The organism is Saccharopolyspora griseoalba (genome assembly GCF_042665275.1).
In the GTDB taxonomy this organism is placed as follows: domain Bacteria; phylum Actinomycetota; class Actinomycetes; order Mycobacteriales; family Pseudonocardiaceae; genus Saccharopolyspora; species Saccharopolyspora griseoalba.
The window spans coordinates 1-57671 of sequence record NZ_JBHTCJ010000020.1 but is presented as its reverse complement, the minus strand read 5'-3'; the positions used below and the strand labels follow the sequence as shown (position 1 = coordinate 57671).

The 57671-nt window shown below is 71.5% G+C and carries 49 protein-coding genes and 1 pseudogene (1 of these 50 running past the window's edge); 28 read left to right on the top strand and 22 right to left on the bottom strand.

Going from position 1 to position 57671, the window contains the following annotated elements; all coding sequences use genetic code 11:
• The 4 genes in view from ACFQRI_RS25815 to ACFQRI_RS25800 are tightly spaced (each overlapping or abutting the next) and all read left to right on the top strand, a layout consistent with a single transcriptional unit that may run on beyond the window.
• Positions 1-701: the 3' portion of a phosphate/phosphite/phosphonate ABC transporter substrate-binding protein gene (locus ACFQRI_RS25815; protein WP_380673025.1), read on the top strand. The gene continues 220 nt to the left of window position 1, outside the view; 701 of the gene's 921 nt are visible here — the last part of the coding sequence; its start codon lies beyond the left edge, outside the window; the stop codon is at positions 699-701.
• The gene (locus ACFQRI_RS25810; protein WP_380673023.1) at positions 701-1411 is read left to right on the top strand and encodes a phosphonate ABC transporter ATP-binding protein; all 711 of its coding nucleotides are present in this window, start codon (positions 701-703) and stop codon (positions 1409-1411) included. Before ACFQRI_RS25815 ends, ACFQRI_RS25810 begins: the two co-directional genes overlap by 1 nt.
• Positions 1408-2235 (top strand): phosphonate ABC transporter, permease protein PhnE, encoded by an 828-nt coding sequence (phnE, locus tag ACFQRI_RS25805; protein WP_380673021.1) that lies wholly within the window; start codon positions 1408-1410, stop codon positions 2233-2235. The genes ACFQRI_RS25810 and phnE overlap by 4 nt, the downstream gene beginning before the upstream one ends.
• Positions 2232-2888 carry a phosphonatase-like hydrolase gene (locus ACFQRI_RS25800; RefSeq protein WP_380673019.1) on the top strand — a complete coding sequence of 219 codons (657 nt, stop codon included), beginning with the start codon at positions 2232-2234 and terminating at the stop codon, positions 2886-2888. Before phnE ends, ACFQRI_RS25800 begins: the two co-directional genes overlap by 4 nt.
• Before the next feature lie 182 nt (positions 2889-3070).
• Here ACFQRI_RS25800 and ACFQRI_RS25795 read toward each other — a convergent pair whose 3' ends face one another.
• Complete coding sequence (locus ACFQRI_RS25795; protein ID WP_380673017.1) at positions 3071-4759, bottom strand: BCCT family transporter; 1689 nt, start codon at positions 4757-4759, stop codon at positions 3071-3073.
• Positions 4760-5079: 320 nt separating this feature from the next.
• Entirely contained in the window at positions 5080-5295 is a 216-nt protein-coding gene (locus tag ACFQRI_RS25790) for a DUF2188 domain-containing protein (RefSeq protein ID WP_380673015.1), read from the bottom strand.
• A 326-nt stretch (positions 5296-5621) separates the two neighbouring features.
• Here ACFQRI_RS25790 and ACFQRI_RS25785 point away from each other — a divergent pair, with 326 nt between their 5' ends.
• A complete protein-coding gene (locus ACFQRI_RS25785; RefSeq protein WP_380673013.1) occupies positions 5622-6911 on the top strand; it encodes a choice-of-anchor B family protein in 1290 nt (429 codons plus the stop codon).
• Between the two features lie 49 nt (positions 6912-6960).
• On the opposite strand, the gene ACFQRI_RS25780 is transcribed toward ACFQRI_RS25785, so the two are convergent.
• The 3 genes from ACFQRI_RS25780 to ACFQRI_RS25770 form a co-directional block, all read right to left on the bottom strand.
• The gene (locus tag ACFQRI_RS25780; RefSeq protein ID WP_380673011.1) at positions 6961-7842 is read right to left on the bottom strand and encodes a glycerophosphodiester phosphodiesterase; all 882 of its coding nucleotides are present in this window, start codon (positions 7840-7842) and stop codon (positions 6961-6963) included.
• Between the two features lie 186 nt (positions 7843-8028).
• Positions 8029-9246: a S8 family peptidase gene (locus tag ACFQRI_RS25775; RefSeq protein ID WP_380673007.1), complete on the bottom strand. Its 1218-nt coding sequence runs from the start codon at positions 9244-9246 to the stop codon at positions 8029-8031.
• An 89-nt stretch (positions 9247-9335) separates the two neighbouring features.
• Positions 9336-10160, bottom strand: coding sequence for a PucR family transcriptional regulator (locus tag ACFQRI_RS25770; RefSeq protein ID WP_380673005.1), 825 nt, complete (start codon positions 10158-10160; stop codon positions 9336-9338).
• Positions 10161-10477: 317 nt separating this feature from the next.
• Here ACFQRI_RS25770 and ACFQRI_RS25765 point away from each other — a divergent pair, with 317 nt between their 5' ends.
• The 4 genes from ACFQRI_RS25765 (at position 10478) to ACFQRI_RS25750 (ending at position 17784) form a co-directional block, all read left to right on the top strand.
• On the top strand, positions 10478-13147 hold the full coding sequence (locus ACFQRI_RS25765; RefSeq protein ID WP_380673003.1) for a glycosyl hydrolase family 65 domain-containing protein: 2670 nt from the start codon (positions 10478-10480) through the stop codon (positions 13145-13147).
• Positions 13148-13386: 239 nt separating this feature from the next.
• Positions 13387-14688: an MFS transporter gene (locus ACFQRI_RS25760; protein ID WP_380673001.1), complete on the top strand. Its 1302-nt coding sequence runs from the start codon at positions 13387-13389 to the stop codon at positions 14686-14688.
• Entirely contained in the window at positions 14688-17138 is a 2451-nt protein-coding gene (locus ACFQRI_RS25755; RefSeq protein ID WP_380672999.1) for a glycoside hydrolase family 3 protein, read from the top strand. The genes ACFQRI_RS25760 and ACFQRI_RS25755 overlap by 1 nt, the downstream gene beginning before the upstream one ends.
• Positions 17139-17148: 10 nt before the next feature.
• A complete protein-coding gene (locus ACFQRI_RS25750) occupies positions 17149-17784 on the top strand; it encodes a TetR/AcrR family transcriptional regulator (protein ID WP_380672997.1) in 636 nt (211 codons plus the stop codon).
• Between the two features lie 4 nt (positions 17785-17788).
• On the opposite strand, the gene ACFQRI_RS25745 is transcribed toward ACFQRI_RS25750, so the two are convergent.
• Positions 17789-18592, bottom strand: coding sequence for an SAM-dependent methyltransferase (locus ACFQRI_RS25745; protein WP_380672995.1), 804 nt, complete (start codon positions 18590-18592; stop codon positions 17789-17791).
• 126 nt (positions 18593-18718) lie between these two features.
• Entirely contained in the window at positions 18719-20047 is a 1329-nt protein-coding gene (locus ACFQRI_RS25740; protein ID WP_380672993.1) for a YjiH family protein, read from the bottom strand.
• Positions 20048-20341: 294 nt separating this feature from the next.
• On the opposite strand from ACFQRI_RS25740, the gene ACFQRI_RS25735 reads away from it, so the two are divergent.
• The 6 genes from ACFQRI_RS25735 (at position 20342) to ACFQRI_RS25710 (ending at position 24177) form a co-directional block, all read left to right on the top strand.
• A complete protein-coding gene (locus tag ACFQRI_RS25735; RefSeq protein ID WP_380672991.1) occupies positions 20342-21310 on the top strand; it encodes a thiamine pyrophosphate-dependent enzyme in 969 nt (322 codons plus the stop codon).
• Positions 21303-22292, top strand: coding sequence for an alpha-ketoacid dehydrogenase subunit beta (locus ACFQRI_RS25730; protein WP_380672989.1), 990 nt, complete (start codon positions 21303-21305; stop codon positions 22290-22292). The genes ACFQRI_RS25735 and ACFQRI_RS25730 overlap by 8 nt, the downstream gene beginning before the upstream one ends.
• Positions 22285-22605, top strand: a complete 321-nt coding sequence (locus ACFQRI_RS25725) for a biotin/lipoyl-containing protein (protein WP_380672987.1) — start codon at positions 22285-22287, stop codon at positions 22603-22605. The genes ACFQRI_RS25730 and ACFQRI_RS25725 overlap by 8 nt, the downstream gene beginning before the upstream one ends.
• 2 nt (positions 22606-22607) lie before the next feature.
• Complete coding sequence (locus ACFQRI_RS25720; protein ID WP_380672985.1) at positions 22608-23252, top strand: alpha/beta fold hydrolase; 645 nt, start codon at positions 22608-22610, stop codon at positions 23250-23252.
• Between the two features lie 75 nt (positions 23253-23327).
• The gene (locus ACFQRI_RS25715) at positions 23328-23474 is read left to right on the top strand and encodes a type 2 periplasmic-binding domain-containing protein (protein ID WP_380672983.1); all 147 of its coding nucleotides are present in this window, start codon (positions 23328-23330) and stop codon (positions 23472-23474) included.
• Positions 23475-23550: 76 nt separating this feature from the next.
• Positions 23551-24177 carry a flavin reductase family protein gene (locus ACFQRI_RS25710; protein WP_380672981.1) on the top strand — a complete coding sequence of 209 codons (627 nt, stop codon included), beginning with the start codon at positions 23551-23553 and terminating at the stop codon, positions 24175-24177.
• An 85-nt stretch (positions 24178-24262) separates the two neighbouring features.
• On the opposite strand, the gene ACFQRI_RS25705 is transcribed toward ACFQRI_RS25710, so the two are convergent.
• From ACFQRI_RS25705 to ACFQRI_RS25680, 6 genes are all read right to left on the bottom strand, one after another.
• Positions 24263-25558, bottom strand: a complete 1296-nt coding sequence (locus ACFQRI_RS25705; protein WP_380672979.1) for an MFS transporter — start codon at positions 25556-25558, stop codon at positions 24263-24265.
• Between the two features lie 91 nt (positions 25559-25649).
• Positions 25650-27566: an FAD-binding monooxygenase gene (locus ACFQRI_RS25700; protein WP_380672977.1), complete on the bottom strand. Its 1917-nt coding sequence runs from the start codon at positions 27564-27566 to the stop codon at positions 25650-25652.
• 49 nt (positions 27567-27615) lie between these two features.
• Entirely contained in the window at positions 27616-28680 is a 1065-nt protein-coding gene (gene hpaD, locus ACFQRI_RS25695; protein ID WP_380672975.1) for a 3,4-dihydroxyphenylacetate 2,3-dioxygenase, read from the bottom strand.
• Positions 28681-28708: 28 nt separating this feature from the next.
• Positions 28709-30202, bottom strand: a complete 1494-nt coding sequence (gene hpaE / locus ACFQRI_RS25690; protein WP_380672973.1) for a 5-carboxymethyl-2-hydroxymuconate semialdehyde dehydrogenase — start codon at positions 30200-30202, stop codon at positions 28709-28711.
• A gap of 1 nt (position 30203) precedes the next feature.
• A complete protein-coding gene (gene dapA, locus ACFQRI_RS25685) occupies positions 30204-31157 on the bottom strand; it encodes a 4-hydroxy-tetrahydrodipicolinate synthase (protein WP_380672971.1) in 954 nt (317 codons plus the stop codon).
• A gap of 139 nt (positions 31158-31296) precedes the next feature.
• Entirely contained in the window at positions 31297-32793 is a 1497-nt protein-coding gene (locus ACFQRI_RS25680) for a fumarylacetoacetate hydrolase family protein (RefSeq protein WP_380672969.1), read from the bottom strand.
• Between the two features lie 113 nt (positions 32794-32906).
• On the opposite strand from ACFQRI_RS25680, the gene ACFQRI_RS25675 reads away from it, so the two are divergent.
• From ACFQRI_RS25675 to ACFQRI_RS25630, 10 genes are all read left to right on the top strand, one after another.
• On the top strand, positions 32907-33587 hold the full coding sequence (locus tag ACFQRI_RS25675) for a GntR family transcriptional regulator (protein WP_380672967.1): 681 nt from the start codon (positions 32907-32909) through the stop codon (positions 33585-33587).
• Positions 33588-33730: 143 nt separating this feature from the next.
• Complete coding sequence (locus ACFQRI_RS25670) at positions 33731-34591, top strand: SAM-dependent methyltransferase (protein WP_380672965.1); 861 nt, start codon at positions 33731-33733, stop codon at positions 34589-34591.
• A 234-nt stretch (positions 34592-34825) separates the two neighbouring features.
• On the top strand, positions 34826-35851 hold the full coding sequence (locus ACFQRI_RS25665; RefSeq protein WP_380672963.1) for a LacI family DNA-binding transcriptional regulator: 1026 nt from the start codon (positions 34826-34828) through the stop codon (positions 35849-35851).
• 183 nt (positions 35852-36034) lie between these two features.
• Positions 36035-37318: an ABC transporter substrate-binding protein gene (locus ACFQRI_RS25660; RefSeq protein WP_380672961.1), complete on the top strand. Its 1284-nt coding sequence runs from the start codon at positions 36035-36037 to the stop codon at positions 37316-37318.
• A gap of 66 nt (positions 37319-37384) precedes the next feature.
• On the top strand, positions 37385-38398 hold the full coding sequence (locus ACFQRI_RS25655) for a carbohydrate ABC transporter permease (RefSeq protein ID WP_380672959.1): 1014 nt from the start codon (positions 37385-37387) through the stop codon (positions 38396-38398).
• Complete coding sequence (locus tag ACFQRI_RS25650; RefSeq protein ID WP_380672957.1) at positions 38395-39246, top strand: carbohydrate ABC transporter permease; 852 nt, start codon at positions 38395-38397, stop codon at positions 39244-39246. Before ACFQRI_RS25655 ends, ACFQRI_RS25650 begins: the two co-directional genes overlap by 4 nt.
• A 26-nt stretch (positions 39247-39272) precedes the next feature.
• Positions 39273-40907, top strand: a complete 1635-nt coding sequence (locus ACFQRI_RS25645) for a glycoside hydrolase family 13 protein (protein WP_380672955.1) — start codon at positions 39273-39275, stop codon at positions 40905-40907.
• A gap of 109 nt (positions 40908-41016) precedes the next feature.
• Positions 41017-42183, top strand: coding sequence for an MFS transporter (locus ACFQRI_RS25640; RefSeq protein ID WP_380672953.1), 1167 nt, complete (start codon positions 41017-41019; stop codon positions 42181-42183).
• A gap of 115 nt (positions 42184-42298) precedes the next feature.
• Entirely contained in the window at positions 42299-42799 is a 501-nt protein-coding gene (locus ACFQRI_RS25635) for a hemerythrin domain-containing protein (protein WP_380672951.1), read from the top strand.
• Positions 42800-42816: 17 nt separating this feature from the next.
• The gene (locus ACFQRI_RS25630; RefSeq protein WP_380672949.1) at positions 42817-43611 is read left to right on the top strand and encodes an SDR family oxidoreductase; all 795 of its coding nucleotides are present in this window, start codon (positions 42817-42819) and stop codon (positions 43609-43611) included.
• Positions 43612-43638: 27 nt separating this feature from the next.
• On the opposite strand, the gene ACFQRI_RS25625 is transcribed toward ACFQRI_RS25630, so the two are convergent.
• On the bottom strand, positions 43639-44640 hold the full coding sequence (locus tag ACFQRI_RS25625) for a TerC/Alx family metal homeostasis membrane protein (protein ID WP_380672947.1): 1002 nt from the start codon (positions 44638-44640) through the stop codon (positions 43639-43641).
• Positions 44641-45129: 489 nt separating this feature from the next.
• On the opposite strand from ACFQRI_RS25625, the gene ACFQRI_RS25620 reads away from it, so the two are divergent.
• Positions 45130-45753 (top strand): GntR family transcriptional regulator, encoded by a 624-nt coding sequence (locus tag ACFQRI_RS25620; protein ID WP_380672945.1) that lies wholly within the window; start codon positions 45130-45132, stop codon positions 45751-45753.
• 220 nt (positions 45754-45973) lie between these two features.
• Here the strand turns inward: ACFQRI_RS25620 and ACFQRI_RS25615 are convergent, their stop codons facing one another.
• Together ACFQRI_RS25615 and ACFQRI_RS25610 are read right to left on the bottom strand one after the other, a co-directional pair.
• Positions 45974-47137: an NAD(P)/FAD-dependent oxidoreductase gene (locus ACFQRI_RS25615; protein ID WP_380672943.1), complete on the bottom strand. Its 1164-nt coding sequence runs from the start codon at positions 47135-47137 to the stop codon at positions 45974-45976.
• Entirely contained in the window at positions 47137-47478 is a 342-nt protein-coding gene (locus tag ACFQRI_RS25610) for a bifunctional 3-phenylpropionate/cinnamic acid dioxygenase ferredoxin subunit (protein WP_380672941.1), read from the bottom strand. The genes ACFQRI_RS25615 and ACFQRI_RS25610 overlap by 1 nt, the downstream gene beginning before the upstream one ends.
• Positions 47479-47825: 347 nt before the next feature.
• On the opposite strand from ACFQRI_RS25610, the gene ACFQRI_RS25605 reads away from it, so the two are divergent.
• On the top strand, positions 47826-49256 hold the full coding sequence (locus ACFQRI_RS25605) for an MFS transporter (RefSeq protein WP_380672939.1): 1431 nt from the start codon (positions 47826-47828) through the stop codon (positions 49254-49256).
• 124 nt (positions 49257-49380) lie between these two features.
• Here the strand turns inward: ACFQRI_RS25605 and ACFQRI_RS25600 are convergent, their stop codons facing one another.
• The 6 genes from ACFQRI_RS25600 to ACFQRI_RS25575 all read right to left on the bottom strand — a co-directional run bounded on the left by ACFQRI_RS25600 (position 49381) and on the right by ACFQRI_RS25575 (position 57081).
• Positions 49381-50529, bottom strand: coding sequence for an aromatic ring-hydroxylating oxygenase subunit alpha (locus ACFQRI_RS25600; protein WP_380672937.1), 1149 nt, complete (start codon positions 50527-50529; stop codon positions 49381-49383).
• A gap of 266 nt (positions 50530-50795) precedes the next feature.
• Positions 50796-51644 carry a formyltetrahydrofolate deformylase gene (gene purU, locus ACFQRI_RS25595; RefSeq protein ID WP_380672935.1) on the bottom strand — a complete coding sequence of 283 codons (849 nt, stop codon included), beginning with the start codon at positions 51642-51644 and terminating at the stop codon, positions 50796-50798.
• A 10-nt stretch (positions 51645-51654) separates the two neighbouring features.
• Complete coding sequence (locus ACFQRI_RS25590) at positions 51655-53028, bottom strand: L-serine ammonia-lyase (RefSeq protein WP_380672933.1); 1374 nt, start codon at positions 53026-53028, stop codon at positions 51655-51657.
• On the bottom strand, positions 53028-53954 hold the full coding sequence (locus tag ACFQRI_RS25585) for a bifunctional 5,10-methylenetetrahydrofolate dehydrogenase/5,10-methenyltetrahydrofolate cyclohydrolase (protein ID WP_380672931.1): 927 nt from the start codon (positions 53952-53954) through the stop codon (positions 53028-53030). The genes ACFQRI_RS25590 and ACFQRI_RS25585 overlap by 1 nt, the downstream gene beginning before the upstream one ends.
• A complete protein-coding gene (locus ACFQRI_RS25580; RefSeq protein WP_380672929.1) occupies positions 53951-54571 on the bottom strand; it encodes a cyclodeaminase/cyclohydrolase family protein in 621 nt (206 codons plus the stop codon). Before ACFQRI_RS25580 ends, ACFQRI_RS25585 begins: the two co-directional genes overlap by 4 nt.
• A 41-nt stretch (positions 54572-54612) precedes the next feature.
• A complete protein-coding gene (locus tag ACFQRI_RS25575) occupies positions 54613-57081 on the bottom strand; it encodes a GcvT family protein (protein WP_380672927.1) in 2469 nt (822 codons plus the stop codon).
• A gap of 445 nt (positions 57082-57526) precedes the next feature.
• On the opposite strand from ACFQRI_RS25575, the pseudogene ACFQRI_RS25570 reads away from it, so the two are divergent.
• Positions 57527-57671, top strand: a pseudogene (locus ACFQRI_RS25570) (serine hydroxymethyltransferase); the annotation flags it as partial.

The following is a 57671-nucleotide window of genomic DNA, read 5'->3' as shown; positions in this document are numbered from 1 at the left end:
GCCCGGTGGAGGTCCAGGTGACCCAGGAGTACTCCGCCGAGGTGCTGGCCATGCAGAACGAGGAGCTCGACATCGCGATCTTCGGTCCGCTCGGCTACGTGTTCGCCAGCCAGCGGGCCGATGCCCAGGCGCTGGCCTCCTTCGCCGACGCCAACGGCCAGCTGTCCACCTACACCGCGGGAATCTGGGTCCCGAAGGACTCCCCGATCACCTCGGTCGAGCAGCTGCGCGGCCGTTCCCTGGCGCTGGGCTCGGTCGGCTCCACCTCCGGCGACGCCCTGCCCCGCAAGGCGCTGGCCGACGCGGGCCTGCCGGAGAAGGACGTCAAGATCGACTACGCCGGCGGCCACCCCGAAGCGCTGCTCGCGCTGACCAACGGTGCGGTCGACGCCGCCGAGATCAACTCGCAGCAGCTTGCCTCGGCCATCGAATCCGGCACCTTCGACCCCGCCAAGCACCGCAAGATCTGGACCTCGGACCCGATCCCCAACGACCCGGTCACCGTGCGCGGCAACATGGACCCCCGGTTCAAGGAAGCCGTCCGCGACGCGCTGCTGAACCTCGACCCGGTCGCGGTCGGCGAGATCGGCGCGCTGCTGGACGTCTCGCCGCCCGGACCGCTGGTGCCCGTCGACCGCTCCACCTACACGCCGCTGTTCGACCTGGCCAAGACGCTCAAGCTCGATGAAGGGGACGCCTGATGCTCGCCGCCACCGGGCTGACCGTCCACTACGGTCCTCGCGAGGTGCTGCGCGGCGTCGACGTGTCGGTGGAACCGGGCGAGCTGCTCGCCGTTCTCGGCGCCAACGGGTCGGGCAAGTCGACGATGCTGCGCGCGGTCGCCGGGCTCGTCCCGGCGACGGGCTCGGTCACCGTCGACGGCACGGCACCCGGCCCGCTGGACATCGCGCTGGTGTTCCAGCGGATCCACCTCGTGGGCCGGCGCAGCGTCCTGGACAACGTGTGCGCCGGGGCGCTGGGCAGGCTCCCGCTGCACCGCTCGCTGACCCCCGCGCTGTTCCCCCGCGCCGTGCGCGAGGAGGCGATGGCCTGCTTGGATCGCGTCGGCCTCGCCGATCGCGCGCACGACCGCGCCGGCGCGCTGTCCGGCGGGCAGCAGCAACGGGCGTCCATCGCCCGCGCCCTGTGCCAGCGGGCACCCGTGGTGCTCGCCGACGAGCCGGTGTCCGCGCTGGACCCCGCCGCCGCCGAACGGGTGCTCGCGCTGCTCGGCGAACTCGCGCACGCCGAGCGGCTCGCCGTGCTCGCGGTGCTGCACCAGCCCGAGCTCGCCCGCGAGCACGCCGATCGCGTCGTGGGACTGCGCGACGGCGCGGTGGTCCTGGACGGCGCGCCCGATCAGCCCGTCGACTTCCTGTACCCGCACGCCCAGCTGGAGAACGCATCGTGACCACCGCAGTGCAACGGCCCGCCCGCCGGCCCGTTCCGCCGAAGCCACCGCGCACCCGCGGCCGGGTCCTCGGCTGGATCGTCGCAGCGCTGGTCCTCGCCGCGCACCTGGCCGCGTGGCGGGCGACCGAGATCTCCGCGAGCGCGCTCGTCGAGGGCGCCACCGGGATGGTCGACTTCCTCTCCGAGGCCGTGCCACCGGACTTCGGGGCCGACGTGCTCGCCGAGAGCGCCGCCGCCTCGGTGGTCACGCTCTGGATCGGGCTGCTCGGCACGACCCTGTCGATCCCCGGATCGCTGGTGCTGGCCCTGCTCGCCACCCGCGGCACCGCGCCCGGTTGGGTCTACCAGGCGGCGCGCGGCCTGCTGTCGTTCCTGCGGGCCGTTCCCGACGTGGTGTTCGCGCTGATCTTCGTCACCGCCGTCGGGCTCGGCCCGTTCCCGGGCGTGCTCGCCCTGCTGTGCCACAACGTCGGCGTGATGGGCAAGCTGTGGGCCGAGGCGCTGGAGGAAGCCGACCCCGGTCCGGCGCAGGCGCTGCGCTCGGCCGGTGCCGGACGCGTCCAGGTCGCCGCGCACGCCCTGCTGCCGGTGGTGACGCCGCAGCTGGTCGGGCTGCTGCTGTACCGGTTCGACGTCAACGTCCGGTCGTCCCTGGTGCTCGGGCTCGTCGGCGCCGGGGGCATCGGCTTCCTGATCAACCAGTCCATCCAGCTGTTCCAGTTCGACGAGCTGCTCACCCACATCCTCGTGGTGCTGGTGCTCATCGTCGTGGTGGACCAGCTCTCCGCCCTGGCCCGACGTCTCCTGGGGAGCGCACCGTGATCGCCCTGGCCGCGCTGGACATCGCAGGCACGACCGTCGACGAGGGCGGTGCGGTCTACCGGGTGCTCGCCGAGGTCGTCGCCGAGCACGGCCCGCCCGCCTCGGACGCGGAGCTCCGGCGCTGGATGGGGGCGGACAAGCGGGCGGCGCTGGCCGCGCTCACCCGAGATCCCGACGCCGCCGACGGGTTGCACGAGCGGTTCGCGACGCGGCTCGCCGAGCACTACGCCCGGCAGCCACCGGCACCGTTCCGCGGCGTGCCGGAAGCCCTCGCCTCGCTGCGCGATGCGGGCACCCGGGTCGCGCTGACCACCGGTTTCGACCGGCGGATCACCGATCTGCTGCTGACCGAGGTGGGTTGGCGCGTCGGCGAGCACCTGGACGCGGTGGTCTGCGCCAGCGAGGTCGGGAGCGGGCGGCCCGCCCCCGACCTGATCCGACGAGCCATGGAGCTCACCGGTGTCGACGATCCGGGGCAGGTGCTGGCCGCCGGGGACACCGAGCTCGACCTCCTCGCCGGCCACGCCGCCGGTGCGGGAGAGGTGATCGGGGTGCTCACCGGAGCGCAGACCAGGGCGGAGCTGGAGCTCCACCGCCCCACCCGGATCCTGCCCGGTTTGGCCGCCCTCCCCGAAGCGCTCGCCGCGCGGTGAGCGGCACCGGTGCGGATCCGCCTGCGCGGGCCGCACCGGTGCCGGAGCACCGCCGCAACGTCCCCGGTGGATCCCGCGCCTGCCGTCCTGGCGGCAGCGGTGAGCGTTCCAGGTGCGGGCTCGAAGTCCCGCACCTGGAACGCAGTGCTCACGCCATCTCGTGAAACCCCGGCGCTGCTCCGTCAGCTCGTCGGGACGAGCGGCTCCTGCTCCGGTTCGTCCCCGGCCGCGGGCCCGGCCACCACCGGCGGCTTCACCGCTGCGCCGGGAACATCGGCCCGCAGCCACCTGGCCAGCGAGATCGCCACGATCACCAGCACGAAGATCAGCGGGAACGCCGTGATGATGGACAGGGTCTGCAGGGCTTCCAGGCCGCCGGTGTACATCAGCACCACCGACACCGCCGCCAGCACGACCGCCCAGAACACCCGGTGCCAGCGCGCCGGGTTCGCGTCCCGCGGCAGGTCGGCGGAGGCCACCGCCGCCATCGTGTACGCCGAGGAGTCCAGCGTGGTAGCCAGGAAGACCACCATCAGCAGCAGGAAGCCCACCACCGCGAACGCACCGAGCGGGAGGTGGGCCAGCGTGGCGATGATGCCCGCCGCGTCACCGTCGCGCTGCACGATGTCGGCGATCGGCGCGACGTCCTTGATCTCGAAGAACAGCGACGTGTTGCCCAGCAGCATGAAGGCCAGCCAGCAGCCCGCGCTACCGGCCAGGCACATCGCCCCGATCAGCCCGCGGATCGTGCGCCCCTTGGAGATCTTCGCGGTGAACAGGCCGACGAACGGCGCGTAGGCGATCCACCAGCCCCAGTAGAAGATCGTCCAGGTCTCCTCGAAGCCCGAGCCGCCGACCGGGTCGGTGTAGAAGCTCATCTCCACGAAGTTCTGCAGCAGGATCCCGGTGCTCTGGGTGAACGTGTCGATCATGAACACGGTCGGCCCCAGCACCAGGATGAACAGGCCGAGCCCGAGCGCCAGCCAGACGTTGAAGCTCGCCAGGCGCTTGAGCCCCTTCTGCAGGCCGAGGAACACGCTGGCGCCGAACAGCGTCGTCCAGATCACGACGATGCCGATGTCCAGCGGCGTGCCCTTCTCCAGCGGGGTCATCGTGGCGATGCCCTCGGAGACCAGCGGCACCTCCAGGCCCAGCGAGGTGCCCGCGGCACCGATCAGGCCGAAGATGAACAGCACGTCGATGAGCCTGCCGAGCCAGCCGTCCGCGCGGTCCCCGATGACCCCGCGGCAGGCGTCGCTGAGCCGCAGGGTCGGCTGCTTGCGCACGTGGTAGACGTAGGCCAGCGCAAGCGCGGGCAAGCAGAACAGGCCCCACGCCGTGAATCCCCAGTGGAACAGCGGGTAGGTCGCCGCCCAGTCGGCCGCCTCGGTGCTGCGGGGCTCGATGCCCATCGGTGGCTCGACGTAGTAGTACGACCACTCGATGGCGCCCCAGTAGATGATCCCACCACCGATGCCGGAGGTGAAGATCATGCTCAGCCAGCTCGTCGTGGAGAACTCTGGCCTGTCGTCGCGCCCGCCGAACTTCACCCGGCCGTAGCGGCTGAACGCCAACCACGCGAGGAATCCGGCGACCGCCGCGGCGAACCAGAGATAGAGCCACCCGAACTCGCCGGTCAGGAAGCCGAGCACGCTGTCGAGAACCTGCTGACCGCGCTCCGGGGCGATCAGCACGGGCACGCAGATGGCGGCCACCAGCAGTACCGAGAACCAGAAGATCCGTCTGTCGATTCGGACTTTTCCGTCTGCCGCAAGGATGACGGAAGCACCTCCACACTTTCGTCGCCGACCGCGGTCGGTCGGTCTTGCCAACTCCGGTGACGGCCGCGCCGGAAGTCCAGCCGCCCGCACCTGCGTTGCGATTCAACTGATCAATCAGTCGCTCAACGGCGCCTTACATTGCGCCGTTTTTCCGCCTGAGTCAAGTGGCGGTCACCTTCATCGCAGTTCACAACCATATAACGAGCGCCGAAGCGGCCCGCTGGCCACCACTGGAGCGTTGCGACGAGGCGGGATCGTTGCGATTGTCGCAATACAGTGCTAGCGTTCGGCAAGACGGGGAAGCCACCGGGCGAGCGCAGGCGGTCGTCGCCCGGACGAAAAGGGCCTCCTCCCCGCTCGCGCGGAGAGGAGGCCCTCGAAGGTCTTGGGTTGTGCGCCGGAGGCGGCGGTCAGGACTCCCGCTGCACGGTCCTGCGGTCCTGGACCCGGCCGCGCCGGCCGTGGATCAGCACCGCTCCCCCGCCGCCGCGGCGCAGCTGCGTGCACGCCTCTTCGATCGCGTCGGACTGCGTCCGCGTGTGGCACTCGGCCGCCGCGGCCGGCCCGTTCACCTTCCACCCGCCGTTGCGCTGATCCGGCACCACGTAGCACTCAGACCGATCCACAGCCACCTGCGCACTCCATTCGTCAGCTCGACTGCCGTCGTTTCCGGGGTTCCCGTCGACCGGGCGGGCACAAACCCGGCGCGCGCCCGAACGAGCGACGCCGAACGGGGCGAATCGCAACGCGCGGGCCGACGCGCGTCGGCGCACGAGGCCGAACGGGCGCACGCGCGCGTCCGAATGATCGATCGAATCGCTGCGCCGGCCGTGCGAGCTTGAGTGCATATCGAACAAATCTGCCAAAACTGGCAAAACGCCTTCCGCTTGCGCCCATCCACCACACCTGCCGCGACGCCGCGGGCACACCGCGCGTCGCCCTAAGGAGAGGCATGAAACGGTTCTTGGCGGCAGCAGTGATCAGCGCGACGGCGGTGGTGCTCGGCACCGTTCCGGCCGCGGCCCACGAGGAGCAGTACGACCAGGTCCGACCACCGACCGAGGCCGAGCGGGAGGCGGAACGAGCGGCCGCGCCCGACGGGCGCGCCAAGTGCGTCAACGGCGTCGCCGCGAACACCTACGCCTGCGACGGCGTCGAGATGCTCGACCACCTCTGGCTGGAGGACCTGGGACTGAGCTTCGCCAACGACATGTGGGGCTGGACCGATCCCGCGACCGGCCGGGACTACGCGATCGTCGGCGGGGTCGAGGGCACGGTCTTCGTCGACATCAGCGAGCCCGCGAACGCCCGGGTCGTCGGGATGCTGCCGACCCACGTGCAAGACCCGACCCGGCAGCACTGGCGCGACATCAAGGTGCACGACGACCACGCCTTCGTCGTCGCCGAGCAGCGCCCGCACGGCATGCAGGTCTTCGACCTCACCCGGCTGCGCACCGAGAGCGGGACGTTCACCGAGGACGCGCACTACCCCGGCTTCGGCAACGCGCACAACATCAACATCAACGAGTCTTCCGGGTTCGCCTACGTCGTCGGCACCGACACGTGCGCGGGCGGCCTGCACATGGTGGACGTCTCGGAGCCGACCAGCCCGCGACCGGCGGGGTGCTTCGCCGAGCACGGCTACATCCACGACGCGCAGTGCGTGACCTACCGCGGGCCGGACTCCGAGCACGCGGGACGGGAGATCTGCTTCAACTCCAACGCCCGGGAAACGGTGCAGGGGCGGGAGAACCGGGTGTCCATCGTGGACGTCACCGACAAGCTGCGGCCCCGGACCCTGAGCCGGACCCCCTACCCGGAGGACGGCTACAGCCACCAGGGCTGGCTCACGCCCGACCAGGAGCACTTCCTGCACGGCGACGAACTGGACGAGGTCGACCGCGGAATCCCGACCCGCACCAGGGTCTTCGACGTGACCGACCTCGACGCCCCCAGGCACAGCGGCACGTTCGACAACGCGACCACCTCGATCGACCACAACATCTACACCGAGCGCAACCTCGCCTACGCCTCCAACTACACCAGCGGGCTGCGGGTGTACAGCACGGCGAACGTCGCCGACGGAAGGCTGCGCGAGACGGGCTTCTTCGACGTCTACCCGGAGAACGACAACCCCACGTTCGAAGGCGGCACGTGGAGCAACTACCCGTACTTCAAGCGCGACGTGATCGGGGTCAGCACGATGGACCGCGGACTGTTCGTCCTGCGCAGCACCGAGTAGTCCGGCGGCGGTCGGCGAGGCCCCGCGCCTCGCCGACCGCGCTCGGCGCTCAGGCTCCCGCGCGTTGCGCGGTGCGCGCTGCGCGGATCTCCTCGCGCAGCACGTCCGGGCGGTCGCTGATGATGCCGTCGACGCCGTTGCCGAGCAGGGCGCGCATGCGCTCCCGGTCGTTGACGGTGTAGGGGTTGATCCGCATCCCGTGCTCGTGCACGGCCGCGACGTACTCCGGCGTCGCCTCCGAGTGGTGCGGGTTGACCTGGTCGGAGTAGCGGGCCACCTCGGCGAGCTGGTCGGTCGAGGGCGCACCGAGGACGCCGACCTGGACCTGCGGCAGCAGGCCGTCGAAGTGCCGGATGAACTCCCAGTCGAAGCTCTGGACCACGAGGTTCCGCGCGCTCGGGTCGGGCCGCACCCAGCGCGGCCTGCTGCTCAGCTCATCGGCGATGCGCTCGGCGATCCCCGGGTAGAGCGAGGGCGACTTGGCCTCCAGCAGCAGCCCGGCGTCGGTCGGTTCGAGCACGTCGAGCACCTCGTCCAGGGTCGGCACGGTCGCCCCCGCGTAGCTCGGGTCCTTCCAGGAACCGGCGTCGAGCGTGCGGATCTCCTCGAGCGTGAAGTCCGAAACCCGCCACGGCGCCCGCTCCGGGAACTTCTGCTCGACGTCGGTGGTGCGACCGAGAGTCGTGTCGTGCACCACGACCAGCTTCTCGTCCGCGGTCTGCTGGACGTCGATCTCGACGAGGTCCGCGCGCATCTCGACGCCCAGCCGAACCGCCTCCAGCGTGTTCTCGGGGGCGTAGGCGGACGCGCCGCGGTGCGCGATGGCGGCCGCCTGCTCGGGGGATTCCACCGGGGCGGCGGTGGCCGTCGCGGTGGCGGTCATGGTGGCGAGCAGCGCGGTCGCGGTCAGCGCCGCTACCCGGTGCAGCATGTGTCGATCTCCTCGCTCGGTTTGTCCGGAACGACTGGTGATCCTGCGGACCAACCGCGTCGTCGAGCTGAGCTCCGGTGAACCCGGTGGTGTCGCGCAGTTGAACCTTCACCCGCGCACCGCAGCGCTCCGGGTGCGCGACGGGGCCGCGGCGGCTGCGCCGACCGCGGCCCCGCCTGATGGGCATCAGAAGCCGGTGACGTCCAGGAGGCTCTCCTGGGTTCCGTCCGGGTCCTGCGAAGGCCAGGTCCAGTCCTTCGTGCCCGCCCGCTGCAGCGCGTTCTTGACCTGCTCCGGCGAGGCGCCCGGGTTGGTCGCCTTGTGCAGGGCGGCCCCGCCGGCGACGTGCGGCGTCGCCATCGAGGTGCCCGAAATCGTGTTGTAGCCGCCGTTGGGCCAGGTGGAGGTGATGCACACGCCGGGGGCGATCAGGTCGACGTCGGCGCCGAAGTTGGAGAAGTCGGCGAAGGTGTCGTCCTCGTCCTGGCGGCAGGTCGCGGGCGCACCACCGCCGGGCCGGCCGTTGAAGTCGGCCAGCGCGCTCACCGTGATCACCTCGTCGTAGGCCGCCGGGGTGCTGTTCGCGGCGTCGGCGGAGTCGTTGCCCGCGGCCACCGCGAAGGTGACGCCGGCCGAGACCGCGCGGCAGATGGCGCTGTGCTCGGAGTCGCCGCTGGCGCGGCCGCACTGCCCGTCGTCGCTGCCCGCTCCGCCGAGGCTCATGTTGGCCACGTCGATCGTCCCGGCGTTGGCCGCGACGTAGTCGATGCCGCAGACCACGTCGGCCGTGGTGCCCACGCCCGCGTCGTTGAGCACCTTGACCGCCCAGATCCGCGCGCCGGGCGCGACGCCCACCACGCCGTCGCCGTTGTCGACCGCCCCGATCGTGCCCGCGACGTGCGTGCCGTGGCCGTTGCCGTCCTCGGGCGGCAGCATCGGCAGCGTGCAGTTCTTGCCGCCGACCACGTCGAGGTCGGGGTGCGAGCTGTCCACCCCGGTGTCGATCACCGCGACGTCGGCGTCGGTGCGCTGATCGGCGCCGTCGATCGCCGCCGTGGGGCTGGCGTCGGCGTTGACCCGGTCGATGCCGGTCGGCAGCGATTGCGCGGTGGCGCGGACCTGCCGAACCGGTTCCACCCAGGCGACGTCCGGGTCAGCCGCGACCCGTTCGCGCTCCTGCTCGCTCATCCGGCCCGAGTAGCCCTTCATCGCGGCCTGGTAGACGTGCTTGACCTGCGCTCCGTGGGCGCGGGAGTGCTCGTCGGCCTTGCCCTTGGCGTTCGTCCCCTCCTCGAGCACCACGATGTACTCGCGTTCAGCGGGTGGCGGTGCCGCGTGGGCGGTCAGGCCGGTCGCGCCGGCTAAGGCGCAGGCGAGCACGAGAGCCGTCGTTGGTCTTCGCATCCGAACCCTCCGTTGATCCGTTTCCTTGGACTCGCGGGTGAACACCCGCCACGACGGCGTCGGGCGCCGTCGAAGTGCCGGGGCCGGGTTCAGGGCTGCGCTTCCTGCTCGGCATCGCTCAACCGCAGGGTCATCAGCCCGAGGCTCAGCAGGAGCCGGTCGCGCGAGCGCGACAGCGCGCGGCCGGTGAGCGATTCGATGCGCTGCAGCCGGTAGAGCACCGTGTTGCGGTGGCAGTAGAGGCGCTTGGCCGCGTGCGTGGCGGAACCGTTGCAGCGCAGCAGCGCTTCGAGTGTGCCGAGCAGCGGTTCCCGTTCGCGCTGCGGGAGTTCCAGCAGCGCGCCGAGGGTCATCTCCGGGAACCGCTCGGTGAGGTCCGGATTCGCCAGCAGCAGCGCTTCCGGCAACCGGTCGTCCGCGGTGACCAGACGCGGCCGGTGCAGGCTGCGCGCGGCGGCCAGCGCGAGCCGGTGCGCCGCGGGCACCTCGCCTAGGTCGTCGACCACCGGTGACACCGCAGCGCGGCAGTTGACCAGCGGGTCGACCTCGGCGACCAGCGATTCGCGGACGGCCTCGCCGAGCAGCACCAGGCCTGCGACGACGCGCTGCTGCCGCGCCCACCGCGCGGTCATGCCCCGGCGCTCCAGCGCTTCCCCGGCGCCGCGCAGCGGATTCGCTTCGCCGGGCGCGACCGGAGCGGCCAGGCACACGTACCGCCCGCGCTCGGGCAGGTGCAGCGCTCCGGCCGCCCGCCGGGCGGCCGGAGCGCCTTCGGCTCGCAGGAGGCGCTCCAGCGCGGCGTCCCGCCCGCCGCGCTGCGCCTCGCGGCGGGCCGCACCGGAATCCTCGGCCGAACGCCCCTCCACCGGCCGCGTCGGCGCGAACGCGACAAACCGCCCGGTCGGTTCGAACATGTGGGTGACCTTTGCACGCGAATCGCGGCCTGTCCACAACTTGATCACCGGACGGAGCAGCGCTCGGGGCCAACTTTGTGCGCAGCGCCCACATTTTCGTCTTCCGGAATCGAATTCCGCTGGCGGGCGGGCAATTTCCGGACGTAGATCATCCGCTTGGGGGCTCGGGTCGAGCGCGGGCCGCTCCGGCGGCGGCCCCGCCCCGCCGGTGATGTGGATCATCTCCGCCCGGCCGGGATCGCGCTCTCGCCTTGACGGCGCGAGGCGCCGGAAGCAGGATTCCCGATCATCATCTGAATCGAACAGGAGATGAGCTGGTGTCACTGTATCGTTCTAGCGGCGTCCTGGCCGCTGCGCTGGTCGCCCTGTCGGCCGCGCTCTCCCCCGCCGCGGGGGCCGAGCAGCCGGGGGCGGCCGGCGACCCGGTGCACCCGCGGTGCGCCAGCGAGCAGGGCTGGGAGTTCTCCACCGATCGGCTCGACCCCGCCTACACCGCGCACGCGTTCGTGGGCAACGGCTACCTCTCCCAGCGCGTGCCCCCGACGGGGGCGGGCTACGCCGCCACCGGCGAGGAGACCGGCTTCCCCCTGGAAACGCCGCGCTACGACGGCGCTTTCGTGGCGGGCCTCTACGGGGAAGGCCCGAGCGCGCAGAGCGACGTCCCGCGGCACGCGATCGCGGCGATCCCGACCTGGTCCTCGATGACCGTCCGGGTGGGCGAGCACACCTTCTCGCCGAGCACGCCACCGGAGCAGATCTCGAACTTCCGGCAGTCGCTGAACGTCCAGTGCGGGGTGCTGCGCACCTCGCTGACCTGGACCACGCCCGAGGGCAAGGCCACCGATCTGGTCTACGAGGTCCTGGCCGACCGGGCGAACCCGCACGTCGGCGCGGTGCGCGTGCAGGTCGCGCCCCGCTGGTCCGGGCAGGCCGAGGTCACCGGCGCCATCGAAGGCGCGGGAGCGCGCCGGATGCGCGCCACCGGCGGCCAGGTCGACGGCGACGCCGTGCGGGTCGGGTTCGAGACCGACGGCGTCGGCGCGCGGGGAACCGTCGCGCAGACCATGACCGCGCCCGAGGAGGTCCGCGCGGCTCCCGAGCAGCGCGCCGAGGGGCTCGACGCCGAGCAGCGGTTCCGGTTCACCGCTCAGCGGGGCCGGACCTACGAGTTCGGCAAGTTCGTCGGCGTGGACACCTCGGTGACCACGCCCGACCACGCGGCGGCCGCGGTGCGGGCCGCGTGGGACGCGGCGCGGCGCGGCTGGGACCGGCTGCACGACTCGCACGCGGCGCGCTGGAAGCGGCTGTGGGAGAGCGACATCCGCGTCCCGGGCCGCCCGGACCTGCAGAAGACGCTGCGCTCCAGCAAGTACGCGATCCTGTCGAGCATCCGCGAGGGGCAGGACTTCAGCGTCGCACCCGCGGGTTTGAGCAGCGACAACTACGCGGGCCTGATCTTCTGGGACACCGAGCTGTGGATGTACCCGAGCCTGCTGCTGCAGCACCCGGACATCGCGCGATCGGTCGTGGCCTACCGGGAGAAGATGCTGCCCGCCGCGCGCGAGAACGCTCGCTCCACCGGCCAGCTGGGCGCCTTCTACCCCTGGACCAGCGCGGACAGCGGCGACCTGGAGAAGGACTGCCACAGCTGGGACCCGCCGCACTGCCTGACGCAGAACCACCTGCAGGGCGACATCGCGCTGGCGACCTGGCAGTACTTCCAGGCCACCGGCGATCGGGGCTGGCTGCGCGAGCACGGCTGGCCGGTGCTGCGCGGCATCGCCGAGTACTGGGCCGGGCGCGCGACGCCCAACCCCGACGGCAGCTACTCGATCAACGACGTCGCGGGACCGGACGAGTACAGCAACGGCGTCGACGACGGCGCGTTCACCAACGCCGGTGCGTCCATCGCGCTGCGCAACGCCGCCGAGGCGGCCCGGGTCCTCGGCGAACCCGCACCCGCCGAGTGGAAGACCATCGCCGATCGGCTGCGCGTGCCGTTCGACGAGCGGTCGAAGGTGTTCCAGCAGTACGACGGCTACGCCGGCCAGCAGATCAAGCAGGCCGACGCGGTGCTGCTGCAGTACCCGCTGGAGTGGCCGATGTCCGAGGAAGCCGCCAAGAACACCCTGGACCACTACGCGCCGCGCACCGACCCGGACGGCCCGGCGATGACCGACTCGGCGCACGCCATCGACGCGGCCGAGATCGGCGAGCCGGGCTGCACGACCAACACCTACCTGGAGCGTTCGATCAAGCCGTTCGCGAAGGAGCCGTTCGCCCAGTTCTCCGAAGCGCGCGGGGAGCGCGCCGGGCAGGACGCCGGGGCGCCGACGTTCAACTTCCTCACCGGCGCCGGCGGCTACACGCAGGTGTTCACCCACGGCCTGACCGGGATGCGGTGGCGCCGCGACGAGGTGGTGCTCGACCCGATGCTGCCCCCGCAGCTGGCCGGCGGCGTCGAGCTCACCGGCCTGGAGTGGCAGGGCCGCACCTTCGACGTGCGCATCGGCGAGCACCGCACGACCGTGACCCTGCGCGAGGGCGAGCCGTTCGCGGTCCGGAGCCCGGAGGCCGAGCACGTGGTCAGCGAGGCGAGCCCGCTGGCGCTGAAGACGCGCAGGCCGGACCTGGCGCCCACGGACGACCTCGCGCGGTGCCGGGCCGCCGAGGCCACCAGCGAGGAACCGGGCCGCTACGTCGAAGCCGCGGTCGACGGCAGCACCGCCACCCCGTGGCACCTGAACGGCCCGAGCGGCGCGGCGACGGTCGACCTCGGCGCGCCGAAGCCGATCTCGCGGGTCACCCCGCGCTGGAGCGAGATCGCGCCCACCTCGTTCCGGCTGCTGACCTCCCTGGACGGCGAGCACTTCACCGAGGTCCCCGCCGAGCCCGGTGACGGGCACCTCGCCCGCTACGTGCGGGTCGAGCTCACCGGCCCGGAGGGTCCGGAGCACACCGGCATCAGCGAGCTGGAGGTCCGCTGACCACCGGCTCTCCGTCGAAGGAGGGGCCCGCCGCGCTGCGCGACGGGCCCCTCCTTCGCGAGTGCCGACCGCTCCTGCGATCAGCAGCCGCTCCGCTCGCTTACCGCACGATCCGGACACGTGGAGGTCACGGGTAGATAAATAGTTATTTGGCTCTATTTTCTGCTCGGACGATCGGGTGCTGTGCTTCCGGCCACGCCGCGCGGTTCCCCAGATCCCCAGAGACGTCCGGAGCAACGATGCCCGTTCCCGTCCACAACACCCGCGCCGCGGCGGGGGCACGCACCCCGCGCTGCGGCGAGAAGCCCACCGAGCCCAAGTCCGCCGGTTTCGTCTTCGCCCTCGGCTTCGCCCAGTTCGGCCTCTACGTCGCCCTGCTCGGTCCGGTGATGGTGAGCATGGCGCTCAAGGTCGCCACCCTCACCGACGTGGCCACCGAGCGAACCGCGGCGCTCGGCACCATCCTCGGCCCCGGCGCGATCGCCGCGGTCGTCGCCAACGTCGTGTTCGGCCGCCTCTCCGACCGCACGACCTCCCGCTTCGGCCGCCGCAAGCCGTGGATCGTCGGCGGCGCGGTGGCCATGGCCCTGGCCCTGCTGTGGGTCTCCCAGGCCGGCAGCGTCCCCGGCCTGCTGATCGGCTGGGTCGCCGCCCAGCTCGCCGCCAACGCCTGCTTCAGCCCGTTCATCGCCACGCTCTCCGACCAGCTGCCGGAGAAGCAGCACGCCAAGGTCTCGGCGATGGTCGGGATCATGCAGAACGTCGGGATCCTGGGCGCCACCCAGATCGCCTCGGCGCTCACCGACGACATGCTGCTGCTGTTCGCGGTCCCCGCCGCGATCGGCGTGATCGGCATGCTCATCTACGCCGCCGTGCTGCCCGACCCGGTGCTGGAGGCCAAGCCCGGAAGGCTCGACTTCCGGGAGCTGCTGCGCACCTTCTGGGTCAACCCGCTGCGCCACCCCGACTTCGGCCTGGCCTGGGCCTCGCGGTTCTGCGTGATCCTGGCGTCGTTCCTGTTCACCACGTTCCGCTTCAACTTCCTCGTCGACCGGCTCGGCCTCGACGACACCGCGGCGGCGGGGGCCGTCGCCACCGCGACGCTGGTGTACACGATCGCGCTCGTGGGCGCCGGCTGGCTCGCCGGCGTGATCTCCGACCGCACCGGCAAGCGCAAGTCGATGGTGGCGGCCTCCGCGCTGCTGTTCGGCATCGGCACGGCCATGCTCGCCCACACCGACACGCTCACCGCGTTCTACCTGGTCGAGGCGATCATGGGCGTGGCGTACGGGATCTACGTCAGCGTCGACATGGCGCTGGTGCTGGAGGTCCTGCCCGATCCCGACGACGCGGGCAAGGACCTCGGCGTGTTCAACATCGCCAACGCGCTGCCGCAGTCGGCGGCCCCGTTCCTCGGCGCGATGCTGCTGGGCGCCGGCGCGGCCGCCGGTGGCCCGAACTACTCGTTGCTGCTGTGGGCGGCCGGTCTGGTCTGCCTGGCCGGTGCCCTGGTCATCCTCCCGATCAAGAAGGTGCGCTGATGACGAACTACGACGAACTGATCACCGCTCTCTCCCCGCCGGAGAAGGTCGAGCTGCTCACCGGGGCCAGCATGTTCGCCCTGCGCGGCGAGCAGCGCATCGACCTGGCGCCGATGGCCTTCTCCGACGGCCCGACCGGGGTGCGCGGGCTGGAGTTCACCGGCGGCGAGGTGGTCGCGCTGTTCCCCAACGCCACCCTGCTGGCCTCGGCGTGGAGCACCAGCACCGCCCACGAGGTCGGCGAGATGCTGGCCGACGAGGCCGAGCGCCAGCGCATCCACGTGGTGCTCGGGCCGACCATCAACCTGCACCGAACCCCGCTGGGCGGCAGGCTCTTCGAGCAGTACGCCGAGGACCCGCTGCTGACCGGGCACCTGGCCGCGGCCTACGTGCGCGGGCTGCAGTCGCGGGGCATCGGCGCCTGCCTGAAGCACCTGGTGGCCAACGAGTCGGAGACCGAGCGCAACTACGTCAGCTCGGAGGTCTCCGAGGCGACCCTGCGCGAGCTCTACCTGCTGCCGTTCGAGATCGCCGTCGAGGACGCGCGGCCGTGGTCGATCATGGCCGCCTACAACGACGTCAACGGGGTGGCCGCCACCGAGCACGAGCACGTCAACAACGAGGTGGTCAAGGGCGAGTGGGGCTGGGACGGGCTGCTGATGTCCGACTGGTTCGCCACCAAGACCGCCGCGGCGGCCGCCAACGGCGGGCTCGACCTGGTGATGCCGGGTCCGGACGGCCCGTGGGGCGCCTCGCTGGTCGCCGCCGTCGAGGCCGGCGAGGTGGACGAGAAGGTCGTCGACGACCACCTGCGCAGGCTGCTGCGATTGGCCGACCGGGTCGGCGCGCTCGGCCGGTCCCGCGCCTGGCGCGGCGAGCTGCCCGCACCGGACTCGCCGCAGCGCCGCGCCGAGCTGCGACGCCTGGCCACCGACGGGATGGTCGTGCTGCGCAACGACGACGCGCTGCCGCTGCCCGATGCTCAGCGCGTCGCGCTGATCGGCAGGCACGCTCTGGAGACCACCTGCATGGGCGGTGGTTCGGCGACGGTGCGCCCGCCGCACCAGGTCTCGATCGCCGAGGGCCTGCGCTCGGCGCTCGGCGATCGGGTGGAGGTCGTCGACGGCGTCGAGGTGCGCTCGCTCCCGGCTCCTTCGGACGCGCTCGAACACCCCGAGACCGGCGAGCCCGGCGTCCGGATGTCCGCGGTGGACGCCGACGGCGAGGTGCTGGGCGACAGGCACCGCGAGATCGCCAGCGCGACCGTCGAGGGCGACTCCTTCGACCGTCCGGTCGCGCGGGTGGTCTTCGCCGGCCGCTCCGCCGCCGGTGGCCGGATGAACGTCGGTGCGATCGGCACCGGCGCGTGGAGGCTGCGGGTCGACGGCGAGGAGGTCGCCGCGTTCACCCTGACCGCCGACGGCCACGACCCCGGTGAGGCGACGCTGATCCCGCCGCGCCGCACCGTCGAGGTCAGCGTGCCCGCGGGCGGTCTGGTCGAGGCCGAGCTGCGGATCGTGGCCACCGAGCCGGTTCCCGGCCCGGACGGCGTCGTGGGCGTGCTGTCCAACGCCATCGCCTCGGGCCTCGGGTTCAAGGCCCTGGTGGCCTCCCCCGTGCCGGTGCCCGCCGAGGACACCCTCGCGACCGCGGTCACCGCCGCCCGCGAGGCCGACGTGGCGGTCGTCGCGGTGGGCCTGACCGAGGAGCAGGAGACCGAGTCGCGGGACAAGAGCACACTGCGGCTGCCGGGCGAGCAGGACGCGCTGGTCCGCGCGGTCGCCTCCGCCGCGAGCCGCACCGTGGTGGTGGTCAACGCCGCGACGCCGGTGCTGATGCCCTGGGCCGAGGAGGTCGACGCGATCGTGGTCGCGGGCCTGCCCGGCCAGGAGGGCGGGCACGCGGTGGCCGACGCGCTGCTGGGCGTCCGGGAACCCGCCGGGAGGCTGGTCACCACCTGGCCCGCGGCCGACGCTGCCGCGCCCGCGTGGGACGTCGTGCCCCGCGACCTGCGCCTGGAGTACGCCGAGGGGACCTTCATCGGCCACCGCGGGCATCACGCCGGGCTGGCCGCCCCGCCGGCCTACTGGTTCGGGCAGGGCGAGGGCTACGGCTCCTGGTCCTACGAAGCGGCGCGGCTCGTCGAGGGCGCGCCGTCGCCCTCGGTGGAGGTTCGGGTGCGCAACACCGCCCCGCGCGACTCCCGCGAGATCGTGCAGGTCTACCTGCAGCCGACCGAGCCCGACCAGCCGGTGCGGCTGGTGGGCTGGGCACCGGTGGCGGTGGCCGCGGGCGAGTCCGCCTCGGTCGTGGTGCCCACCGACCCGCGGTCCTGGCGGCGCTGGAGCGGCGCGGGCTGGGCACCGCTGTCCGGAGGGGAGCTGCTGGTCGCGCGCGGTCTCGGCGACGTGCGGCACCGGCTTGTCGTTCCGGACCGGCCGTCCTCGTAGAGTCGATGCCATGACGACCGGCTCCGATCCGCGCCCCCGTCCACGACGGGGGCGCGGTCGCCCGCGCGGTGGCGGGGGTGCGCAGACCAAGGAGCGCATCCTCGCCGCTGCCGCCGGCCTGTTCGCCGAGTCCGGCTACCGCGGCGCCACGATGATGGCCGTCGCGGAAGCGGCCGGACTGAGCCAGACCGGGCTGCTGCACCACTTCCCGGACAAGGAGCGCCTGCTCGCCGAGGTGCTGGATCGCCGGGACCGGCTGGACGAGATGGCGATCGGCGAGCGACCGGGGCGCGGCTGGGAGCGCTTCGAGTACCTGCGGCGGCTGGTCGAGCACAACACGACCCAGCCGGGCATCGTCCGGCTGTTCACCGCGCTGGCCGGGGAAGCGATCGACCCCGAGCACCCGGCCCACGAGTGGCTGTTGCGGCACCACCGGCGGGCCGCGGCCCTGATCCGAGGTGGGCTCGACGAGGCGGTCGCCGCCGGGACCGCGGACCCGGAGACCCCGGTGGACCGGATCGTCCGCGAGACGATCGCGCTCATGGACGGCCTGCAGCTCCAGTGGCTGGTGGATCCCGGCGGCGTCGACATGGCGGGCGACTTCGCCGACCACGTCGCGAACCTCCGCACCCGCTGGGAGCGCTGAGGCTTCAGGGCTTGCGGGCGATCCCGGCGTACATCGCGATGTCGGCTTCCGGGATCTGGAGGGTCCGCGGCTCGTCCGGGCGCCACTTGTGCATCTGGACCACCCCGGGATCCAGCAGCTCCAGCCCGTCGAAGAAGCGCGAGGCCTGCGCGTGCGAGCGGAACCGCAGCACCTCCCCGTGCTCCCGGTAGGCCTCGCGGACCCCGGCCAGCAGTTCGGGGGCGAAGTCGTCGGTGGCGATCGTCGCCGCCACGAAGCTGCCCGAGGGAAGCACGTCGATGATGCGCCGCACCACGTCGAGCGCCTCGTCGTCGTCCTCGATGAAGTGCACGACCGCGATGAGCATCAACCCGACGGGCTCGTCGAGGTCCAGCAGCTCCCGGAACTCCGGGGCCGACAGGATCGAGTCCGGATCGCGCAGATCGGCGTCCGCGAACGCCGTCCTCCCCCGCGCGGTGCTCGGCATCAGCGCGCGGGCGTGCGCGAGCACGACGGGATCGTTGTCGGTGTAGACCACGCGGGCGTCCGGACGCACCTGCTGGACGACCTCGTGCAGGTTCGGCGAGGTCGGGATCCCGGTGCCGACGTCCAGGAACTGGTCGATCCCGCACTCGGTGGCCAGGAACCGGCTCGCGCGGTGCATGAACTGCCGGTTGACCCGCATGTGCACCGGCAGCGCCGGCCACACCCGCAGCGAATCCTCGGCCGCCGCGCGGTCCGCGGCGTAGTTGTCCTTGCCGCCGAGGACGAAGTCGTAGATCCGCGCGCCGTGCGCCCGGTCGGTCTGCAGGTCGACCTCGCCGCTCATCGAACTCCTCCTCGCGCCACCGCACCATCCTGTCAAAGATCAACATCGGGCGGTAGGTCGCGTCGTGCCCGGCGCCCGAGAAGCCCCCGCGCGGGGCAGTTCTCGGGCGCCGGGCACGACGCGGCGCTAGAACAGGAGCAGCGCGATCGGGGTGACGAAGACCAGCGTCAGCACGACGCGCTCGAACCAGATGACGACCATCCGGGGCACCGAGATCGGGATCTCGGTGGCGACCACGCACGGGACCAGGGCCGAGAAGAAGATGATCTGCGAGACCGACACCACGGCGACGATGAACTTCACCGCGGCGGAGGCCTCCGCGACCAGCAGCGCGGGCAGGAACATCTCCGCGATGCCCACCGCCGCCGCCTTGCCGACCAGCAGCGGTTCGGGGCTCTGCACGACCCAGGCGACCGGGTAGAAGACGTAGCCGAGCCAGTCGAACACGGGCGTGTAGGTCGCCAGCACCATGCCGAGCAGGCCGACCGACAGGATCGACGGCAGGATCGCCATCGTCATCAGCACGCCGTCCTTGAGGCTGCGCAGCAGGTTGTGGGCCAGCGGCGGTGCCGTCGCGACGGTCTCGCGGGCCTCGGCCCACGCCCTGGCGAACCGCCGTCCTCGATCGTCCGGCTCCGGCTGCGGCGTGGCTCCCGGGTAGTGGTCGTCGCCCATCCGCGAGAGCGGCCAGATGCGCACGGTCACCGCCGTCACCAGGAAGGTCACCGCGATCGTGGTCCAGAAGTAGGTGTTCCAGCGGCCCATCAGGTCCAGCGTGCTGGCGACGACCACCATGAAGGTCGCCGATACCGTGGAGAAGCCCGTGGCGATGATCGCGGCCTCCCGGCCGGAGTACTTGCCCTCCTTGTACACGCGGTTGGTGATCAGCAGCCCCAGCGAGTAGCTGCCCACGAAGGAGGCGACGGCGTCGATCGCGGAGCGCCCCGGTGTCTTCCACAGCGGCCGCATCACGGGCTGGAGCAGCACCCCGACGAACTCCAGGAGCCCGTACCCCACCAGCAGGGCGAGGAAGATCGCGCCGATCGGCACCAGCAGCCCGACGGGCACGACCAGCTTGTCGAACAGGTACGGCCCCATGTCCTCGGCCAGCAGCCAGGCCGGCCCGGTGCGGAACACGAGCATCGCGCCCACGACGAGACCGATCACCTTGAACGCGGAGAACACCGCCGCGACCGCGGACTTCCGCCACGTTCCGGAGAGGAACGGGTGCACCGCGCCGGCGAGGATCACCAGCAGCGCGTAGTACGGCAGCGCCGCCGGGACCCAGCTCTCCAGCGCGGTCACCAGGTGGTCGAGCAGGATCGAGCGCTCCCCGCCGACTTCGAACGGCACGAAGAAGACGAGCACCCCGATCAGGCTGAACACGAAGAACTTCCACATCGGCACGCCCGCCGTCCTCGGCACGACCTGCCCGTTGCGCTGCTCACCGACCATGTGCACCACCTCCGATGACGGGGAAGCCTCGCACCCGGTGCACCGCTGCGGAATCCCGAGAACGCGGTACCTGTCTTGGATCTCAGACGCGGCCCTCTTCACCAGAGGTCTCCGAGGGCTGGGCCCGGGACTCTTGATGAAAAAGGGCAACCACACCCCCGAACGGAGCACGACGGCGCCCGAGGTGGACAACTTGTACAGCCCGGGGCCCGCGGGAGGCGGCAGAGCGGGCAGGGTGGGCAGTCCGCGCGGGGCCTGTTGCGCGGCCTGACGGGCGAGCGCACTCTCCGTCGCATGGACGACGATCTCCGCGACCTGCTTCGCCTGATGGTGGTGGCACGTCGACTCGACGAGGAGTGCGTCGCGCTGCAGCGGCAGGGCGTGCTGCCCGCCTACGCGCCGGCGCTGGGCCAGGAAGCCGCGCAGGTGGGCAGCGCGGCGGCGCTGGACCTGGAGCGCGACTTCGCCTTCCCGACCTACCGCGAGCTGGGGGCGGCGGTGGCGATGGGCGTGGATCCCGTCGCCTACCTGGCCACGCACCTCAACATCTGGCACGGCGGGCTCTACGACCCGAGCGCGACGCACCTGGCCCCGTTCAACGCCGTGGTGGGCGGGCCGGTGACCCACGCGGTCGGCTGGGCCATGGGCGCGCAGCTGGACGGCACCGGAGGGGCCGCCATCACCTACTTCGGCGATGGCGCGAGCTCCCAGGGCGACGTGCACGAGGCGATGAACTTCGCCGGGGTCTACCGGCTCCCGGTGGTCTTCTTCTGCCAGAGCAACGGGTGGGCCATCTCGGTTCCCACCGACCAGCAGGTCGCGGGCGGGTCGGTGGCCGCCCGCGCCGCCGGGTACGGCATCGAGGGGCAGCAGGTGGACGGCAACGACGTCACCGCCGTGCGCGAAGCGACCCGGGACGCCCTCCAGCGGGCCCGCGCCGGCGGCGGGCCCACCGTGATCGAGGCGATCACCTATCGGATGGGACCGCACTCCACTTCGGACGATCCCCGCCGGTATCGCAGCACCGAGGACGAGCGCGCCTGGGCCGAGCGCGATCCGATCGCACGAACCGCGAGCTCCCTTCCCGCAGAGGCGCTCTCGTCGGCCGAGGAGCACGCGGAAGCCGTGGTCCGCGAGACCGGCGAACGCCTGCGCGCGCTGCCGCCCCCGCCGGGCGACGAGCTGTTCAGCTTCGTCTACCGCGAGCCGACGGCGCCCCTGCTGGACCAGCAGCGCGCGTGGAAGGAGTCGCAGCATGCCTGAGCTCTCGCTGCAGCAGGCCCTGAACACCGCGCTGCGCCACGCCTGCGAGGACGACGACCGCGTGCTGGTCTTCGGCGAGGACGTCGGTTCGCTCGGCGGGGTGTTCCGGGTGACCGATGGACTGCAGGACAAGTTCGGCCAGCACCGGGTCTTCGACACCCCGCTGGCCGAGTCGGCGATCATGGGCATGTCGGTCGGACTCGCGATGGCCGGGTGGCGACCGGTCCCGGAGATCCAGTTCGACGGGTTCAGCTACCCGGCGATCGACCAGATCGTCAACCAGGTCGCCCGGATGCACTACCGCAGCCGGGGAGTGCTGGCCATGCCGATCACGTTGCGGTTGCCGAGCTACGGCGGCATCCGCGCGCCGGAGCACCACGGCGAGAGCCTGGAGGCGCTGTTCGCCCACGTACCCGGGCTCAAGGTGGTCTCCCCGTCCGGCCCGGCGGAGGGCTACCACCTGCTGCGCCAGTCCATCACCGACCCGGATCCGGTGATCTTCCTGGAACCGAAGTCGCGGTACTGGCAGCGGGAGGTGTTCGATCCCGACGAGCAGGTGGAGCCGCTGCCGGTCGGGCGCAGCCGCGTGGTGCGGCCCGGCAAGCACGCCACGCTCGTGTCCTGGGGAGCGATGGTCTCGCGGTGCGAGCAGGTCGCCGAGCTGGCCGCCGAGGACGGCGTCGAGCTGGAGGTGCTCGACCTGCGCTGGCTCAAACCCATCGACACCGAGGGCCTGGCCGAATCGGTCGGCCGCACCCGGCGCGCCGTCGTGGTGCACGAGGCCCCGCTGACCGCCGGACTCGGCGCGGAGGTGTCCGCGCTGATCACCGAGCGCTGCTTCGACCAGCTGCGCGCTCCCGTGCAGCGGGTCGCCGGGTTCGACGTTCCCTACCCGTCGGGGGCGCTGGAGGACGAGTACCTGCCCAGCCCCGACCGCGTCCTGACCGCCGTGCAGACCACCCTGGAGCACCGCCGTGGCTGAAGCGACCTTTCCCCTCCCCGATCTCGGCGAAGGCCTGATCAGCGCGCACGTGCTGGAGTGGCTGGTCGCCGAGGGCGACTGGGTCGAGCGCAACGATCCCCTCGTCGAGCTGGAGACCACCAAGTCGTCGGTCGAGATCCCCTCCCCGCAGACCGGGCGCGTGTCGAAGCTGCACGTCGCCGCAGGGGGCGAGCTCGACGTCGGCGATCCGCTGGTGACCTTCACCGTCGAGGAGCAGGCCGGCATCGTGGGCACCGTTCCCGAGGACCGCGCACCGCAGCGCCGCGTGCGCCTGATCCCGCCGGAGGACTGATCGTGCTCGCGACGGCAGGGGACGGCGCCGCGATCTGGTACGACCACTCCCCCGGGCCGCGGCCGGTGCTGTTCCTGCACGGCTTCGCCTCCGACCACGCGCAGACGTGGGTGCGCACCGGCTGGACGCGCCCGGTCTCCGAGCTCGGGCACGTGCTGGTCGACCTGCGCGGGCACGGCAGCAGCGCGCGCGCGACGTCGGGCTACTCGCCCGACGACCTCGCGCTCGACGCGCTGGCCGTGCTGGACGCCGCCGAGGTGGAGTCGGTGGACGTGGTGGCCTACTCGATGGGCGGGCACGTCGGCTGGGCCCTGGCGCGGCTGGCGCCCCAGCGGGTCGGCCGGTTGGTGCTCGGCGGCATCGGCGGCGGACCGGTGGACCGCGAGAACATGCTGCGCGTGCGCGAAGCCCTCTCCGGCGACCAACCGGACGCCTGCGTGGAGGGCATGAGCGGCCACCTGCTCGACGGTCCCCCGCCGGCGCCCGCGCTGTTCGCGGCGGGTGATCGCGACGAGATCGCGGGCGACGTCGGCGGTTTCGCCGCGCGGCTCGGCGCGCCGTTCGTCCCCCTCGGCGGGCGGAACCACCTCAACGCGGTGAGCAGCCGGGCGTTCAAGACCGCGGCGCTGGAGTTCCTCGGCGGCTAGGAGCCGGTTCGCGTTCGCCTGCTCGACGGTGCCAGCAGTGGGATCTGTGCTGCTCCGGCGAGCCACCGCTCGCTGGTGGCCAGGGGGTTCGGGTGCTCGGTGCTCATCCAGCGACCGGCGGTGCACCGCTCGTACGAGGGCTTGCCGCTGGTGCTGCGGGAGATCGCTCCGGCGGAGCCCGCGGCGAACGTGCTGATGATGTGGTCGCGCGAGTGCGGCTGAACGATCGCGCCGCGGCGCTGGTCGACTTCGCGAGCCGGAACGCCCGGCGGCTCGACCCGCGCGGCGGCGCGGGGTCTTGACCGACGAGCACCGCGCGGGGCGCGTCGTTCGCGATCTGATCGATCCCAGCCCCGATCACGTCCGGGCGATCACGGCGATCTCGCTCGGCCCGGAGGAGTGCTTGGCCCGGCTGGTCACCCCGCTGCTGACCGAGATCTCCAGCGACTTCGCCTCGCTGGAGGGGCCGACCGCCGCGCGGGTGGTGCGGACCGCCATGGAGCTGATCTCGGCGCTCCTGCGCACCGCCGCGCTGGCCCGCACCACCGAGGGCGACCGCGAGCACCTGTCGCTGATGCCGCGCATCCGCCAGCACATCACCGACGACCTCGGCGACAGCGAGCTCAGCCCGGACAGCACCGCCCGCCGTCTACATCTCCACCCGGCACCTGCACGCGCTGTTCCACCAGCAGGGCACCACGGTCTCGGCGTGGATCCGCGAGCAGCGCATCGAGGGGAACCGCCGCGAGCTGGCCGACCGAGGTTGGCGCGCCCCGCCTCGTGGTACGAGTGCACCCCGTGGGCCGAGCACGACGGCGGCGATCACACGCTCTTCCTCGGCCGCGTCGAGCACTTCGGCCACCGGCGGGGCGACTGCCTGGCCTTCGTCGACGGCGGTTTCGTCACCATCCCGGAGTCCCGCTGACGGCCCAGCCGTCGGGAACCGGAGGGTGCCCTCTTTCATCAGAAGTCCCCGGGCGCGGCGCGCTCGGGGACTTCTGATGAAAGGGCTAGGCCGCTCGATCGCGTGCGATGAGGGCCAGGCAGCCGAGGCTGATCAGGGCGACCACCACCAGGTAGGCCGTGACCGGGGTCGAGGTCCCGGTCGTGGCGTACAGCGCGGTGGCCAGGGTCGGGGCGATGCCGCCGCCCAGGATGGAGCCGATCTGGTAGCCCAGCGACGCGCCGCTGTAGCGCACCCGCGCCGCGAACAGGTCGGAGAACAGCGAGGCCAGCGGACCGTAGCCGGCGCCGAGGAAGAACGCCGCGCCCAGCACCGCGACGACGATCAGGGTCGGGTTGGCGGTGTCGACCAGCGGGAAGAGCACCAGCATCCACGCCGCCAGCCCGCCCGTGCCGAGCAGCAGCACCCGCTCGCGCCCCCACCGGTCGGCGAGGCGCGATGCCCACGGGATGACCGCCAGCCACGCGACCGCGCCGATGAGCGTGGCGGTCAGCATCGTGCCGCGGGACAGGCCCAGCGTCTTGGTGCCGTAGGACAGCAGGTAGGCCATGAAGATGTAGCCGATGGTGTTGTTGCCGATGAACCCGCCCGCGGCCAGCAGCACCTGGCGCGGGTGCTCGCGCAGCACCGCGACCAGCGGGATGCGCTCCTCGGTCCCCTCCTCCTTGATCTCGGCGAACTCGGGGCTCTCGGCGATGCTGAACCGGATGACCAGCCCGACGACCACCAGCAGCGCGCTGAGCAGGAACGGGATCCGCCAACCCCATTCGACGAACGCCTCGCCCGGGAAGATCGCGGTGGTGCTGAGGAACACGACGTTGGCCAGCAGCAGTCCGCCGGGCACGCCCATCTGCGGGAAGCTGCCGTAGAAGCTGCGCTTCTCCGGAGGCGCGTGCTCGACGGCCATGAGCACCGCGCCGCCCCACTCGCCGCCGACGCCGATGCCCTGCAGGAACCGCAGCGCGACCAGCAGGATCGGCGCCCACACGCCGATCGTCTCGTAGGTCGGCAGCAGTCCGACCCCGGCGGTGGCCACGCCCATCAGCAGCAGCGAGGTCACCAGCATCGACTTGCGGCCGACCTTGTCGCCGAAGTGGCCCATGATCACGCCGCCCAGGGGTCGGGCGAGGAAGCCGACCGAGAAGGTGGCGAAGGCGGCCAGCGTTCCCGCGGTGGCCGAGAAGTCGGGGAAGAACAGCGGGCCGAACACGATCCCCGCTGCCATGCCGTAGATGAAGTAGTCGTACCACTCGATCGCGGTTCCGACGAAGCTCGCCGAGGCGACCTTCAGCGGGCTGATCGGTCTTTGCCTGTCGCTGCGTTGACGCGTCGTTGCTGCCACGCGGTGCTCCTGGGTTCGAAGGGCTGCGCACGGTCCGGACCGGGATCCCCCGTGTCGCATCGGGATCGCGGTGCCGCCCGGCACCTGGGGGTCAGGAACCGCCCAGGGCCACCGGGCGGCGGGCGCTGTCGAAGATGCCCGCGAAGAACGCCGCGAGCTCGGCGGTGGCATCCAGCGGCAGCACGTGGGAGACGTAGTGATCGGGGCGCACGACGACGATCGCGCCGTCGCGGTCGATTCCCCGCGCCTCGAAGATGTCGTCGTCGGTGTCGGCCGCGTAGACCTTCTCGTAGTCGACCAGCTGGAAGGGCCCGACCTTCGGCAGGAAGGCGCGGGGCACCGCGCCGAGGTCCACCTCGGTGTGGGCCTGCTGGTAGATCACCTTGACGTCGAACCAGGCGTCCACGTCGAGGCCTTCCGGCGTGCGGGCGACCACCGGGGAGTCCGGCGAGCCGACGATCCACCCGGCGAAGTCGGCGGCCTTCGACCGCTCCCCCGCTGCGGGCCGGTCGGCGAAGGCGTAGACCCGCCAGCGCCCGTCGGCGCGGTGGTGGTGGCCGAGGTGCACCGGGTTGCCGTCGCAGACCCGGGTCACCCGGTTGGACTTGAACCGCTTGCCGATCGGGAACCCGGTGGCGCGGTTCTGGTGCTCGGTCCCGGCGACGATCATCGAGGGCTGGTACCGCGTCATCAGACCGGCCGGGAACTCGGCGGTCTTGACGTAGAAGTCCTCCAGCTCGCTCGGGTCGTCGAGCTCCTCGGGCTTGGCGGCCATCAGCTTCGACCACCGCCGGTCGAAGTCGATGAGGTCCTGGGCGATCACCTGCCGCTCGGCGGAGTAGGTGTCCAGCAGCTCGGCACCCGCCCTGCCGTCGAGCACGTGTCCGAGCTTCCAGGCGATGTTCCAGCCGTCCTGCATCGAGACGTTCATGCCCTGCCCGGCCTTGGCGCTGTGCGTGTGACAGGCGTCGCCGGTGATGAACACCCGAGGGCAGCGCGCGCCCGCGCCCTCGGCGGGCACGTCGTCGAACTTGTCGGTGAGCCGGTGCCCGACCTCGTAGACGCTGCGCCAGGCGACGTGCTTCACCGTCAGCGTGTAGGGGTGCAGGATCCGGTTGGCGCGCGCTTCGACCTCCTGCTGGGTCGTCTCCCGCACCTTGCCGTGGTCCTCCTCGGAGATCTCGCCGAGGTCGACGTACATCCGGAACAGGTGATTGCCCTCGCGCGGGATGTGCAGGATGCTGCCGCCGTCGTGGGACTGGATGGCGCACTTGGTGCGGATGTCCGGGAAATCGGTCTCGGCCAGGACGTCCATCACGCCCCAGGCGTGGTTGGCCTGGTCGCCGACCAGCTCGCGGCCGATCGCCTCGCGCACCTTGCTGCGCGCGCCGTCGCAGCCGATGACGTACTCGGCCCGCACCACCCGCTCGGCGCCCTCGTCCTCGCCCGCGGTGCGCCGCAACGTCACCGCCACCGGGCGATCACCGGTCTCGGCCACCTCCAGGCCGACGAACTCGTAGCCGTAGTCCGGCACCAGCCTGCCGGGCGCGTTGCGCGCCGCCTCGGCGAAGTAGTCCAGCACCCTGGCCTGGTTGACGATCAGGTGCGGGAACTCGCTGATCCCGCTGGGGTCGTCGGGAGCGCGCGCGGCGCGCACGATGTTCTCCGGGTTGTCCGGATCCGGCTTCCAGAAGGCCATCTCGGTGATCCGGTAGGCCTCCTCGGTGATGCGCCCGGCGAAGCCGAACGCCTGGAAGGTCTCCACGCTGCGCGCCTGGATCCCGTCGGCCTGCCCGACCTCCAGCCTGCCGGGGCGGCGCTCGACCAGCCGGGTGACGACGTTCGGGAACTGCGCCAGCTGCGCGGCGGCGATCATTCCCGCCGGCCCGCTGCCGACGATGAGCACGTCGACCTCGTCGGGAAGCTCCTCCGGCCGGTTCAGGCCGACGCCCGCCGCCGGCTGCACGCGGGGATCACCGGAAACGTATCCGTGGTGGTGGAACTGCAACGGTCTCTCTCCTCACTCCGTCGTGAGATCTCGCGCGAAAACCGCTGGATCAGAGGGAGGTTCCCAGCTTGAAACCCTCGGTGGTGTCGCCCTTGCGGGTGTAGGAGAAGCCGTCGGCCCCGACGGTGACGGCCATCTCGCTGGAGTCGGTGCGCTCCTGCACCGGCTGCGGGTTGCCGTCGAGGTCGAGCACCGGCGACGCCTCGGTGTACCAGGAGGGCACGACGGGGTTGCCCCACCAGTCGCGGCGCTGGTTGTCGTGGACGTCCCAGGTCACCACGGGGTTGTCCGGGTCCCCGGTGTAGTAGTCCTGGGTGTAGATCTCGACGCGGTGCCCGTCGGGATCGCGGATGTAGAGGTAGAACGCGTTGGACACCCCGTGCCTGCCGGGGCCTCGCTCGATGACGTCGGACATCCGCAGCGCGCCGAGCTTGTCGCAGATCGACAGCACGTTGTGCTTCTCGTGGGTGGCGAACGCGATGTGGTGCAGCCGCGGCCCGTCGCCGCCGGTCAGGGCGGTGTCGTGCACGGTGTCCTTGCGCCGCAACCAGGCCGCGTAGGTGGTGCCCTCCGCGTCCTTGATGTCCTCGGTGACCCGGAAGCCCAGGTCTTCCAGGTACTCCCGGCCCTTCGGCACGTCCGGGGTGACCTGGTTGAAGTGGTCCAGGCGCACCAGCGCGCCCGGGGTGTGGAGGTCGTAGCGCCAGGCCAGCCGCTCCACGTGCTCGACCTCGTAGAAGAACTCGTAGGGGAAGCCCAGCGGGTCGGTGACGCGCACCGAATCGCCGATGCCCCTGGCGAATCCGTCCGCGCACCGCTCGGTGCGGCAGCCGCGGGCGGCGAACCACCGCTCGGCGCGGTCGACGTCCTCCGGCGTGCGCACCCGGTAGGAGAACGCCGCCGCGGCGGCCACCGGTCCCTCGCGCAGCACGAGGTTGTGGTGGGTGAACTCCTCCAGCGTGCGCAGGTAGATCGCCCGGTCGTCCTCGGCGGTGACCACCAGGCCGAGCACGTCGACGTAGAACTCCCGCGCCTTGGCCAGATCGGTGACGACCAGGTCGAGGTAGGCGCACCGCACGATGTCGGGCGGGGTGGGCTCGGGGTTGGCACTCATCGTTGAACGCTCCTTCCCTTCGAAGTGGTCAGGCGCCGAACTTCGGCGTGTGCACGGGCGCGAGCGAGATGTGCACGGCCTGCTGGTCGGAGTAGAAGTCCAGCGAGCGGTAGCCGCCCTCGTGCCCCAGCCCCGAGGCCTTCACCCCGCCGAAGGGGGTGCGCAGATCGCGGACGTTGTGCGAGTTGAGCCAGACCATCCCGGCCTCGACGCGCTGCCCCAAGTTGTGCGCGCGCTCCAGGTCCGAGGTCCACACGTACGCGGCCAGCCCGTACTTGACGCCGTTGGCCAGCTCCAGCGCTTCCTCGTCGGTGTCGAACGGGGTGATCGCCACGACCGGGCCGAAGATCTCCTCCTGGAAGATCCGCGCGGTCGGCGGGACGTCGACGAACACCGTGGGCTGCACGTAGTTGCCGGACTCTAGCCCCTGCGGGCGTCCGCCGCCCGCGGCGAGCTTCGCCTCGGTCTTGCCGAGCTCGATGTAGCCGACGACCTTCTCGTGGTGCTCCGGGTGCACCAGCGCGCCGACCTCGGTGGCCGGGTCGTGCGGATCGCCCACCCTGACGTTCTCCGCGCGCTCGACGTAGCGCCGCACGAACTCGTCGTAGACGGGGCGCTCCACCAGGATCCGGCTGCCCGCGGTGCAGCGCTCGCCGTTGAGCGAGAACACCCCGAAGACCGTCGAGTCGATCGCGGCGTCCAGGTCGGCGTCGGCGAACACCACCGCCGGGCTCTTGCCGCCGAGCTCCATGGACAGGCCCTTGAGCGTCGGCGCGGCGTTGGCGAAGATCAGCTTGCCGGTGTCGGACTCGCCGGTGAACGAGATCAGCTGCACGTCGGTGTGCTTGACCAGCGCGTCGCCGGCGTCCTCGCCGAGACCGTTGACGATGTTGAACACCCCGTCGGGCACCCCGGCCTCCCGGAAGATGTCCGGCCACAGGCCGGCCGAGAGCGGCGTGAACTCGGCGGGTTTGAGCACCACGGTGCAGCCGGATGCCAGCGCCGGGGCCAGCTTCCAGCTCTCCAGCATGAACGGGGTGTTCCACGGCGTGATCAACCCCGCCACGCCCTTGGGCTTGCGGTTGACGTAGTTGACCTGCTTGCCCGGCACCTTGTAGGTGTCGTCGGCCTGGGCGACGATCAGGTCGGCGAAGAACCGGAAGTTCTCGGCGGCCCGCTTGGCCTGACCCAGCGCCTGGGTGATCGGCAGCCCGGTGTCGAAGGTCTCCAGCTCGGCCAGCCGCTCGTTGCGCGTCTCGACGATGTCGGCGATGCGGTTGAGGACCCGCGCGCGCTCGCGCGGCAGCATCCCGGGCCACGGGCCTTCGTCGAAGGCCTTGCGGGCGGCCGACACCGCGCGGTCGATGTCGGCTCGCTTGCCCGAGGAGGCCTCCAGGTAGGGCTGGTTCGACACCGGCTCGAGGACCTCGAAGGTGGCGCCGTCGAGGCTGTCGACGAACTCCCCGTCGATGAAGTGCTGGATGCGCTCGGGCAGGTCGGCGGGCACGTGTTGGACGGCCATGTCAGTTTCCTCCGGCGATGGTGTCGGCGCGCTCGACCGGCGACAGGAAGTCGCCGCCCTCGTCGAGCAGCGCGCGGATCTTGTCCTTGCCCGCATCGGTGGGCGTGATCAGCGGTGGCCGCACGTGCTCCGAGCGGATCAGGCCGCGCTGGGCCAGCACCCACTTGACCGGCGCCGGGTTGGTCTCCACGAAGATCAGGTCCACCAGCGGGTGCAGCCCGTAGTGGATGTCCAGCGCGTCGTCGAGCCGCCCGTCGTGGAAGGCCTCGTACATCCGCTTGGTCGCCCCGGGCGCGATGTTGGCCGTGGCGCTGACGAACCCGGTGCCGCCCAGCGCCAGCAGCGGCAGGCACAGCAGCTCGATCCCGGACCACACCAGCAGATCCCGCCCAGCGGCCCGGATCACCCGCGAGAAGTGCTCGAAGTCCTTGGTGGTCTCCTTGATGCCCACGAAGTTCGGCACGTCGCGGTGCAGCCGCGCCACGGTCTCCGGGGCGATCTCGACCGCGGTCCGGGTCGGCACGTTGTAGGCGATGATCGGCAGGTCCGGGTACTCCTTGGCCACCGCGGAGTACCAGACGTAGAGCGCCTCCTGGGTGGGTTTGGCGTAGTAGGGCGTGATGATCAGCGCCGCGTCCACGCCGGCCTCGTGGGCCGCGCCGGTGAGCTCGATGGTCTCGTCGAGCTTGGCCGAGCCGGTGCCCGGCACGACCGGTGCGCGACCGTCGACGGTCTTGACCACGGTGCGGATCGCCGCGGCGCGCTCCTCGATGCTCTGCGCGCTGGGTTCACCGGTGGAGCCGCCGATGGAGATCCCGTCGGAGCCCTGCTTGAGCTGCCACTCCACGAGGTTGGCCAGGGATTCGTGGTCCACCGCGCCGTCGGCGGTGAACGGGGTGATCACCGGGGCGATCGACCCGGTCAGCTCCTCGGGTCGGGTGCGCCAGTTCGTCATCGCTGTACCGCCTCTCCGCGATTCTCGTCCGTGGTTGCGCCCGGGTGGATCTCTCCCGTCGGCGGGGTTCCTCGTGGCTGAGTCGCGTCACGGTCCGCCGAGGTGCGGCAGAGCTGGGCCGACGTCGCTGCGAGGTGTCTCATTTGGTTCCTTCCTGGTCGCCGCGCTCCGCGTCGTAGCGGCGGCGCCACTCGCCGGTCAGCGGGTAGAGCCCGTCCACCGCCGCGCCCTCGGCGACGCGGGCGGCGATCCACTCCTCCTCCGCTTCCTGCTCGATGGCCGCGTCGAGCACGCCGTCGAGCAGCGCGGGCGGGATGACCAGCACCCCGTCGTCGTCGCCGACGATCACGTCGCCCGGCTGCACGGTCGCGCCGCCGCAGGCCACCGCGATGTCGCTGTCCCACGGCACGTGCTTGCGCCCGAGCACCGCCGGGTGCGGCCCGCCGGAGAACGTGGGGATGTCCAGGTCGCGCACGGCGCTGTAGTCGCGCACGCCCCCGTCGGTGACGATGCCCGCGGCGCCGAGCACCTGCGCGCGCAGCGCGAGGATGTCGCCGACGGTGCCACTGCCCCGCTCGCCGCGCGCTTCGACGACCAGGACCTCACCGGGGCGCAGCGAGTCGAAGGTGCGCTTCTGCGCGTTGTACCCGCCGCCGTGGCTGCGGAACAGGTCCTCGCGGGCGGGCACGAAGCGCAGCGTGCGAGCGCGACCGATGATCTTGTTCCCGAGCGCGTCGCTGCGCACGCCGTCGATGGACAGCTGGTTGTAGCCGTGCTTGCGCAGCTGCGCCGACAGCGTCGCGACCGCGACCCGCCGGAGCTTGGCGACGCGCTCCTCGGTGAGCTCGAACGGCGGCTCCAGCCCCGCCGCCTCGCGGCTGCCCCAGGCCTCGGCGCGCTGGTGGTCGTCGACGGCGGGCTGCGCGCTGTAGGCCGGCAGCGGTTCGGCCCCCTCGGCCACGGTGGTGCGCAGCTTGCCGGTGCGAAGCTCGGTGCCGGGCACGTCCACCTCGACCTCGACCACGTCGCCGGGCCCGACCACCGAGGAGCCCGCGGGCGTCCCGGTGAGCACCACGTCGCCGGGCTCCAGGGTGATCAGCTGCGAGAGGTCGGCGATCAGCTCGCCGAACGGGAAGACCACCGTGCCCGCCGAGTCGTCCTGCACCAGCCGGTCGTTGACCCAGGTGCGCACCCGCAGCGCGGCCGGGTCGACCTCGGCGGCCGGGATGCTGCCGGGCCCCAGCGGGGTGTAGCCGTCGCCGCCCTTGGAGCGCAGGTTCGCGCCCTTGTCGGCGGCGCGCAGGTCGTAGACGCCGAGGTCGTTGGCGGCGGTCACCGCCGCGACGTGCGACCAGCCGTCCTCGGGGGCGACGCGACGGGCCTCGCGGCCGACGATCAGCGCGATCTCGCCCTCGAAGGCCAGCAGCTCGGCGCCCCGGGGTCTCTCCGCGGTCTGGTCGGTGGCCGCCAGCGAGGTCACCGGCTTGAGGAAGTACGACGGTTTCGCGGGGGTCCGGCCGCGCTGGGCGATCCGCGACGGGTAGTTCAGGTGCAGCGCCACGACCTTGCCCGGCCGCCCCACCAGCGGGTGCTGCCGCAGGCCCTCGGCCGGAGAGCGAACGTCATCGTACGTCATGGCCGAGGATCGTATACGATGCCATATCTGATTACAATCGCTGAACGCGGCGGTTCCGAAGACCGATCGCGGCTCCGGCAAGATGGGGTGCCACGCAGGCGAAACGAGGAGCGATGACCACCGACGCACCGGCCGACCAGGCCACCACCAGCAAGTCCCAGCTGGCTTACGAGTGGCTGCGCGACCGGATCGTCTCGCACCGCTTCACCCCCGGCTACCGGTTGGTGCTCAGCCAGCTGGCCGCCGAGCTGGGCGTGAGCACGGTCCCGGTGCGCGAGGCCATCCGCAGGCTGGAGGCCGAAGGCCTGGTCACCTACGAGAAGAACGTGGGAGCGCAGGTCGCGCTGGTCGACGAGGGCGAGTACGTCACCACGATGCAGACCCTCGCGGTCGTCGAGGGCGCGGCGACCGGCTTCTCGGCCCCCCTGCTGACGGCCGAGGACCTGGCCAAGGCCCGCGCGGTGAACCAGAAGCTGCGCGACACCCTGGAGCACTTCGACCCGCGCCGGTTCACCGAGCTCAACGAGGAGTTCCACTCGGTGCTGTTCCTGCGCTGCCCGAACGAGCACATGACCGACCTGGTGCACCGCGGCTGGAGCAGGCTGCGCGTGCTGCGCGACTCCACCTTCAGCTTCGTGCCCGGTCGCGCCGTCGAGTCGGTCGACGAGCACGACCACATCGTCGACCTCATCGAGGCCGGCGCCGACCCCGTCGACGTCGAGCTGGCCGCCCGCAGGCACCGCACCGCCACCCTCGACGCGTTCCTCCGCTTCCAGCACGACGACCAGGGCTGAGCACCTCGGCCGGAACCCGCCGAACCGGCGCGCGTTCGCGGAACGAAGCGTTCCCGTTCCAAATCTCCGCACCCGCTTCCACCAACACCGGCGAAAATCTGCGATCATCCACCGGGAACCCCTGCGACCCGAAAGGGACACCGATGGCCGACCAGACGCCCCGCGATCTCGCAGAACTGGATGTGGAGCGCCCCAACCCCGGCCGGATCTACGACTGGTTCCTCGGCGGCAGCTCCAACTGGGCCATCGATCGCGTGTTCGGCGAGCGCCTGCTCGGGATGTGGCCGCAGATCGCGGGCGTGGCGCGGCAGAACCGGGCGTTCATGCAACGCGCCGTGGTCGACGCCCTCGACGCGGGAGTTCGGCAGTTCCTCGACCTCGGTTCGGGCATCCCGACCATGGGCAACGTGCACGAGATCGTGCGCGAGCGCACCGACGACCCGACGCGGGTGGTCTACGTCGACTGCGAGCCGGTGGCCGCCGCGCACACGCGGCTCAACCTGCAGGAGACCGACTGGGCCGGGGTCGTGCAGGCCGACCTGCTCGACTGGCGCGAGGTGCTGAACCACCCGACCACCCGGCAGCTGATCGACCCCGACGAGCCGGTGTGCCTGCTGGCGGTGTCGGTGCTGCAGTTCATCGGCCCGGACGGCAACATCGGCGACGTGCTGCGCCGCTACGCCAACAAGCTCGCACCCGGCTCGCGCGTGGTCATCTCGCACTTCGCATCCGACGTGCCCGAACCCGAGGCGCGCTCCGCCATGGAGCGGTTCCGCACCGAGTGCGACGTCACGCCGAACCCGCTGTGGCTGCGCGATCGCGAGACGATCGAGGGCTGGCTCGACGACCTCGGCGAGCAGTGGCAGCTGCTCGACCCCGGCGTCGCGCACCTGCCCGACTGGCGCCCCGACCTGATCGCCGACTCGAAGGCCGCGGCGGAGGCCGAGAAGATGCGCCCGTTCGCCTGGGGCGGCGCCGCCGAGAAGCGCGTCCAGGAGTCCTGACACCGGAGCAGTTCGGCCCGGGATCGCGCGCCCAGCAGGCGTGCGATCCCGGGCCGAACTGCTTTCCGCGGAGGAACTCGCTCCGCTTGCGAAATCCTTTGCAAGGCTAATTCCGCAGGTCGCAGCGCTGCGCCGGGCCGCTTTCCGGACGGTGAACGCAAACGCTTGCGCTGGAGACGTGGGTCACAGTACGGTCCTCGCAACCCGAACGGGTGAAATTGGTCAGGAGGGGCCGTGGCCGGCATCGAAGAGGTCGCTCGACGAGCGGGTGTCTCGCCGTCGACGGTGTCCCGCGCGCTGCGCGGCCGGTCCGGCGTCTCGGAGCGGACCCGGCGGCGCATCACCGGGATCGCCGAGGAGCTGGACTACTCGATCTCCCGCTCGGCCTCCGGCCTGGCCACCGGCCGCACGATGTGCGTCGGGGTCATCGTGCCGTTCGTGTGGCGGTGGTTCTTCGGCCAGATCATCGGCGGCGCCGAGCAGGTGCTGCGCGCCGCCGGCTACGACATGATGCTCTACACCACCGGCGACCTCGAATCGCGCGAGCGCTTCTTCCGGGAACTGCCGGTGCGCGGCAGGGTCGACGCGGTCCTGGTGCTGTCGATGGACCTCACCGAGCAGGAGGCCGACCGGCTGCGTGGACTGGACCTGCCGCTGGCGCTGGTCGGCCACGAGGCCGAGGGGTTCAGCTCGGTGCACATCGACGACCGGCAGGGCACCCGGCTGGCCGTGCAGCACCTGATCAACCTCGGGCACCGCGACATCGCGATGATCCAGGGCCTGGAACCCAAGCCGCTGGGCGCGATCGCGCCGATCATCCGCCGCGAGGCCTTCCAGCAGACCCTGAGCGACAACGACATCGAACCCCGCCCGGAGTGGATGGTGCCCGGCGCGTTCAGCATCGGCGCCGGCGAGCGCGCCATGGACCAGCTGCTGGCCACCAGCACCCCGCCGACCGCGGTGTTCACCTACGCCGACGAACTGGCGATGGGCGCGCTGCGCTCGATGCGCAGGCACGGCCGCTCGGTGCCGCAGGACATGTCGATCGTGGGCTTCGACGACCACGAGATGAGCGAGTACGTCGAGCTGACCACCGTGGCCCAGCCGGTGCGCGCGCAGGGGGCCACGGCAGCGCAGTTGCTGATGAACCAGCTGACCTCGGGTTCGCGGGAGACCTCCGTCCTCCCGATGCCGATCGAACTCGTGGTGCGCGGTTCCACCGGTCCCCCGCGGAGCTCCGCGGAATTGTCGGGAGATTGATGAGGAGGCTGGTAGTGCGCAGGTGAGGACCTGCCGTTCGCTGGCGATCTGACCGGGCGCGTCGCGCTCGGTGCAATTCCTGGAAATTGAATCGGAAACCGACCGCACGATGTCGCTGGATCGATCCACCGCATCGCGCGGCAGGGCACGCGCGTGCCCGATGAGTCCTCAACGGAGAGCGACATGAGACAGAGAAGACGGTTGGCGGCTGCCGCGGCGCTGGTCTGCACGACCGCGCTGAGCACCGCGTGCGGCGGCTCCAGCACCGAGTCCGCCTCGACCGAGCTCGAGGGCCGCGGCCCCATCACCTACGCGGCGGGCAAGGACGAGGAAGGCGTCAACCCGAAGATCATCGAAGCCTGGAACAAGGCGCACCCGGACCAGAAGGTGCGCTTCATCGAACTCCCCTCCTCGGCGGACGACCAGCGCCAGCAGATGGTGCAGAACGCGCAGACCAAGTCCGACGCGTTCACCGTGCTCGACCTGGACAACGTGTGGACGACCGAGTTCGCCGCGAACCGGTGGATCGTCGAGCTGCCCAAGGACCGCTTCGAGCTCGACCAGTTCGTGCCGACCACCGTCGAGACCGCGCTCTACCGCGACCGGCTCTACGGCGTCCCCGCCACCTCCGACGGGGCGATGCTCTACTTCCGCGAGGACCTGCTGCGCAAGGCCGGCGTGCAGCCGCCGAAGACCTGGGCCGAGATGCGGCAGGCCTGCGACGAGGTCCTCGCCCTGCCCGAGGCCGAGGGGATGTCCTGCTTCGCCGGGCAGTACGAGAAGTACGAGGGCCTCACGGTCAACTTCGCCGAAGCGGTCAACAGCGCGGGCGGCGTGATCACCGACGAGAACGGCAAGCCCAACGTCAACACCCCCGAGGCCAAGCGCGGGCTGGACGCCCTGATCGAGGGCTTCCGCTCCGGGATGATCCCGCGCGAGGCGATCACCTTCCAGGAGACCGAGACCCGGCGCGCCTTCATGGACGGCAGGGTGCTGTTCAGCCGCGCCTGGCCCAACCAGTACTCGCACGCCGCCGGCGCGGACGAGCCCTCGAAGGTCGCCGGCAAGTTCGGCGTCGCACCGCTCCCGGGCGTCGGTGGGCCGGGCGTGTCCAGCCTCGGCGGCCACAACCTGGCCATCTCCACCTACGCGAAGAACAAGGCGACCGCCGTCGACTTCATCAAGTTCGCCACCGCCGCCGAGCAGCAGCGCTTGCGGCTGGACGTGGGCTCGCTGGCCCCGACCCGCAGCTCCCTCTACGACGATCCGGCGATGCAGCAGAAGTACCCCTACCTGCCGCTGCTGAAGAAGTCCATCGAAGGTGCCGAGCCCCGTCCCCGCGTCGTGAACTACGGCGAGGTGACCGACGCGGTGCAGCAGCACGTCTACGCGGCCCTGCGCGGTGAGAAGTCCTCCCAGCAGGCGCTTTCCGATCTGCAGGCCCAGCTCCAGAAGCTGACCGGATAGCGGTGGGCGCGCCGGGGCGGCGTCGGATCCGGCGCCGCCCCGGGACGCCTCGCGAGGAGGTAGTCGATGACGACAGAAGTGGAACCCACTCCCGCGGGCACGACCGGCGCCGCCGCGGTGCCCGGCGGGCGCAGGAAGAGGTCGCGCCAGGCCACCGCGATCGCCCGCCTGGCGGGCGTGCTGGTCTCGCCGACGTTGCTGGTGCTGGGCCTGGTGGTGGCCTACCCGATCGTCGAAGCGCTGCGCCAGTCGCTGTACACCGAGGGGCAGGGGCTCGACGCGCAGGGATTCGTGGTCGAAGGCGAGCAGTTCGTCGGGCTGACCAACTACACCGACGTGCTCTTCGGGCACGCCGCGGCGCGGTTCTGGAACGCCATGTGGAACACGACGTTCTTCACCGCGACCACGGTCGTGCTGGAGGCGGTGCTGGGCGTGGCGATGGCCCTCGTCATGCACCGCGCCTTCCGCGGTCGCGGCCTGGTGCGCGCCAGCGTGCTGGTGCCCTGGGCGATCCCGACCGCGGTCTCGGCGCTGCTGTGGCGGTGGATCTTCGCCTCCGACGGCGTGGTCAACGCGATGCTCGGCCAGCAGGTGCTGTGGAGCGCCGACGGCGCACCGGCGAAGCTCGCGGTGATCGTGGCCGAGGTGTGGAAGACCGCGCCGTTCGTCGGTCTGCTCGTGCTGGCCGGTCTGCAGGTGATCCCCCGCGACGTGCTGGAGGCCGCGCGGGTCGACGGCGCGAACGCCTGGCAGCGGTTCCTGCACATCACGCTGCCGCTGGTGCGCCCCGCGCTGCTGGTGGCCGTGCTGTTCCGGATGCTCGACTCGCTGCGCATGTTCGACCTGCCCTTCGTGCTGATCGGCCAGCAGAAGCAATCGGTGGAGACGTTGTCGATGCTGGCCTGGCAGGAGGCCACCAACGTCCGCTACGGACCCGCCGCGGCCTACGCGACGATCATGTTCTGCTACGTCGCGGTCGTGGCCTTCACCTTCGTCAAGCTGCTCGGCGCCGACCTGCTCGGCGAGGCCCGCGCCCAGGTGCGCACCAAGCGCAAGTCCCCGAAGGCGGTGGCATCATGACGACTCCCGCAACCCGGCCGCGCGGCCGGACGTTCAAGCAGTGGCTCCCGGGCATCGGGGTCGCGCTGATCGTGCTGTACTGCCTGGCGCCGTTCTACTGGATGGCCGCCACCGCCTTCCGGCGCCCGTCCGACCAGTACGACCTCAGCCCGCTGCCCGAGGCGTGGTCGCTGGAGAACTTCCGCGCGGTCTTCGCACCCGGCGTCGGGTTCGGGTGGGCGCTGTTCAACAGCCTCGTGGTCGCCTCGGTGACCACGCTGCTGACCCTGGTGGTCGGCATGACCACCGCCTACGCGCTGGCCCGGCTGCAGTTCCGGGGCAAGAACGTGGTGCTGGCGCTGATCATCGCCTGCTCGATGTTCCCGGGGATCTCGCTGATCGTGCCGCTGCTGAAGCTGTTCACCAACATCGGCTGGATCAACACCTACCAGGCGATGATCCTGCCGAGCATGTCGTTCGCGCTGCCGCTGGCGGTGTGGAACCTGACCACGTTCTTCCGGCAGATGCCGGTGGAGCTGGAGCAGGCGGCGATGGTCGACGGGTGCACGCCGGGTCAGGCCTTCCGCAAGGTGATCGTGCCGCTGGCCGCGCCGGGCGTGTTCACCACCGCGATCCTGACGTTCATCATGGCCTGGAACGAGTTCATCATCGCGCTGAGCATGGTCAACGAGAAGGACATGCAGACCGTCACGGTCGCCATCTCGAAGTTCGTCGGCGCGCAGGGCCACGAGCAGCCCTTCGGCACCCAGATGGCAGCGGGCGTGATCGTCACCGTTCCGCTGGTCATCGCCGTGCTCGTCTTCCAGCGCCGCATCATCGCAGGCCTGACCTCGGGCGGCCTGAAGTGACCGAGAACTCCGGAGAGGGAGGACCCGTGCAGCACAACCCTTCCAACGGCACCCCGTGGTGGCGCGAGGCGGTGATCTACCAGGTCTACATCCGCAGCTTCGCCGACGCGGACGGCGACGGGATGGGCGACATCGAGGGCATCCGCGCCAAGCTGCCCTACCTGCGCGAGCTGGGCGTGGACGCGCTGTGGATCAATCCCTGGTACCGCTCGCCCCAGGCCGACGCGGGCTACGACGTCGCCGACTTCCGGGACGTCGACCCGAGGTTCGGCGGCCTGGCCGACGCCGAGAAGCTCATCGCCGAGGCGCACGAGCACGGGCTGCGGATCATCCCGGACATCGTGCCCAACCACACCTCCGACCAGCACGCCTGGTTCCAGGACGCGCTGCGGGCGGGCCCGGGCGCACCGGAGCGCCAGCGCTACGTCTTCCGAGCGGGCCGGGGTGCCGGCGGCGCGGAGCCGCCGAACAACTGGCGGTCGGTGTTCGGCGGCCCGTCCTGGACCCGGGTGGCCGACGGCGAGTGGTACCTGCACCTCTTCGCCCCCGAGCAGCCGGACCTGAACTGGGCGAACCCCGAGGTGCACGACGAGTTCGAGTCGATCCTGCGGTTCTGGTTCGACCGCGGCGTGGACGGCTTCCGCATCGACGTCGCGCACGGCCTGGCCAAGGACCCGGAGCTGCCCGACCTCACCGGCGAGCCCGATGAGCGCCTGGCCCACCCGCACTGGGACCGCGACGAGGTGCACGAGATCTACCGCCGGTGGCGGCGGGTGGCCGACGAGTACCCGGGCGAGCGCAAGTTCGTCGCCGAGGCGTGGGCGCCGTCCCCGGAGCGGCTGGCGAACTACCTGCGGCCGGGCGGGCTGCACACCGCGTTCAACTTCGACTTCCTGAAGTGCCCGTGGGATCCGGAGCGGATGCGCGAGGTCGTCGACTCCACCACGGCCGGCCTGCGGGCCGTGGGCGCGCCGCCGACCTGGGTGCTGTCCAATCACGACGTCCCCCGCCACGTCACCCGCTACGGCCGCGAGGCCGAGTGGGTGCCGCACGACGAGCGCGACTACGACGAGGTCCTGGAGCTGGAGGAACCCGATCTCGCTCTCGGCGCCCGCCGGGCCCGGGCGGCGGCGCTGCTGATGCTCGCGCTGCCCGGCGGCGCCTACGTCTACCAGGGCGAGGAGTTGGGTCTCCCGGAGGTCGAGGACCTCCCGGAGGACTCCCTGCAGGACCCGATCTGGGAGCGCTCCGGGCGCACCGAGCGGGGTCGGGACGGATGCCGCGTCCCGCTTCCGTGGTCGGGCACCGCCCCGCCCTTCGGCTTCGGCCCCCCGGGGTCCGAGCCCTGGCTGCCCCAGCCGGAGTCGTGGCGCGGCCGCACGGCCGAGGTCCAGGACGGCGACCCCTCCTCGACGCTGGAGCTCTACCGCTCGGCGTTGCGCCTGCGGCGCGAGCTGCCCGCGCTCGGCGACGGCGGGATGCGCTGGCTGGACTCCCCGGACGGCGTGCTGGTCTTCCAGCGCGACCCCGGTTTCACCTGCGCGGTGAACATGTCCGGGCACCCGCGGCCCCTGCCGGAGCACGAGCGGGTCCTGCTGGCCAGCGCGGAGCTCGACGACGATCACCTGCCCGCCGACGCGGCGGTCTGGCTGACCACCTGACCGACGCGTCACCGATCTGCGCGAGGAGTCCCCCGCACGCCCGGCGGGGGACTCCTCGCGCGAATCAGCTGGTCCCGCCGCCCGATGACCGCACCGATAGGCTGCGGGGGTGAGCGATCGTCGGGCCTGGGCACTCCTGGTGCACGCCGCGCTCACCCAGCTGCTCACCTTCGTGCTGCGGCCCACGACCTCCTACCGCGCGCTCGAACTGGGCGTGCCGGCGACCTGGCTCGGCGTGCTCTCCGGGTGCTTCGCGGTGGTCCCGCTGGTGCTGGCCGTGCCCGCCGGGCAGATCGTGGACCGCGTCGGGGAGCGGCGCGTGGTCATCGCCGGGAGCCTGCTGATGTGCGGCGCCGGCAGCACCCTGCTGCTGCTCGGGCACACCGCGATCGGCCTGGTCGCGGGCAACGTGGTGCTGGGCACCGCCCACCTGGGCGCGGTGGTGGGTCAGCAGGCGCTGGTGGCCAACTCGACCCGCAGCGGGCGCACCGACGCCGCCTTCGGCTACTACACCTTCGCCGCGTCGGCCGGGCAGGCGCTCGGCCCCGTGCTGATCGTGCTCTTCGGCGGGAACCGGGCGATTCCCAGCACCACCCCGATCTTCCAGGGCAGCACGGCGATCGCGGTGCTGCTGCTGGTCGTGTCGTTCGCGGTCAGGGCCGGCGGACCCGGGCACGTCGCGCAGACGTCCCAGCCGGTCGGGGTCCGGGCGCTGCTGCGGTTGCCCGGCCTGCCCAGGGCGCTGCTGACCAGCTGCGTGGTGCTGGCCGCGGTGGACATCTCGCTGGTGTACCTGCCCGCGCTGGGCGCCGAGCGGCACATCGCCTCCGGGGTGATCGGCTCGCTGCTGGTCCTGCGGGCAGTCGCCTCGATGATCTCGCGGTTGTTCCTCGGGAGGATGACCGCCCGCGTGGGACGCCGCCGCCTGCTGATCTCCAGCATCTTCACCGCAGCGGTCGGCCTGGCCGCCTGCGCCGCCCCGGTGCCGACCTGGCTGCTGGCCGCAGCGGTCGCGGTGGCTGGTTTCGGCCTCGGCGTCGGCCAACCGCTGACCATGTCCTGGCTGGCCGAATCCGCCCCGCCGGGCACCCGCGGCCGCGCGATGTCGCTGCGCCTCACCGGGAACCGCGCGGGCCAGGTGCTCATCCCGGGCGCGGCGGGTCTGGCGGCCGCGGGCCTGGGCGCCGGGGGCGTCCTGCTGATCACCGCCCTCGGCCTGGCCTGCACCGGCCACCTCGCCCGCAAGCTGTCCGTGGACGCCCCGCCGAACCGCTGATCTCCGCCACGCGCTCCCCGCGCCCGGTGCGCGAAAAAGGCTTGCCGCTCGGGGGACGATGGTCGATGATCCGCCACGACCGGCTTCGCCCCCAGCGCGCAGGAGGGTCCGCCTCGTGTCCGAGGACGTCGTCGAACTGATCCTGGCCGACCACCGCCGCTTCGAGGAGCTGCTGCGCGCGCTGCGCAGCGCCGAGGGCGATCGGCGGAGCGCGCTCGGCGAGCTGGCCTCGGTGCTGGTTGCGCACGCCGAGGCCGAGGAGTCCGAGGTCTACCCGGTGCTGCGCGAGCTGTCCGCCGACGACGCCGAGGACGTCGACCACGGCGCGGAGGAGCACGCCGAGGGGCACGAGGCATTGCTGGCGCTCATGGAGTGCGACGCACCCGGGACCGACGAGTGGGACTCCCGGCTGGAGGCGCTGAGCGAGTCGGTGACCCACCACCTCGACGAGGAGGAGCGCACCGTGCTCAACGACGCGCGCGCCTCCGTCGGCGAGCAGCGCCGCGCCGAGCTCGGCCGGATCTTCCGGGACAAGCGCCGCGAGCTGATCGATGCCCGCTGCGGCCGCATCGACCGGGTCCGCGAGCTCGTGGCGCGGAAGGGCCCGAACCGGTGACGGGCGGCGGGAGCCCGATGCGCGGCAGGGTCGCGCTGGTCACCGGGGCGAGCCGCGCCAAGGGCATCGGGGCCGCGGTGGCGCGTCGGCTGGCGATGCTGGGCGCCTCGGTGGTGGTCCACCACCACCGTCCGCACGACGCCGCCCAGCCGTGGGGCGAGGACGACATCCGCGGCGTGCTCGAACTCGTCGAACCGCACCTGGCCCCGGGCGCTTTCGTCCGCGACCTGCCCGGCGACCTCGCCCGGTCCGGCGAGCCCGAGCGGCTGATCGACCGGGCGATCGACGCGGCCGGCCACCTGGACGTCCTGGTGTGCAACCACGCCCGCTCCGGCGGTGACGGAACGCTGGCGCAGGTCACCGCCGAGCAGCTCGACGAGCACTGGGCCACCGACGCCCGGTCGGTGCTGCTGCTGACCAAGGCCTTCGCCGCGCGGCACGACGACGAGCGCCCCGGCGGCCGGGTCATCTGGATGACCTCCGGCCAGCAGCAGGGACCCATGCCCGGCGAGATCGCCTACGCCGCGGCCAAGGCGGCGCTGGCCGGCATCACGCGGACCGCCGCCGACGAGCTCGCCGACCGGGGGATCGTCCTCAACGCCGTCAACCCCGGACCGGTCAACACCGGCTACCTGGACCCGGGCATGGGGATCGACGAGGAGGTCCTGCGGTCCCTGCGCGGCCGCTTCCCCGGCGGCCGCTTCGGCGCCCCGGACGATCCGGCCCGCCTGATCGCCTGGCTGGCCTCCGACGACGGCGAATGGGTCGTCGGCCAGGTGCTGGACTCCGAAGGCGGCTTCCGCCGCTGGTGACCTCGCGGCCGCGGGGCTCCTGCCGGTTCAGTCGCGGCGCTCGTGGTGCGGGTGCGCGCGCAGCGAGCCCGAGTGGGCCTTGATCTCCGGGTGCCCGCGGGTCTTGATCAGGCTCGCCACCGTCACGATCACCAGCACGCCGACGATCACCGCCAGGCTCAGCATCGTCGGGATCTCCGGCACCCGCGGGTCGATGTCGACGTGCAACCAGTGCAGCACCAGCTTCACCCCGATGAAGGCCAGGATCAGCGCCAGCCCGGACGAGAGGTAGACCAGCCGGTCCAGCAGTCCCTTGACCAGGAAGAACAGCGCCCGCAGGCCCAGCAGCGCGAAGGCGTTGGCGGCGAAGACGATGAACGGCTCGCTGGTCACGCCGAACACCGCGGGGATCGAGTCCAGCGCGAACAGCAGGTCGATCCCGCCGATGGCCACCAGCACCACGAACAGCGGGGTGGCCACCCTGCGGCCCTGCTCGCGGGCGAACAGCTTGCCGCCGATGTAGTCATCGGAGATCGGCAGGACCCGGCGCGCGCCCTTGACCAGCAGGTTGTCCTCGACGTCGGGATCCTCGTCGCGATGCCGGAACAGCTGCACCGCCGTGTAGATCAGCAGCAGGCCGAAGAGCAGGAACACGAAGGAGAACAGCGACAGCAGCGCGGCGCCGATGAGGATGAAGATCACGCGCATGATCAGCGCGAGCACGATGCCGAAGGTCAGCACCTTGTGCTGGTGCTCCTCCGGCACGGCGAAGGTGGACATGATGATCACGAAGACGAAGAGGTTGTCGACCGACAGGCTCTTCTCGACGATGTAGCCGGTGAAGTACTCGGTGCCCAGGTCGCCTCCGTAGGACATCGCGAACCACACGCCGAAGAGCACGGCGACCGCGATGTAGAACACCGACCAGGCCGTGGCCTCGCCGAACCCGACCCGGTGCGGCCGGATCGCCGCGAGCACGAGGTCCACTGCGAGCAGCAGCACGACGAGCGCGACGGTAACTCCCCAGGTCAGCGCGGAGATCTCACCCACCGAAACTCCTTCCGGGCACGTCGCAGGCCGGTGCGCGCGAACCGCGAACGACCGCCGCCCTCCCCCGCGGCAGCGGTCAACTCGATCGAGCTTCGCAGAACCTGCCGGACCGCGCAGGCCGGCCGCGCTCCCCGCCCGAGCGGCTCGCGGCGCGGTGGTGGTACCACACCGCGAGCGAGAAATGAATTGACGGCGACGGCCCGGATAATTTCGAAGAATCGAATGCCGCACGGCGGCCCGACTCCCGCCCACCACCTGCGAAGAAGAGCTCTTCACCGGATCGTGCACAGCGCGGAATCCGCGCCGAAGGCCAGGTCGGGATGAGTTCGCAGGTCACAATGGCACGACGTGGCGGTGACAAACAGCACTCATCGGTACCGCAAAGGAAATCTGCTATACTAGTGTTGTATCAGAATTCGACGAGTGCTGGATTTCGGCGATGCAGTCGGGGCTACGATGAGTGCTACGAACGAGGATCAACCGGTCTCCATGGCCGAGAAGGCGTACCAGGCGATCCGCGATCGGCTGATCATGCTGGACATCCCGCCCATGGAGCCGATCGACGACGTTGCGCTGGCGCAGTCCCTCGACATTGGCCGAACCCCGGTCCGCGAAGCGCTCAAGCGCCTCGAGATCGACCGCCTCGTCGTGTCCTACCCGCGCCGGGGGACCTTCGCCACGGCCGTGGACATCACCGACCTGGCCTACATCTCCGACATCCGGGTGCACCTGGAACCGCTGGCCGCGCGCCGGGCCGCCGAGGTCGCCAGCGATGCCGACGCCGAGGAGTTCGCCGAACTCGCCGATTTCCTCGACGAGATCGATTTCCGCTCCCTGGAGCGCGACGAGGTGATGCGGTGGGATCTGCACGTCCACCGGGCGATTTATCACGCGGCGGGAAATCCGCACCTCGAAGACACGCTGATCCGCTACGACAACCTCGCGACCCGGATCTTCTGCGTCTTCCTCGAACGCATGCCGGACTTCGACAGCCACGTGATGGAGCACTCGGCGCTGCTGCGGGCGATCAGCTCGCGCGAGCCGGACAAGGCTGAACGGCTCGCGCGGGAACACGTGCTGAACTTCGACAACGCCATGCGCTCGTTGGTGTGATTCCTCCCCGATCCGATCGGCCTGGCGGAACGGTCGAACCCGATCGACCGCCCGCGGCGGTGCAGGTGCTCGCCCACCCGGATGACCGGGAGCCGCCGCGGGTTCTGACGCGTCATGAGGCCGGACTGCCGGTTCGCCGCGGGTTCGCCGGTCGACCAGCAGCCGGTCGATCACGCCCCGCGCGGGATCCCGCCGCGCGGAACGAGCCGCGGACCGGCCGTCACCGGCGCTGGGCCAGCTTCCGGCGCCATTGACCGAAGGGTCGAGCCCGGTCGACCGCCAGGACGCCCGCGGGCCGCTCCTCGGGGTCGAGGTAGAGGGCCAGGAAGTCGCCCGAGTCCGGATCGCCCTCCTCGATCTGCACCGTGCAGTCGGCGGTGCGGTGGCCGGCGAACTGGATCTTGTGGCCGTACTGGTCGGACCAGAAGTAGGGCACCGAGTGGTGCGCCGGGGCGGAGTGCTCCCGGCCGAGCAGCGCGGCGACCGCGGCCGCCGGTTGCTGCAGCGCGTTGGTCCAGTGCTCCAGCCGCAGCGGACCATCGGTGTAGTCGCGGTAGGAGTGCGCGCAGTCGCCGACCGCGAAGACCTCGGGGATCGCCGTGCGGCCCTGCCCGTCGGTGCGAATCCCGTCGTCGATCTCCAAGCCCGATCCGGTCAGCCATTCGGTGTTCGGCTGCGCGCCGATTCCCACCACGACGACGTCGGCGGGCAGCTCTCGCCCGTCGGTGAGGCGCACCGCCCGCACGCGGGATTCCCCGATCAGCTCGGCGAGCCCGCACCCGGCGTGCAGTCGCGCTCCGTTGCGGGCGTGCAGCCTGCCGCACACCGCGCCCATGTCCGCGCCCAGCGGTCGTTGCAGCGGGACGTCCGCCGCTTCGACGATGTCCACCTCGCAGCCGAGACCGACTGCGGTGGAGGCGATTTCGGCACCGATGAAGCCCGCTCCGATGATCACCAACCGCGCACCGGGCAGCAGCTCGTCGCGCAGCCCTCGGGCGTCGTCGAGGGTGCGCAGGGTGTGCACGCCCCGCGGGGAGCCGCCGGGGAGCTGTCGCGCTCGGGCGCCCGTTGCGAGCACCACGGCGTCCGCTCCGATCCGGGTCCCGTCGGCGAGCACGACGGCCCGGTCCGAGGTGTCCAACGAATCGGCCGCCTGGCCGATGACCCAGTCGACGTCGAGCTCGGCGTCATCGGCGTCGGTGAGCCCGATGTCCTCTTCGGACACCGTCCCGGCGAGGTACTCCTTCGACAGCGGCGGGCGGTCGTACGGCTCGTGCCGCTCGTCGCCGATCAGGGTGATCCGGCCTTCGAACTCCTGCGCGCGCAGCGCGCGGACGGTCGCCAGCCCCGCGAGCGAGGCACCGACGACAGCGATGTGCTCCATCAACCGACCTCCTCGGCAACCGCGCCACCGACGGTGACCCGGGTCGACTCGTGCACGTAGATCAGGCCGTCCTCGATCGAGACCGCGTGCGTGCGCACCGGCTTCTTCGCGGGCGGACCACTGGGCTGACCGGTTCGGAGGTCGAAGCAGGCGGCGTGCAGCGGGCACTCCACCGCGCACCCCTCGAGCCAACCGTCGGACAGCGACGCGTCCTGGTGCGAGCAGGTGTCGTCGATCGCGTAGAGCTCTCCATCCACGTTGAACACCGCGATCGGCACCTCGCCCTGCACCCGGACCGACTCCCCGGGCGGCAGGCCGGCCAGCTCACCAACCAAGATCATGACGCCTCCTGTTGCTGATAACGGAACGGGCTGTGCATTACGCAACTCACAGGATGGGGTTCGACACCCCGCGAGTCAACGGGGAAATCCGGTCGGAAACGTGCCCGTTTCGTGCCGCGCGATCAGCGAAGACGGCGCCGGGCGCGCGAAGATCGCGGAGTCGCACCGAGCGATGTGGCGACCCCGCGGGACGTCCGCGAAGAGGGAGGTGGTCTTGCTTCGAGGGGACTGACCGGATATCTTATCGCGAACAGATATATCAGTAGCCGATCGCGGTCACAACCGCGATGCTGCTGCGGCGTCGCGGAACCGGCGCTCGCTGCCGCACATCGCACCCGGGGAGCCCCATGACCGATCAGTCCAGGCGACCGCGCCGGGGCCTCACGCCCCCCGTGGTGCAGGAGGAGCGCACGGTCCACCGCGCGACGGCGGCGGCCTCGGTCGGCAACGTCGCGGAGTGGTACGACTTCGGCATCTACTCCTACCTGGCCGCGGTCGTGCTGGACCGGGTCTTCTTCCCGGAGTTCGGGGAGTGGGCGGCGGTCTACACCCTCGGCGCGTTCGCCGCCGCGTTCGTCATGCGACCGCTGGGCGGGCTGGTCTTCGGCAGGCTCGGCGACCGGTACGGCCGCACCAAGGTCCTTTCGGCCACCATCCTGCTGATGGCCGTCGCCACGGTGCTGCTCGGCCTGGTGCCCAGCTACGGCGCCAGCGGCCTGCTGGCCCCGGTGCTGGTGCTGATCATCCGGATGCTGCAGGGCTTCTCCGCGGGCGGCGAGTACGTCGGGGCGCTGACGCTGATGGCCGAGTACGCGCCGGATCGCAGGCGCGGCTTCTTCGGCAGCTGGCTGGAGTTCAGCACGATCACCGGCTACACCCTCGGCGCGAGCACCTGCGGCGCGGTGATCGCGCTGCTGCCCGACGAGCAGCTGTTCGCCTGGGGCTGGCGCGTGCCGTTCATGCTCGCCCTGCCGCTGGGCGTCGCCGGCCTGTACCTGCGCATGCGGCTCGAGGACACCCCGGCCTTCCGGCAGCTCATGGAGCGCTCCCCCGCGCTGGCCACGATGTCGACCAAGCGCGCGGTGCAGATCGTGTTCCGGCACTACCGCAGGGCGGCGCTGGTCGCCGCGGGGCTGATCGTGGCCTGGAACGTGACCAACTACGTGCTGACCAACTACGTCCCGACCTACCTGACCGGCACGCTCCCCCGCTTCGGCGAGATCGGGACGAGCAGCGGCGTGGCCACCGGGATGCAGGTGGCCGTGATGCTCGTGATGCTGTGCGCGATCGTCGGCGTCGGGCGGCTCAGCGACCGCATCGGCCGCAAACCGGTGCTGATGACCGGAAGCGTGGCCCTGGTGCTGTTCGGATTACCGGCGGTGTGGCTGCTGCGCACCGAGCCGGCCGGTCAGCTCGCCGGGCTGCTGATCATCGGGCTGTGCCTGATGTGCTTCGCGGCGGTCTCGCCGTCGACGCTGCCCGCGCTGTTCCCGACCATGATCCGGTACAGCAGTCTCGCGGTGATCTTCAACCTGGCGGTCTCGCTGTTCGCGGGAACGGCGCCGACCATCATCGAAGCCGCGGTCACCGCGACCGGCAACCTGGACTGGCCGGGCTATTACCTCATCGGCGCTGGCGTCATCGGCATCCTGGCCACGCACTTCCTGCGCGAGCACGCCGGTGAGCCGCTCGACGGCGCCGCCCCGCTGACCTCCAGCGCCGAGCTCCCGCCTCCCCCGCTCTCCGAGGACGGCGTTCCCCTCGAACAGCCGCGATAGGGCTCTCGCAGTTTGGCCGGAAATCGCACGCCATGTGGCGTGCGATTTCCGGCCAAACTGCGAGAGCCCCGCGCGCGAAGTGGCCCCGCGCCGGGTGGGCGCGGGGCCACTTCGAGGGGGCCTGTCAGCTGATGCGCTGGAGGACCCAGTCGTGGAACTCGCCGATGTGGTGCTCGCTGGGCACCAGGACCCCGCCGTCGGCGTAGGCCCGGGAGTCCATGGCCAGCTGGCAGCGCTCGCAGGCGTCGAAGTCCTGCTGGTTGACCCGGTGGAACAGCTCCACCGAGCGGTCGATGTCAGCGCCCGAGTCGACCACCTCGGGCAGGTACAGCCAGTCGCAGCGCACCAGCGTGCGCTCGGCCGACAGCGGGAACATGCGGTGGAAGACCACGTGGTCGGGAACGAGGTTGATGAACACCTGCGGGCGCACGGTGATCGCGTAGTAGCGGCGGTCCTGCTCCTCGCTCACCCCGGGCAGCTTCTCCAGCCCGGCCGAGCCGTCCACGGTGAAGCCCTGGACGTCCTCGCCGAACTCCGCGCCGTGGCCCACGAAGTACTGCGCGGCCAGGCCGTCGGCGAACTCCGGCAGCACCTCGGTGAGCTCGGGGTGGATCGTGGCGCAGTGGTAGCACTCCATGAAGTTCTCGACGATCTGCTTCCAGTTCGCCTTCACGTCGTACTCGATGCGCCTGCCGAGCTTGAGGTCGGCGACCTGGTAGCCGACGATCGCGTCCGGGGTGCCCAGCCGGTCGGTGACGTCGCCGATCACGGTGTCCTCGAAGGACGGGGGCTCCTCGGCCAGGCACAGCCACACGTAGCCGAGCCATTCGCGCACGTGCACCTCGTGCAGGCCGTACTGGGAGCGGTCGACGTCGTCCATCGCGCCCAGGTTCGGAGCGGCGATCAGCGCGCCGTCGAAGGAGTAGGTCCAGGCGTGGTACGGGCACTGGAAGGAGCGCCGGACCTCGCCCTTCTCCTCGGTGCACAGCCTGGCGCCGCGGTGCCGGCAGACGTTGAGGAAGGCCTTGATCGCGCCGTTGCGGCCCCGGGTGACCAGCACGCTCTCGCGTCCGATCTGGACCGTCTCGTACTGCCCGGGCTTGGCCAGGTCGGCGCTGAGCACGGCGCAGAACCAGCCGGCTTCGAAGATCTTCTCCTGCTCCAGGCGGAAGATCTCGTGGTCGGTGTAGTAGTGTCCGCCCAGGGTCTCGCGCAGGCTCTCGGGGAGGTTGTTGGCCTGCTCCTGGGTGGTGGGAAGCTCACCGGTCGTCATGGGTAACGCTCCTCGTCGGAGAGGGGTGGGGGTCTCGCTGCGGCGCGACCGCAGTGGGCGCCGGTTATGACTAGATGGTGCGTCAGAAGGGGCTCGTCGAGCCACGTTTGATCGCTGGGGGCGGAACCGGGCGGGTGGCCGGGCTCCGGGGTGGACCGCGGCACGGCAGCACCGCGCGGCTCGGCGGCGAGGTCGCGGTGCGCGCCGCGACCCGCCGGGAGGATCGCGGTTCGTTCGCCAATGCTCTCGGCGTCCTTCCCGCGCGATCACCGGAACACGACGGTGCTGTTCCCGTTGAGCAGGACGCGGTTCTCGCAGTACCACCGCACCGCCCGGGAGAGCGCGAGCGCCTCGGCGTCCCTGCCCACGGTCTGCAGCGCTCGCGGGTCGTAGGTGTGGTCGATGCGGATCACCTCCTGCTCGATGATCGGGCCCTCGTCGAGGTCGGGCGTGACGTAGTGGGCGGTGGCCCCGACGAGCTTCACGCCCCGGTCGTAGGCCTGGTGGTAGGGCTTGGCGCCCTTGAACCCGGGCAGGAACGAGTGGTGGATGTTGATCGCCCGGCCGTGCAGCGCCTTGCAGGTCTGGTCGGAGAGCACCTGCATGTAGCGCGCGAGCACCACGAGATCGACCTGGTAGTCGTCGACCAGCCGCAGCAGCTGCGCCTCGGCCTCCGGCTTGGTCTCCGCGGTCACCGGGACGTGGTGAAACGGCAGGCCGGCGGCCTCGGCCATCGGGCGCAGGTCCTCGTGGTTGGACACCACCCCCACGATCTCGGCGCCCAGCGCCCCGGCCCGCCAGCGGTAGATCAGGTCGTTGAGGCAATGCCCCAGCTTGGAGACCATCACCAGGACCCGGGCGTCGCGGTCCGGGTGCAGGGCGTAGTCCATCTCGAAGTCGGTGGCCACCGGCGCGAACCCGCGCGACATCTCCTCGATGTCGACGTCGGTGCCCGCGGTGGCCTGCACGCGCAGGAACAGGCGCCCGCGCACCGGATCGTCGAACTGGCGGTACTCGGCGATGTCGCAGCCGTGCTCCACCAGGTAGGAGCTGACCGCCTGGACGATCCCCGTGCGGTTCGGGCAGCTCAAGGTGAGGGTGAACGATCGTGCCACGGGATTCTCCTCAGCATTCCACGATGTTGAGCGCGAGGCCGCCGCGCGCGGTCTCCTTGTACTTGTCCTTCATGTCCGCCCCGGTCTCGCGCATCGTCTTGATCGCCTTGTCCAGGGACACGTGGTGGTGGCCGTCGCCGCGCAGCGCCATCCGCGCGGCGGTGATCGCCTTGATCGCGGCCACCGCGTTGCGCTCGATGCACGGGATCTGCACCAGCCCGCCCACCGGGTCGCAGGTCAGCCCGAGGTTGTGCTCGATGCCGATCTCGGCGGCGTTCTCCACCTGCTCCGGGGTGCCGCCGAGCAGCTCGGCGAGCCCGGCGGCGGCCATCGAGCAGGCCGACCCGACCTCGCCCTGGCAGCCGACCTCGGCGCCGGAGATGGAGGCGTTCTCCTTGAACAGCACGCCGATCGCCCCGGCGGTGAGCAGGAAGCGCACCGCGGCGTCGTCGTCGAAGCCCGGGAGGTACCGCTGCGCGTAGTGCAGCACGGCGGGCACGATCCCGGCCGCGCCGTTGGTCGGCGCGGTCACCACCCGGCCGCCCGCGGCGTTCTGCTCGTTGACCGCGAGGGCGAACAGCGTCACCCACTCCATGGCCTGCGCCGCGTCGCTCTCCCCCGCGCTGGCCTCCAGGCTCGCGCGCAGCTCGCGAGCGCGGCGGCGGACCTTGAGCCCGCCGGGCAGCGTCCCGCCCGTGTGAACGCCCTGCTCGACGCACTCCTGCATCACCGACCAGATGTGCAGCAGCCCGGCACGGGTCTCTGCCTCGGGGCGCCAGGTGCGCTCGTTGGCCAGAACGACGTCGCTGATCCGGGACCCGGTGGCGGTGGTGTGCGCCAGCAGCTGCTCGCCGGTGCTGAACGGGTGGTGCACCGGGGTGTCGTCCTCGACCAGCACCGGCCGCCCCGCCTCGTCCTCGTCGAGGACGAAGCCGCCGCCGACCGAGTAGTACTCGCGGCGGTCGAGGCGCGCGCCGTCCTCGTCGAAGGCCTCGAAGACCATGCCGTTGCTGTGGAAGTCGAGCCGGGTGTTGCGGTGCAGCACCACGTCCTCGTCCACGTCGAAGTCGATCTTGTGCTCGCCGCCGAGGCTCAGCCGGGCTTCTTCGCGCGCGGCCTGCACCTGCGGTTCGGCGGCGACCGGGTCGACCAGGTGCGGCTGCTCGCCGGCCAGCCCGAGCACCACGGCCTTGACGCTGCCGTGCCCGTGCCCGGTCGCGCCCAGCGAGCCGAACAGCTCGCAGCGCACCTGCTCGACCCGCGGCAGCGTCCTGGTCCCGCGCAGGTGCTCGACGAACAGGTAGGCAGCTCGCATCGGGCCGACGGTGTGCGAGCTCGACGGCCCGATGCCGACCTTGAACAAGTCGAATACGGAAAGGCTCATCAGCGCTCCGAACCGGTTCGCGGCCGGGACTCGGCGGCGTGCCGGGCCCGGCGGGTGCTGCGGATGGCCGACCGCACGGTGTGCTGCAGCAGCAGCGCGGTGGTCACCGGGCCCACTCCCCCGGGTACTGGGGTGAGCCCGGCGACCCGCACGGACGGGTCGACGTCGCCGACGAGTCCGCCGTCGGCTGTCGGGTTGGTGCCGACGTCGACGACGATCGAACCGTCCCGGACGTGCTTGTCGGTGATCAGGCCGGGCTTGCCGACCGCGACCACCAGCACGTCCGCGTCCGGGGTGAACGCGGTCAGCTCCGGGGTGTGCCGGTGGCAGACCGTGACGGTCGCGTCGCGCTGCAGCAGCAGCTGCGCGACCGGTTTGCCGACCACGTTCGAGCGCCCCACCACGACGCAGTTGCGCCCGGCCAGCTCGATCTCGTGGTGGTCGAGCAGCTCCAGGACCGCGGCGGCGGTGGCCGGCGGGTGCGCGGGCAGGCCCGCGGCCAGGTTGCCCAGCGAGACCGGGTTGGCCCCGTCGACGTCCTTGCGGGGGTCGATCGCCGAGGCCAGGTCTTCGAAGTGCGCCTCGGCCGGCAGCGGGGTCTGCAGGATGATGCCGTGCACCGACTCGTCGGCGCTGAGCTTCTCCAGCGCGGCGCGGATCCGCTCGGGGTCGGCGCCCGCTCCGAGATCGACCGTCCGGCAGTCGATTCCGGCCTTGCCCGCGGCGCGGGCGATCGAGCGCACGTACCAGGCGCTGGACTCGTCGTCGGTGGCCACCACGACTGCCAGTCCCGGCGTGGTGCCGGACTCGGCGAGCTCCGCGGCGTTGGCCGCGGCTCGCGCGCGGATCTCGCGGGCCAGTCCGGTGCCGCCGAGCTCTCGGATGGCCTCGGTGGATCGGGGTGCGGTGGGCTGAATCGTGGTCATCGCAGGATCTGCTCCCGGACGGCGGAGGTGACGGTGTCGGCTCGCAGCAGGGTGTCGTCGGTCTTGACGATCGCCTCGTCGAGCTCGGCGTGGACGTCGAGGTCGGTGATGCCCGCGAGGTTGATCTCGACGTTGACCCGGGCGGTCGAGATCGCCGCCCGCGCCGCGACCGCGGCGGCCGCGACGTCGCTGATCACGTTGGGGTTCCCGATCGGCCGCAGCAGCTCGGCGAGCTCGACGAGCCGGGCGGCCAGGACGATCACCCTGGCCGGGACCCGGCCCGCCTCGGCGAGCGCGGTCGCGATGGCCGAGGAGCGCTCCTGCTTCTCCTCGGCGGTCTGCTTGGGCAGCTTGTAGGCGGCGGCGACCGCGCCGAAGGCCTCCGCGTCCTGCTCCGCCAGGTCGAGGCAGAGCCCGCGCAGCTCGTCGGCGGTGTCGCGCACCTCCTGAACGGTCGCGGCGTGCTCGGCGTACTTCTCGCCGTCGCTGTAGCGGGCGACCATGGACAGCAGCGCCGCGGCCTGGGCGGCGTGCAGCGCAGCGGCCGCCCCGCCGCCGGGCGCGGGCACCCTGGCGGCCAGCTCGTGCAGGAAATCTTCGATGGTCTCGGTGCGCATGGACGTCCTTCGCGGTCGTGCGCCCGCAGGCGCGGTGCTGGTCACCGGCGGATCCGGTGCATGTCCGGGTCGACCAGGGGCTCGGCCGCGACGGTGGCGGCCACCATGCGGTCGAAGTACTGGATGCGCACCTGCGTCCCCTCGACGGCTTCGGCGGGCAGCCAGGCGTAGGCGATCGGGGTGCCGAGGGTGTGCGAGAAGGCCGCCGAGGTGACGTAGCCGGAGGGCACGCCGTTGAGGAACACCGGCTCGGAGCCCAGCACCACGCTGCGCTCGTCGTCGATGGTCAAGCAGCGCAGCTTCCGGGTGACCGACTCGGGGTCGATCGCTTCGAGGGCCTCCCGGCCGACGAAGTCGCCCTTCTGCATCCGCACCGCGAACCCGAGCCCGGCCTCGTAGGGGTTGTGCTCGGTGGTCATGTCCGCGCCCCAGGCGCGGTAGCCCTTCTCCAGCCGCAGGCTGTTGAACGCGGCCCGGCCCGCGGCCACCACGCCGTGCTCGCGACCGGCCTCGTGCAGCACGTCCCAGAGGCGCTGGCCGTACTGGGCGCTGGTGTAGAGCTCCCAGCCGAGCTCGCCGACGTAGGACACCCGCATCGCGGTGACCGGGATGCCAGCGATGCGGATCTGCTTGCAGCGGAAGAACTTCAGGCCCTCGTGCGAGAGGTCCTCGCGGCTCAGCGGCTGCACCAGGTCGCGCGCCCGCGGGCCCCACACGCCGATGCAGCAGGTGCCGCCGGTGATGTCGCGCAGCTGGACGCTGCCGTCCTCGGGCAGCTCGCGGCGCATCCGGTCGAAGTCCAGGTTGCCGTTGGCGCCCACCTGGAACAGCTGCTCGTCCAGCCGGGCCACGGTCAGGTCGCTGCGCACGCCACCGGCCTCGTCGAGCATCAGGGTGTAGGTCACCGAGCCGACCGACTTGTTCAGCTTGTTGGTCGTGAGCCGGTCCAGGAACGCCAGCGCTCCGGGACCGCTGACCTCGAGGCGCTTGAGCGAGGTCATGTCGAACAGGGCCACGTCGGTGCGGGTCTTCCAGGCCTCGACCGCGGCGATCGGGCTGTGGTACATCGCCGCCCACGCGTCCCGGGCCGGCGGCTGCCACTCCAGCGGCAGCTCCTTGACCAGCGGTGCGTTCGCCTCGTACCAGTGCGGGCGCTCCCAGCCGTGGGCCTCCAGGAACACCGCGCCCAGCTCCTTCTGCCGGGCGTGGAACGGGCTCACCCGCAGGTCCCGCGGGGAGAGCTTGGGCTGCAGCGGGTGCTTGACGTCGTAGACCTCCACGAAGTTGCGCGCGGCGGTCTCCTCGACGTACTCCGGCGTCGTCTCGATCTCGTCGAAGCGGTGCACGTCGCAGCCGTGCAGCTCGATCTCGCTGCGCCCGTCGACCAGCAGCTGCGCCACCGACCGCGCCACGCCCGCGGAGTGGGTCACCCACACCGCCTCGGCGATCCAGAAGCCCGCCAGGTCCGCGGACTCGCCGACCAGCGGACCGCCGTCGGGGGTGAACGACATGACCCCGTTGAAGCCCGTCTCGACCGACGCCGACTCCAGGGCGGGCATCAAGCGCTTGGTGTGCTCCCAGGAAGGCGCGAAGTCCTCCTCGGTGAACGGCAGCACCGAGGGCATGGCCAGCTCGGAGGGGTCGTCGAGCTCGGGCAGGTCGCTCAGGCGCACCGGCATCGGGCGGTGCGCGTAGGTGCCGATGCCCAGCCGGTCCACGTGCTCGCGGTAGTAGAGGTCGCGGTCCTGGTGGCGCAGGATCGGCAGGTTGGCCTCGGTGTGCTCGTCGTTGCGCCCGGCGAGCTCGGGCAGCTGGTCGGTCTTGGCGTACTGGTGCGCCATGGGCAGCAGCGGCACGTTCATGCCGGCCATCTCGCCGAGCTGCGGACCCCAGAACCCGGCGCAGGACACCACGATGTCGGCGGGCACCTCGCCCTCGTCGGTCTCCACCCCGGTCACCCGGCCGCCCCGCTGGTTGATCCCCAGCACCCGGACCGCGCCGCGGAAGCGGGCCCCCCGACCGACCGCCCGCCGCGCCAGCGCCAGCACCGCGCGGGGTGCCTTGGCCAGCCCGTCGGTGGGCGTGTGGAACCCGCCGAGGATGCGGTCGGGTTCGAGCAGCGGGTGCAGCTTGACGCACTCCTCGGGGGTGATGACCTCGCCGGGAACGCCCCAGGAAGTGGCCAGGCCCTGCTTGCGGTGCAGGTCGGCCAGCCGCTCCGGGGTGGTCGCGACCTCCAGCCCGCCGACCTGGTTGAAGCACCAGCCCTCGTCGGCGTGCAGGCTCTTGAACTTCTCGACGGTGTAGGTGGCGAACTCGGTCATCGTCTTCGACGCGCCGGTCTGGTACACGAGTCCGGGCGCGTGCGAGGTCGAGCCGCCGGTCAGCGGCAACGGCCCCTGGTCGAGGACGGTGACCTGGTTCCACCCGCGGCTGGTGAGCTCGTCGGCCAGGTTCGCACCGACGATCCCGGCTCCGACGATGACGACGCGAGGGGTCGTGCTGCTCATGCTGGTCTCCTTACGGAACGGCGGGGTTTCGAGCTGAGGGGCGATGCACGCCTTCGGCAGGCGAAACGCGTTGCGGAGAAGGGCTTCTGGATGTTCAGCGCCGCCGGGTCGCGCCGGAAGCTGGAAACTGATCGCCCTCTGATCGAGGACTGATATATCAACTGTGCAGCAACGTAGGACGCCGGGTGCGGCGCGGTCAACACGTAGCCGAGAAATCCCGGTCGATCGGGTGTTCCGCCCCCGACCCGAGCGGAGCGCTACCCCGGGGAGCGCGGACTCCCCCGGCGCGCGAGTTCAGGTCGCCCCGCCGAATCCCTTGACCACGCCGCACGCGGTGCTACCTTGACATCCATCTGATATTTCAGTTGGCTTTCAGGTGTTGGCAGGCGTCCGGCCTGCGAATCCTCGATCTCCCCTGCTGCGTCCCAGCGCGGAAGGAGTCCCCATGAGTCCGCCCACCGATGATCTGTTCAACGACGCGCTCGCCGCGGTGGACCCGGAGGTGGCGACGGCGGTCGGCGCCGAACTGGGCCGCCAGCAGAACACCCTGGAAATGATCGCCTCGGAGAACTTCGCTCCCCAGGCGGTGC

Bases quoted from the DNA above. Each gene is read 5' to 3' on its own strand.
- ACFQRI_RS25810 (WP_380673023.1), top strand. From the start codon at position 701: ATGCTCGCCGCCACCGGGCTGACCGTCCACTACGGTCCTCGCGAGGTG.
- ACFQRI_RS25785 (WP_380673013.1), top strand. From the start codon at position 5,622: ATGAAACGGTTCTTGGCGGCAGCAGTGATCAGCGCGACGGCGGTGGTG.
- ACFQRI_RS25780 (WP_380673011.1), bottom strand. From the start codon at position 7,842: ATGCTGCACCGGGTAGCGGCGCTGACCGCGACCGCGCTGCTCGCCACC.
- ACFQRI_RS25775 (WP_380673007.1), bottom strand. From the start codon at position 9,246: ATGCGAAGACCAACGACGGCTCTCGTGCTCGCCTGCGCCTTAGCCGGC.
- ACFQRI_RS25770 (WP_380673005.1), bottom strand. From the start codon at position 10,160: ATGTTCGAACCGACCGGGCGGTTTGTCGCGTTCGCGCCGACGCGGCCG.
- ACFQRI_RS25760 (WP_380673001.1), top strand. From the start codon at position 13,387: ATGCCCGTTCCCGTCCACAACACCCGCGCCGCGGCGGGGGCACGCACC.
- ACFQRI_RS25755 (WP_380672999.1), top strand. From the start codon at position 14,688: ATGACGAACTACGACGAACTGATCACCGCTCTCTCCCCGCCGGAGAAG.
- ACFQRI_RS25750 (WP_380672997.1), top strand. From the start codon at position 17,149: ATGACGACCGGCTCCGATCCGCGCCCCCGTCCACGACGGGGGCGCGGT.
- ACFQRI_RS25745 (WP_380672995.1), bottom strand. From the start codon at position 18,592: ATGAGCGGCGAGGTCGACCTGCAGACCGACCGGGCGCACGGCGCGCGG.
- ACFQRI_RS25740 (WP_380672993.1), bottom strand. From the start codon at position 20,047: ATGGTCGGTGAGCAGCGCAACGGGCAGGTCGTGCCGAGGACGGCGGGC.
- ACFQRI_RS25735 (WP_380672991.1), top strand. From the start codon at position 20,342: ATGGACGACGATCTCCGCGACCTGCTTCGCCTGATGGTGGTGGCACGT.
- ACFQRI_RS25730 (WP_380672989.1), top strand. From the start codon at position 21,303: ATGCCTGAGCTCTCGCTGCAGCAGGCCCTGAACACCGCGCTGCGCCAC.
- hpaD (WP_380672975.1), bottom strand. From the start codon at position 28,680: ATGAGTGCCAACCCCGAGCCCACCCCGCCCGACATCGTGCGGTGCGCC.
- hpaE (WP_380672973.1), bottom strand. From the start codon at position 30,202: ATGGCCGTCCAACACGTGCCCGCCGACCTGCCCGAGCGCATCCAGCAC.
- dapA (WP_380672971.1), bottom strand. From the start codon at position 31,157: ATGACGAACTGGCGCACCCGACCCGAGGAGCTGACCGGGTCGATCGCC.
- ACFQRI_RS25680 (WP_380672969.1), bottom strand. From the start codon at position 32,793: ATGACGTACGATGACGTTCGCTCTCCGGCCGAGGGCCTGCGGCAGCAC.
- ACFQRI_RS25675 (WP_380672967.1), top strand. From the start codon at position 32,907: ATGACCACCGACGCACCGGCCGACCAGGCCACCACCAGCAAGTCCCAG.
- ACFQRI_RS25670 (WP_380672965.1), top strand. From the start codon at position 33,731: ATGGCCGACCAGACGCCCCGCGATCTCGCAGAACTGGATGTGGAGCGC.
- ACFQRI_RS25660 (WP_380672961.1), top strand. From the start codon at position 36,035: ATGAGACAGAGAAGACGGTTGGCGGCTGCCGCGGCGCTGGTCTGCACG.
- ACFQRI_RS25655 (WP_380672959.1), top strand. From the start codon at position 37,385: ATGACGACAGAAGTGGAACCCACTCCCGCGGGCACGACCGGCGCCGCC.
- ACFQRI_RS25650 (WP_380672957.1), top strand. From the start codon at position 38,395: ATGACGACTCCCGCAACCCGGCCGCGCGGCCGGACGTTCAAGCAGTGG.
- ACFQRI_RS25630 (WP_380672949.1), top strand. From the start codon at position 42,817: ATGCGCGGCAGGGTCGCGCTGGTCACCGGGGCGAGCCGCGCCAAGGGC.
- ACFQRI_RS25620 (WP_380672945.1), top strand. From the start codon at position 45,130: ATGGCCGAGAAGGCGTACCAGGCGATCCGCGATCGGCTGATCATGCTG.
- ACFQRI_RS25615 (WP_380672943.1), bottom strand. From the start codon at position 47,137: ATGGAGCACATCGCTGTCGTCGGTGCCTCGCTCGCGGGGCTGGCGACC.
- ACFQRI_RS25610 (WP_380672941.1), bottom strand. From the start codon at position 47,478: ATGATCTTGGTTGGTGAGCTGGCCGGCCTGCCGCCCGGGGAGTCGGTC.
- ACFQRI_RS25605 (WP_380672939.1), top strand. From the start codon at position 47,826: ATGACCGATCAGTCCAGGCGACCGCGCCGGGGCCTCACGCCCCCCGTG.
- ACFQRI_RS25600 (WP_380672937.1), bottom strand. From the start codon at position 50,529: ATGACGACCGGTGAGCTTCCCACCACCCAGGAGCAGGCCAACAACCTC.
- ACFQRI_RS25590 (WP_380672933.1), bottom strand. From the start codon at position 53,028: ATGAGCCTTTCCGTATTCGACTTGTTCAAGGTCGGCATCGGGCCGTCG.
- ACFQRI_RS25585 (WP_380672931.1), bottom strand. From the start codon at position 53,954: ATGACCACGATTCAGCCCACCGCACCCCGATCCACCGAGGCCATCCGA.
- ACFQRI_RS25580 (WP_380672929.1), bottom strand. From the start codon at position 54,571: ATGCGCACCGAGACCATCGAAGATTTCCTGCACGAGCTGGCCGCCAGG.
- ACFQRI_RS25575 (WP_380672927.1), bottom strand. From the start codon at position 57,081: ATGAGCAGCACGACCCCTCGCGTCGTCATCGTCGGAGCCGGGATCGTC.